At 62.0% G+C, this 57,671-nt stretch carries 50 protein-coding genes (1 of these 50 only partly in view); 29 read left to right on the forward strand and 21 right to left on the reverse strand.

Features of this window, described 5'->3' with window-relative positions; all coding sequences use genetic code 11:
- Positions 1–844: the 3' portion of a TPM domain-containing protein gene (locus AC5P7X_RS13355; RefSeq protein WP_346607428.1), read on the forward strand. It extends 569 nt beyond the left edge of the window; the window shows 844 of its 1,413 coding nt (coding positions 570–1,413); the start codon falls outside the window, past its left edge; it ends in the stop codon at positions 842–844.
- A 1-nt stretch (position 845) separates the two neighbouring features.
- Here AC5P7X_RS13355 and AC5P7X_RS13360 read toward each other — a convergent pair whose 3' ends face one another.
- From AC5P7X_RS13360 to AC5P7X_RS13370, 3 genes are read right to left on the reverse strand one after another with little or no spacing between them, the layout of a single operon-like run.
- A complete protein-coding gene (locus AC5P7X_RS13360; RefSeq protein WP_053497358.1) occupies positions 846–1,517 on the reverse strand; it encodes a VOC family protein in 672 nt (223 codons plus the stop codon).
- Between the two features lie 54 nt (positions 1,518–1,571).
- On the reverse strand, positions 1,572–2,651 hold the full coding sequence (locus AC5P7X_RS13365) for an alpha/beta hydrolase family protein (protein ID WP_053497360.1): 1,080 nt from the start codon (positions 2,649–2,651) through the stop codon (positions 1,572–1,574).
- Positions 2,652–2,664: 13 nt separating this feature from the next.
- On the reverse strand, positions 2,665–3,492 hold the full coding sequence (locus AC5P7X_RS13370) for an AraC family transcriptional regulator (protein ID WP_495214971.1): 828 nt from the start codon (positions 3,490–3,492) through the stop codon (positions 2,665–2,667).
- A gap of 201 nt (positions 3,493–3,693) precedes the next feature.
- Between AC5P7X_RS13370 and AC5P7X_RS13375 the strand changes: the two genes are divergently transcribed.
- The gene (locus AC5P7X_RS13375; RefSeq protein WP_346607415.1) at positions 3,694–6,096 is read left to right on the forward strand and encodes a TonB-dependent receptor plug domain-containing protein; all 2,403 of its coding nucleotides are present in this window, start codon (positions 3,694–3,696) and stop codon (positions 6,094–6,096) included.
- Positions 6,096–7,397, forward strand: a complete 1,302-nt coding sequence (locus AC5P7X_RS13380) for an aminotransferase class V-fold PLP-dependent enzyme (protein WP_346607414.1) — start codon at positions 6,096–6,098, stop codon at positions 7,395–7,397. The genes AC5P7X_RS13375 and AC5P7X_RS13380 overlap by 1 nt, the downstream gene beginning before the upstream one ends.
- Before the next feature lie 292 nt (positions 7,398–7,689).
- Here the strand turns inward: AC5P7X_RS13380 and AC5P7X_RS13385 are convergent, their stop codons facing one another.
- Genes AC5P7X_RS13385 through AC5P7X_RS13400 form a run of 4 tightly spaced genes read right to left on the reverse strand, consistent with a single transcriptional unit; the run spans position 7,690 to position 11,562 of the window.
- A complete protein-coding gene (locus tag AC5P7X_RS13385; protein WP_253134495.1) occupies positions 7,690–9,204 on the reverse strand; it encodes an aminotransferase-like domain-containing protein in 1,515 nt (504 codons plus the stop codon).
- 9 nt (positions 9,205–9,213) lie between these two features.
- Positions 9,214–9,813 carry a DUF6436 domain-containing protein gene (locus tag AC5P7X_RS13390; RefSeq protein ID WP_253134493.1) on the reverse strand — a complete coding sequence of 200 codons (600 nt, stop codon included), beginning with the start codon at positions 9,811–9,813 and terminating at the stop codon, positions 9,214–9,216.
- Positions 9,813–10,091 (reverse strand): hypothetical protein, encoded by a 279-nt coding sequence (locus tag AC5P7X_RS13395; RefSeq protein ID WP_005420041.1) that lies wholly within the window; start codon positions 10,089–10,091, stop codon positions 9,813–9,815. Before AC5P7X_RS13395 ends, AC5P7X_RS13390 begins: the two co-directional genes overlap by 1 nt.
- A gap of 55 nt (positions 10,092–10,146) precedes the next feature.
- Positions 10,147–11,562: an aminotransferase-like domain-containing protein gene (locus AC5P7X_RS13400; protein ID WP_495214972.1), complete on the reverse strand. Its 1,416-nt coding sequence runs from the start codon at positions 11,560–11,562 to the stop codon at positions 10,147–10,149.
- 183 nt (positions 11,563–11,745) lie between these two features.
- On the opposite strand from AC5P7X_RS13400, the gene cyoA reads away from it, so the two are divergent.
- From cyoA to AC5P7X_RS13425, 5 genes are read left to right on the forward strand one after another with little or no spacing between them, the layout of a single operon-like run.
- Positions 11,746–12,651 carry a ubiquinol oxidase subunit II gene (cyoA, locus tag AC5P7X_RS13405; RefSeq protein WP_005420037.1) on the forward strand — a complete coding sequence of 302 codons (906 nt, stop codon included), beginning with the start codon at positions 11,746–11,748 and terminating at the stop codon, positions 12,649–12,651.
- Between the two features lie 5 nt (positions 12,652–12,656).
- Entirely contained in the window at positions 12,657–14,633 is a 1,977-nt protein-coding gene (cyoB, locus tag AC5P7X_RS13410) for a cytochrome o ubiquinol oxidase subunit I (protein WP_138953524.1), read from the forward strand.
- Positions 14,630–15,265: a cytochrome o ubiquinol oxidase subunit III gene (gene cyoC, locus AC5P7X_RS13415; RefSeq protein WP_228354889.1), complete on the forward strand. Its 636-nt coding sequence runs from the start codon at positions 14,630–14,632 to the stop codon at positions 15,263–15,265. Before cyoB ends, cyoC begins: the two co-directional genes overlap by 4 nt.
- A 1-nt stretch (position 15,266) precedes the next feature.
- Positions 15,267–15,599, forward strand: a complete 333-nt coding sequence (gene cyoD / locus AC5P7X_RS13420) for a cytochrome o ubiquinol oxidase subunit IV (RefSeq protein WP_005411473.1) — start codon at positions 15,267–15,269, stop codon at positions 15,597–15,599.
- Between the two features lie 11 nt (positions 15,600–15,610).
- A complete protein-coding gene (locus tag AC5P7X_RS13425) occupies positions 15,611–16,291 on the forward strand; it encodes an SCO family protein (RefSeq protein WP_346607410.1) in 681 nt (226 codons plus the stop codon).
- A gap of 211 nt (positions 16,292–16,502) precedes the next feature.
- On the opposite strand, the gene AC5P7X_RS13430 is transcribed toward AC5P7X_RS13425, so the two are convergent.
- Together AC5P7X_RS13430 and AC5P7X_RS13435 are read right to left on the reverse strand one after the other, a co-directional pair.
- On the reverse strand, positions 16,503–17,081 hold the full coding sequence (locus AC5P7X_RS13430; protein WP_111178094.1) for a DNA breaking-rejoining protein: 579 nt from the start codon (positions 17,079–17,081) through the stop codon (positions 16,503–16,505).
- Complete coding sequence (locus AC5P7X_RS13435) at positions 17,081–18,847, reverse strand: S8 family serine peptidase (RefSeq protein WP_495214974.1); 1,767 nt, start codon at positions 18,845–18,847, stop codon at positions 17,081–17,083. Before AC5P7X_RS13435 ends, AC5P7X_RS13430 begins: the two co-directional genes overlap by 1 nt.
- 251 nt (positions 18,848–19,098) lie before the next feature.
- Between AC5P7X_RS13435 and AC5P7X_RS13440 the strand changes: the two genes are divergently transcribed.
- From AC5P7X_RS13440 to AC5P7X_RS13450, 3 genes are all read left to right on the forward strand, one after another.
- A complete protein-coding gene (locus AC5P7X_RS13440) occupies positions 19,099–19,509 on the forward strand; it encodes a hypothetical protein (RefSeq protein WP_229298491.1) in 411 nt (136 codons plus the stop codon).
- 108 nt (positions 19,510–19,617) lie between these two features.
- Complete coding sequence (locus tag AC5P7X_RS13445) at positions 19,618–20,058, forward strand: DUF2231 domain-containing protein (protein ID WP_171957656.1); 441 nt, start codon at positions 19,618–19,620, stop codon at positions 20,056–20,058.
- On the forward strand, positions 20,051–21,361 hold the full coding sequence (locus AC5P7X_RS13450) for a PQQ-dependent sugar dehydrogenase (protein WP_329847066.1): 1,311 nt from the start codon (positions 20,051–20,053) through the stop codon (positions 21,359–21,361). The genes AC5P7X_RS13445 and AC5P7X_RS13450 overlap by 8 nt, the downstream gene beginning before the upstream one ends.
- Positions 21,362–21,447: 86 nt before the next feature.
- Here AC5P7X_RS13450 and AC5P7X_RS13455 read toward each other — a convergent pair whose 3' ends face one another.
- Positions 21,448–22,110, reverse strand: a complete 663-nt coding sequence (locus AC5P7X_RS13455; RefSeq protein ID WP_005420011.1) for an exopolysaccharide biosynthesis protein — start codon at positions 22,108–22,110, stop codon at positions 21,448–21,450.
- A gap of 149 nt (positions 22,111–22,259) precedes the next feature.
- Here AC5P7X_RS13455 and yidA point away from each other — a divergent pair, with 149 nt between their 5' ends.
- Positions 22,260–23,093 (forward strand): sugar-phosphatase, encoded by an 834-nt coding sequence (gene yidA, locus AC5P7X_RS13460; RefSeq protein WP_495214977.1) that lies wholly within the window; start codon positions 22,260–22,262, stop codon positions 23,091–23,093.
- Between the two features lie 15 nt (positions 23,094–23,108).
- Here the strand turns inward: yidA and AC5P7X_RS13465 are convergent, their stop codons facing one another.
- Positions 23,109–23,642 carry a hypothetical protein gene (locus AC5P7X_RS13465; protein ID WP_495214978.1) on the reverse strand — a complete coding sequence of 178 codons (534 nt, stop codon included), beginning with the start codon at positions 23,640–23,642 and terminating at the stop codon, positions 23,109–23,111.
- A gap of 303 nt (positions 23,643–23,945) precedes the next feature.
- On the opposite strand from AC5P7X_RS13465, the gene AC5P7X_RS13470 reads away from it, so the two are divergent.
- The 3 genes from AC5P7X_RS13470 (at position 23,946) to AC5P7X_RS13480 (ending at position 27,165) form a co-directional block, all read left to right on the forward strand.
- Positions 23,946–26,276, forward strand: coding sequence for a TonB-dependent receptor (locus AC5P7X_RS13470; protein ID WP_495214979.1), 2,331 nt, complete (start codon positions 23,946–23,948; stop codon positions 26,274–26,276).
- 178 nt (positions 26,277–26,454) lie between these two features.
- A complete protein-coding gene (locus AC5P7X_RS13475; protein WP_495214981.1) occupies positions 26,455–26,844 on the forward strand; it encodes a hypothetical protein in 390 nt (129 codons plus the stop codon).
- 24 nt (positions 26,845–26,868) lie between these two features.
- Positions 26,869–27,165, forward strand: coding sequence for a hypothetical protein (locus AC5P7X_RS13480; protein ID WP_206620759.1), 297 nt, complete (start codon positions 26,869–26,871; stop codon positions 27,163–27,165).
- A 7-nt stretch (positions 27,166–27,172) separates the two neighbouring features.
- Here the strand turns inward: AC5P7X_RS13480 and AC5P7X_RS13485 are convergent, their stop codons facing one another.
- Positions 27,173–28,141 carry an ATP-binding protein gene (locus AC5P7X_RS13485; protein WP_495214983.1) on the reverse strand — a complete coding sequence of 323 codons (969 nt, stop codon included), beginning with the start codon at positions 28,139–28,141 and terminating at the stop codon, positions 27,173–27,175.
- Between AC5P7X_RS13485 and AC5P7X_RS13490 the strand changes: the two genes are divergently transcribed.
- From AC5P7X_RS13490 to AC5P7X_RS13515, 6 genes are all read left to right on the forward strand, one after another.
- Complete coding sequence (locus AC5P7X_RS13490) at positions 28,036–28,623, forward strand: TnsA endonuclease N-terminal domain-containing protein (protein ID WP_149501551.1); 588 nt, start codon at positions 28,036–28,038, stop codon at positions 28,621–28,623. The two genes, AC5P7X_RS13485 and AC5P7X_RS13490, sit on opposite strands and share 106 nt — an antisense overlap.
- A complete protein-coding gene (locus AC5P7X_RS13495; protein WP_495214984.1) occupies positions 28,624–30,564 on the forward strand; it encodes a transposase in 1,941 nt (646 codons plus the stop codon).
- Positions 30,561–31,445: a TniB family NTP-binding protein gene (locus tag AC5P7X_RS13500; protein WP_149501092.1), complete on the forward strand. Its 885-nt coding sequence runs from the start codon at positions 30,561–30,563 to the stop codon at positions 31,443–31,445. Before AC5P7X_RS13495 ends, AC5P7X_RS13500 begins: the two co-directional genes overlap by 4 nt.
- 1 nt (position 31,446) lies before the next feature.
- Positions 31,447–32,475, forward strand: a complete 1,029-nt coding sequence (locus tag AC5P7X_RS13505) for a TniQ family protein (protein ID WP_495214985.1) — start codon at positions 31,447–31,449, stop codon at positions 32,473–32,475.
- A gap of 647 nt (positions 32,476–33,122) precedes the next feature.
- Positions 33,123–33,965 (forward strand): hypothetical protein, encoded by an 843-nt coding sequence (locus AC5P7X_RS13510; RefSeq protein WP_495214986.1) that lies wholly within the window; start codon positions 33,123–33,125, stop codon positions 33,963–33,965.
- Positions 33,966–34,017: 52 nt separating this feature from the next.
- Complete coding sequence (locus tag AC5P7X_RS13515) at positions 34,018–35,487, forward strand: hypothetical protein (protein ID WP_495214988.1); 1,470 nt, start codon at positions 34,018–34,020, stop codon at positions 35,485–35,487.
- Positions 35,488–35,611: 124 nt separating this feature from the next.
- On the opposite strand, the gene AC5P7X_RS13520 is transcribed toward AC5P7X_RS13515, so the two are convergent.
- Together AC5P7X_RS13520 and AC5P7X_RS13525 are read right to left on the reverse strand one after the other, a co-directional pair.
- The gene (locus AC5P7X_RS13520) at positions 35,612–36,169 is read right to left on the reverse strand and encodes a cyclin-dependent kinase inhibitor 3 family protein (protein WP_495214990.1); all 558 of its coding nucleotides are present in this window, start codon (positions 36,167–36,169) and stop codon (positions 35,612–35,614) included.
- A 134-nt stretch (positions 36,170–36,303) separates the two neighbouring features.
- Positions 36,304–38,274, reverse strand: a complete 1,971-nt coding sequence (locus AC5P7X_RS13525; RefSeq protein WP_495214992.1) for a hypothetical protein — start codon at positions 38,272–38,274, stop codon at positions 36,304–36,306.
- Between the two features lie 435 nt (positions 38,275–38,709).
- Between AC5P7X_RS13525 and AC5P7X_RS13530 the strand changes: the two genes are divergently transcribed.
- Complete coding sequence (locus AC5P7X_RS13530) at positions 38,710–39,075, forward strand: NIF family HAD-type phosphatase (protein WP_495214993.1); 366 nt, start codon at positions 38,710–38,712, stop codon at positions 39,073–39,075.
- The gene (locus AC5P7X_RS13535) at positions 39,042–39,503 is read left to right on the forward strand and encodes a hypothetical protein (RefSeq protein ID WP_495214994.1); all 462 of its coding nucleotides are present in this window, start codon (positions 39,042–39,044) and stop codon (positions 39,501–39,503) included. The genes AC5P7X_RS13530 and AC5P7X_RS13535 overlap by 34 nt, the downstream gene beginning before the upstream one ends.
- Positions 39,504–39,686: 183 nt before the next feature.
- Here the strand turns inward: AC5P7X_RS13535 and AC5P7X_RS13540 are convergent, their stop codons facing one another.
- On the reverse strand, positions 39,687–39,878 hold the full coding sequence (locus tag AC5P7X_RS13540) for a helix-turn-helix domain-containing protein (RefSeq protein ID WP_495215025.1): 192 nt from the start codon (positions 39,876–39,878) through the stop codon (positions 39,687–39,689).
- A gap of 141 nt (positions 39,879–40,019) precedes the next feature.
- On the opposite strand from AC5P7X_RS13540, the gene AC5P7X_RS13545 reads away from it, so the two are divergent.
- Entirely contained in the window at positions 40,020–40,811 is a 792-nt protein-coding gene (locus AC5P7X_RS13545) for a hypothetical protein (protein ID WP_495214995.1), read from the forward strand.
- A 233-nt stretch (positions 40,812–41,044) separates the two neighbouring features.
- Here AC5P7X_RS13545 and AC5P7X_RS13550 read toward each other — a convergent pair whose 3' ends face one another.
- The gene (locus AC5P7X_RS13550; protein WP_495214996.1) at positions 41,045–41,704 is read right to left on the reverse strand and encodes a hypothetical protein; all 660 of its coding nucleotides are present in this window, start codon (positions 41,702–41,704) and stop codon (positions 41,045–41,047) included.
- Positions 41,705–41,835: 131 nt separating this feature from the next.
- Here AC5P7X_RS13550 and AC5P7X_RS13555 point away from each other — a divergent pair, with 131 nt between their 5' ends.
- The 3 genes from AC5P7X_RS13555 (at position 41,836) to AC5P7X_RS13565 (ending at position 44,841) form a co-directional block, all read left to right on the forward strand.
- Positions 41,836–42,267 (forward strand): ATP-binding cassette domain-containing protein, encoded by a 432-nt coding sequence (locus AC5P7X_RS13555; protein ID WP_495215026.1) that lies wholly within the window; start codon positions 41,836–41,838, stop codon positions 42,265–42,267.
- The gene (locus tag AC5P7X_RS13560; RefSeq protein ID WP_495214998.1) at positions 42,260–43,423 is read left to right on the forward strand and encodes a beta-barrel domain-containing protein; all 1,164 of its coding nucleotides are present in this window, start codon (positions 42,260–42,262) and stop codon (positions 43,421–43,423) included. Before AC5P7X_RS13555 ends, AC5P7X_RS13560 begins: the two co-directional genes overlap by 8 nt.
- A 485-nt stretch (positions 43,424–43,908) precedes the next feature.
- A complete protein-coding gene (locus AC5P7X_RS13565; protein WP_495214999.1) occupies positions 43,909–44,841 on the forward strand; it encodes a hypothetical protein in 933 nt (310 codons plus the stop codon).
- 367 nt (positions 44,842–45,208) lie between these two features.
- Here the strand turns inward: AC5P7X_RS13565 and AC5P7X_RS13570 are convergent, their stop codons facing one another.
- From AC5P7X_RS13570 to AC5P7X_RS13580, 3 genes are read right to left on the reverse strand one after another with little or no spacing between them, the layout of a single operon-like run.
- Positions 45,209–46,576, reverse strand: coding sequence for a hypothetical protein (locus tag AC5P7X_RS13570; RefSeq protein ID WP_495215000.1), 1,368 nt, complete (start codon positions 46,574–46,576; stop codon positions 45,209–45,211).
- Between the two features lie 5 nt (positions 46,577–46,581).
- Positions 46,582–48,858, reverse strand: a complete 2,277-nt coding sequence (locus tag AC5P7X_RS13575; protein WP_495215001.1) for an ATP-binding protein — start codon at positions 48,856–48,858, stop codon at positions 46,582–46,584.
- Entirely contained in the window at positions 48,855–50,129 is a 1,275-nt protein-coding gene (locus AC5P7X_RS13580) for a DNA methyltransferase (protein WP_495215002.1), read from the reverse strand. Before AC5P7X_RS13580 ends, AC5P7X_RS13575 begins: the two co-directional genes overlap by 4 nt.
- A gap of 95 nt (positions 50,130–50,224) precedes the next feature.
- Between AC5P7X_RS13580 and AC5P7X_RS13585 the strand changes: the two genes are divergently transcribed.
- The gene (locus tag AC5P7X_RS13585) at positions 50,225–50,524 is read left to right on the forward strand and encodes a helix-turn-helix domain-containing protein (protein WP_495215003.1); all 300 of its coding nucleotides are present in this window, start codon (positions 50,225–50,227) and stop codon (positions 50,522–50,524) included.
- A 56-nt stretch (positions 50,525–50,580) separates the two neighbouring features.
- Entirely contained in the window at positions 50,581–51,774 is a 1,194-nt protein-coding gene (locus tag AC5P7X_RS13590) for a hypothetical protein (protein WP_495215004.1), read from the forward strand.
- A 1,269-nt stretch (positions 51,775–53,043) separates the two neighbouring features.
- Here AC5P7X_RS13590 and AC5P7X_RS13595 read toward each other — a convergent pair.
- Positions 53,044–55,803 carry a caspase family protein gene (locus AC5P7X_RS13595; protein WP_495215005.1) on the reverse strand — a complete coding sequence of 920 codons (2,760 nt, stop codon included), beginning with the start codon at positions 55,801–55,803 and terminating at the stop codon, positions 53,044–53,046.
- Positions 55,804–55,847: 44 nt separating this feature from the next.
- Positions 55,848–57,413 carry a hypothetical protein gene (locus tag AC5P7X_RS13600; protein WP_495215006.1) on the reverse strand — a complete coding sequence of 522 codons (1,566 nt, stop codon included), beginning with the start codon at positions 57,411–57,413 and terminating at the stop codon, positions 55,848–55,850.
- Positions 57,414–57,671 lie beyond the last annotated feature (258 nt).

Raw genomic sequence — 57,671 nt, forward strand, 5'->3', positions numbered from 1 at the left:
TTCGGTCGTTGCCCTGACCTTGCTGGTGGGGTTCCTGGCCGGTCTGTGGCGATCACCGCCGCGCCTGCTGGCCACCAGGACCGAGGCCGAGTTCAGCGGTAAGCGCCGTGAGCGGCGGCGCAAGGCACTGGCAGCCAATGCGGCAATGCCCAGGCCGAATTGGCCGACATTGCCTGCCTGGGGCAGACCGTTGCTGGTAACGGCAGTGATGGCCGCTGGGTTGGTTTCGGCGACGCTGCTGCTGCCGCGGCATGTGCTGCCTGCGCTGTTCTTCGTGCTGTTACCGGCCGTACCGGTGGCGGCGCTGCTGGGGTGGTGCTGGCGTCGCAGCCGTGGTCTGCGCATCGTGCTGTCCGGCATGTTGGCCGTCAGTATCGGTTTCTTCATGGTGATGCTGGTTCGTGGTCAGTTGCCGCCCAGCCTTGCCCTGCACACGTTGCTGAACCTGGCGGTCGCCATTGCCGCCATGCTGGTGTTCTTCCTGGTGCAGGCCGGCCGCGCGCGCTGGCGGAAGAACCGCAACAGCTTCGCCGTGCGCCTGGTGGTGCTGGTGCTGTTGACCGGCGGCTATGCGCTGGGCGCGCTGCTGGCCATCGACCAGGCCAGCGACGAGAACGCACGCGTGTTGGCGACGATCGTGTCCTGCGCAAGCACGCTGTTCCTGTACTTCATCTGGGTGTTCACCCTGTTGCCCGGCGAAAAAGCACGCAGCGGACAAAGGTCGTCCCAACGCTACCGTTCCTCGTCCAGCACCTCGTCGTCGAGTTCGTCCTCGAGCAGTTCCGGCGGCTGGTCCGGTGGCGGTGGTCGCAGCGGCGGTGGCGGCGCTTCGGGCAGCTGGTAGCTCAGGCCGCCCACACCCGCCAGCCCAGCGCCGCATCGCGCAGTTCGCCGCTGCCGCTCACATCACCCACCTGCAGCTGCACGCCCTGCGCATTGGGCAGGTCTTTCTGCTCGGGGAACCAACGACGGTCGGCGGCGACGATGATCAGCAGGCCCTCGTCGTCGCCCACCGGTGCGAACTGCGGCGAAGGCGGGCTGATCGGCTGCAGGCCGAAGCGCTGGCTGGACTGTTCGCGCACCGCATCGACATCGTGGCTGGGCAGGCCAACCTCGCTCAGGCAGGTCAGCTCGCTGCCATGGAAAGCGCCTGCGCGCGTGCTGACTGGCAGACGGCGCCGGCCGATCAACTCGAGGATCAGGCCATCGGGACCGGTGAAGTACACCGACTGCGACTGCCAGCTGCTCTCCAGCGCAAAGTAATCCAGGCCCTCAGGATTACGTTGCAGCGGGGTACGTTCGCGCAACCAGGCCATCGCCTCGCTGAAGCGGTTGTCCGGTACGTTGAAGGCCAGGTGCACGCCACCGACGGGGTGATCACCCGCCGCCTGCAGTTCGATCGTGCTCCAGCCGATGTGCACATGGTTGCCGACCACGCGCTGCTGCAGCACATCGTGGAAATACGCGGCGACGGTGGCGACGTCGGACACCGGCAGGGTGAGGTGAAGCAGGCGCATGACCGATTCTCCATGGACGCGCTCACTGTAACGCTGGGGCCTGCCCGGCGGCCACTAGCGCAGTGAATGGTTGAAGAATCGTATTGCTGCGTCCACTGCCTGGGCGTGGGTCTGCGCCTTCGGCACCGACGTCCTGCACAGGTCCTGCAGCCGCCGCTGTCCGGTCGGGGTGCATGCGGCGAGGAAATCGTAATGGCCGACACCGGGCAGCGCCTGCAGTGCAGCGCCCGCAATCACCGCACGCGCAGCCTCGCCATTGGTCTGCGGTGGCGCAACCGTGTCAGCCTCGCCCAGTACGATCGACACGGGCTGTTCCAGCGAGGAGAGCTGCTCGGGCGCAAAGGCCTGCACGATTGCCGGTGCCAGCAGGAACACCGCGCGCACGCCGGGAATGGCGCGCGCGTCGTTGGCGTGGGACATCCACGGCGACAGCTCGGGCGACGCCGCAGCGGCAACACGCGCCTCCATCGTGTGCGTGGCCGCTTCCTGCTGGGGCCGGCAGACGCCGTCATCCGGATGCGCCGTGCAGAAGGCCAGCAGTCGCTGCAGGTCCGGTCGCGCACCGGCCGCCACCAGTGCGGTGTAGCCGCCGGCCGAGAATCCGGCGACCCCCAGGCGCTCGGGATCGACATGGGGGCCCAGCACCGGATCGGCCTGCACAGCCGCCAGTGCGGCACGCAGGTCATCGGCGCGCAGCCAAGTCAGCACGCTGCCGGGCAGGGTCATGCTGTCAACGCCGTTGTTGCCCGGATGATCAACTGCGATCACCAGATAGCCTGCCCGCGCCAACGCGGTGCCCAGCCAGCCCATCATGCGCGCGCTGCCGCCGTTGCCATGGGAGAGCAGCAAGGTCGGCAGGCGATCACCCGCGACCGGCGCATCCTTGGACGACCGGCCGACCTCGAACAGCGGCGCGTCGGGTGGACCGATGGTCAGCACGGTCTCCCGGCTGCCTGCAGGTGCCGGATACCAGACCGTGTAGCGCAAGGCGTCGCGGCGCTCTGCGTCGCGCACGGCCGCGCTGGCCAGCGTCGTTGTGCCGTGGCGCTCGCCGGCCACCCCGCTTTCGCGAGCGGCGCCGGTGCTTGTGAACGCCATCAGCATCGCTCCCAGCACAGCAGCGGTCATGCGCATCTTCAACTCCTTGTCAGTGGGGACGGTCGTCGACGGGCAGCCAGATTTCCACGCCGCCCTGGCCGGTGTGCTCGTCGAACCGGGCGTCGTAGCGCTCCAGATCCGGCGCATCGGCGAGGCTCAGGTTGGAAGCAGGAAGATAATGATCCAGCAACCAGAACCAGGTCGAGCGGATGGCCGAGATGTGCCCGCTGTGCCAGGCCACCAGGTAGCGGCGCGCCGGGATGTCCACGCGTTGCCAGTGCGCAGGCACGCTCGGCACCGTGCTTGCCGGCAGTGCCGCGATGTAATCGAAGCCACCCTTGTCATCACTGTTGCAGCACACGCCGAAGCTGATCGGCGCCGGCATCGGCCATTCGCGGTTGAGCTGCGCCCACTGGCAGGGAATCGCGCCGCCACTGCCGCGGGTATGCCGCACGCCGATGCCGGCCACCTGGAACGCGGGCGTCTCGAGCAGGCGGGGGGCTTCAATGCAGGCGGACGGGGCCTCGTCCATGCGGATCGCCTGCACCAGCGCCAGCCCATCGGTGCCCTGTTCGCGTACGCGCTCCGGCGTCTGTCCGAACTGTTCGCTGAAGGCACGCGTGAAGGCGGCATGGGTGGTATAGCCGGCACCCAGCGCCACCTGCAGGATGTCGCCGGCGCCGTTGGCCAACTGCTGCGCGGCAGCGGTCAGGCGGCGCCCGCGCAGGTAGCGCACCACCGAGGTGCCGGTGCGGGCCTGGAACAGGCGCGACAGATGGAATGGCGACAGGCCCGCCGCAGCGGCAATGTCGGCCAGCGCCAGTGGCTGGTCCGCGTGGGTTTCGATGTACCACAACGCCTTGCCTGTCGCGCTCATCCTGCCGTTCCTCGAATCCAATGCTGGGCACAGTAGCGGATCGGCAGGCGCGGCGTTTAGCAGTTCTTGCGCCTGTGCGGACTCAAGCTGTCGCACTGACGTCATGCCTCCTTCACACATCGCGCCGAGACTGCGCGCCTTGTCCAGGCCTGTTGTGTGTGCACAGGTGCTGGCCCTGTCGCGTCCTCCCGGAGCCCTGCCGTGCATCGTTCGAAGCTTTCGCGTTCCATCCTCCTTGCCCTTTGCATGGCCAGCGCAGGAGGCGCGATTGCAGCGGAGGCCGATGCGGTCGATGCCGCCGGCGGCAGCCGCGCCGTGCCCACCCAGCTCGACGCGATGCTGGTCACCGGTACCCGCGCGTCCAACCGCACCCAGTTCGAAACGCTGGCGCCGGTGGATGTGTTCAGCAAGGAAGACATCAGGTCCGTCGAATCCACCGACCTGAAGGACGTGCTGGCGCAGCTGGTGCCATCATTCGTGGTGCAGCGCCTGCCGATGGCGGACGGCCAGGTGTTCGTGCGTCCGGCCACCCTGCGTGGCCTGTCGCCGGACCAGACCCTGGTGCTGGTCAACGGGCGCCGCTTCCATCGCAGCGCGCTGCTCGGCAACCGCGGTGCGCAGGCGGCAGATCTGGCACAGATTCCCACCAGTGCGATCAAGCGCATCGAGGTGCTGCGTGATGGCGCGTCGGCGCAGTACGGCTCGGACGCCATCGCCGGTGTCATCAACATCATCCTCGAGGATGGCCCGGGTAGCGAGATCACCGCCGGCTATTCGCAGTACGCGCAGGGTGACGGTGCCTCGGGCGATTTCAGTGCGCGCACCGGCTGGTCGCTGGGCGACTATGGCAGCCTGGTGCTGTTCGCCGAATCGTCCAACTCCGACGCTACCTCGCGCACGCGCCAGCGCCCGGACGCGATCGCCTTCCAGGCTGCACATCCGGAACTGGACGTGCCCAATCCGGTGCAGCGCTGGGGCCAGCCGGAACTGGAAAGCCGCCGCGTCGGCTTCAACGTGAAGGCCAATGCCAGCGAGACGCTGGAGTTCTATGCCTTCGGCTTGTACAGCCACAGCGATGGCGTCAGTGATTTCAACTGGCGCAATCCGGACACTACCACCGGTGCGTACCGCACCACCGCCATCTTCCCGGGCTGGAACCTGCGCTCGCTGTATCCGGTCGGCTTCAGCCCGCAGTACGGCAACGTCCAGAACGACCTGCAGCTGGTCGGTGGCCTGCGCGGCGAGATCACGCCCAAGCTGCGCTGGGATGTCAGCGCCTCGTATGGCCGCAACGCCATCGACTACAGCTTGAAGACCTCGATCAATGCCTCGCTCGGCCCGGCCAGCCCGACCGCGTTCGATCTTGGCCGACTGACCCAGACCGAGAAGAACGCCAACGCAGACTTCAACTACGAGTGGGACGTGGCCGCGCTGTCCCAGCCGGTCAACGTCGCCTTCGGTGGCGAGTTCCGCCAGGAGACCTACCAGGTGCGTGCCGGCGACCCGGCCTCGTACGCGGTGGGTCCGGGCGCGGCTGCAGGCCTGGAGGCCAATTCCAATGGCGCGCCCGGCTTCTCGGCCAGCCAGGCCGGGCAGTGGAGCCAGCGCAGCAAGGCCGCCTACGTGGACATGGAAGTACCGCTGGGCGAGCGCTGGAGCATCGGTGCAGCCGGCCGCTACGAGGACTTCTCCAGCTTCGGCAGCACGCTGGACGGCAAGCTCTCGGCGCGCTTCGCGATCACCCCGGACGTAGCCCTGCGCGGTACCGTGTCCAGCGGCTTCCGTGCGCCGACGCCGGCGCAGCTCAATACCACCAGCACCACCCAGGGGTTGGATACGCGCACGCTGCAGATCTTCACCAGTGGCCGTCTGTCGCCGAACGATCCGCTGGCGCAGCTGCTCGGCGCCAGGCCGCTGAAGCCGGAACAATCGCGTACCGCGTCGCTGGGCCTGGCCTGGCGCACCGACCTGGGCCTGTCCGGCTCGGTGGATGTCTACCAGATCAAGCTCAGCGACCGCTTCAGCCAGTCGGCCAGTTTCGCCATTCCGGCCGGTACGCCCAATCCGCTGGGCTATACCTCGGTGAACTATTTCACCAACGACTTCGATACCACCACTACCGGCGTGGACGTGGTCGGCAACTACCTGCGCGATCTCGGCGCCGGCCGCATGACGCTGACCCTGGCCTACAACTACAACCGCATCCGCGTGGACAACGGCAGCACCTCGGTGGCCACCAACGAGACCCAGCGCGTGCTGTTCGAGGATCGCCTGCCCGAGCACAAGGGCAGCCTGACCGGAAGCTGGGACATCGGCGCCTGGTCGCTGATGGCACGCATGCGCTACTACGGCGCCTGGACCGATTCCAGCGGCAATGCAGTGGGCGATATCTACCAGCGCTTCGGCGCGATGAGCTTCCTCGACCTGGCCGTCGGCTATCGCATCAACGAACATCACAGCCTGCGTGTGGGGGCCGACAACGTATTCGACCGCTATCCGGACGAAGCCACCTTCCAGGCCAGTCGCGGCCTGGTCTACTCGCGCAACGCGCCGTACGACACCGACGGCGCCAACCTGTACGCACAGTACCGGCTGAGCTTCTGATGGACCCGGCCCGCCGCTCCCTGTTGCGTGCCGGCACCTTGCTGCCGGCCGCAGCCGCACTTTCTTCACTGCCGGCCATGGCTGCCACGCGTTACGCTGCGTCCATGCAGATTCCCGCAACGACCGTGGCGCCGGACGTGCTGGCCCGCGATGAAAACTACTGGGCCGCCGTGGCCAGCCACTTCGATGTCACCGACGAAGTGAACCATCTGGAGAACGGCTACTGGGGCGCGATGGGCCGCGAGACGCTGGCCAGCTACCAGCGCCACACCGCGGAAGTGAACCGAGGCAATGCCTGGTATGGCCGCCGTGAGTTCCCGGCGCAGTACATGGCGGTGCAGCGGCAGGTGGCCGAACTGCTGGGCGTGGGCGCCGACGAGATCGCACTGACCCGCGGTGCCACCGAGGCGATGCTGGCGCTGATCGGCGGCTACAACCGCCTGCAGCCCGGCGACCAGGTGCTGTACGCCGATATCGACTACGACAGCATGATCGGCGCGATGCGCTGGCTGCAGCAGCGTCGCGGCGTGCAGGCCGAGCGCATCGCGCTGCCGGCAGTGCCCGACCATGCGCAGATCCTGCAGGCCTACGAGGCCACGTTCGCGCGGCTGCCTCGCCTGAAACTGGTGCTGCTGACCCAGGTCAGCCATCGCCATGGACTGGTGCTGCCGGTGGCCGAAATCGCCGAACGTGCGCGCGCACGCGGCATCGACGTGATCGTTGATGCTGCACACGGGTTTGGCCAGATCGACTACGCAGTGCCGCAGCTCAAGGCCGATTTCGTTGGCATCAACCTGCACAAGTGGATCGGTGCGCCGGTCGGCGTCGGCGCGATGTATGTGCGCAAGGGCCGCGTTGCGGACCTGGACCCGTACATGGGCGAGACCGACGATGGCCGCGTGGGCAGCCGTGTGCACACCGGCACGGTCAACTTCGCCGCTTACCTGGCGCTGCCGGAAGCGATCGCGCTGCACCAGCGCATCGGCGCGGCCAACAAGCAGGCGCGCCTGCGCTACCTGCGCGAGCGCTGGACCGTCCCGGCGCGGCAGATGGCGCATATCGAAGTGCTGTCGTCGCCTGATCCGGCGCTGGCCAGCGCATTGGCCAGCTTCCGCCTGCGCGGGCGCACCAGCGTGGCTGACAACATCGCGCTTCAGAAGCGCCTGCTGGACGAGCATCGCGTGTTCACCACGCATCGTGACGGGTTGGACTCCGGCGCCTGCGTGCGGGTGACGCCGTCGGTGTTCACCCGGCCGGCGCAGATGGATGCGCTGGTACAGGCCCTCGCGGCCCTGTCCTGACCCCGCTTTGGTGGGTGCCAACCTTGGTTGGCACATTCCCACCGTGCCGGGGAATCTTCCGCCGGGCAGCGGCCGGCACTACCGATCCTCCTCCAGCCTGGTGGGTGCCGACCGTTGGTCGGCACATCACCCTGCTTTGGTGGGTGCCAACCTTGGTTGGCACATTCCAACCGTGCCGGGGAATCTTTCGCCGGCCGGCGGCCGGCACTCGGTCTGGTGGGCGCCGACCGTTGGTCGGCACATCCTGTCCACGCATGGCGTGGATCTACGATTCGCCGGGCATGGCCCGGCGCTACCGGTCAATCGCCGGCAGCGCGTCCGACAACAACAACCGGTCAATCCGCCGCAACGCGCTCTCCAGCTGCCGTCGGTCCGCCGCCAGCCCCAACGACAGCCGCACGCCGTGCTGATGCTGCACCCCGGGCGGACAGAACGCCGATGAAGGAGCGATGGCCAGCCCCTGCAGCTGCGCGGTACGCACCAGCGTGGCGTCGGTCCATGGCGCTGGTACCCGGCACCAGGCATGCAGGCCTTCGGCGCGCAGCAGCAGCGAAGGCGCAAGCAGGTAGCGGGCCATGCGCATGCGCTCGCGCGCCTCGGCACGCACCTGCGCCAGCAGCGATTGTGCCGAACCATCCAGCAACAGTTGGCTGGCCAGCGCCGACACCAATGGATGGCCCATCAGCCGCGTCGCCCGCAGCGCGGCGGTCATCGCCTCGGCATGCGCGGCACTCGGGCAGCGCACGAAGGCGGTGCGCAGGCCCGGGCTGATCACCTTCGACAGCGTCGCCACATGGAACACATGGCGCGGTGCCAGCATCGCCAGGGGTATCGGCGCCTCTTCGGCAAGGTGCCAGTACGGATCATCCTCGATCGCCAGCAGGCCTTCACTCTCCAGCACACGCGCCAGCGCTTCGCGCCGCTGCAACGGCAACGTCAGCGCGGTCGGGTTCTGGCAGGTGGGGTTGAGATAGAGCAGCCGCGCGCCACTCCCGCGTGCCTGCCGCAGCAGCGCTTCAGGGCACATGCCGTGTTCGTCGCAGTCCACCGGCAGCAGCCGCCGGCCAAGCGCCGCTGCGGCCTGCAGCAGGCCCGGATAGACCAGCGCATCGCACAGGATCGCGTCGCCATCGCGGCCCTGGCTGAGCAGGATCGCGGCCAGCGCCACCTGGGCGCCTTCGGTCAGTAGCAGGCAGGCATCGTCCACCGTGCCCAGCATCGGTTGCAGCCAGCGCGCTGCCGCATGGCGGTCGGTCGGGTTGCCGCCGCCCAGGTGGTAAGTCATCAGGTTCGGTGCATTGCTGCGCGCAAGCACGGCGGCGGCACCGCGGCGCAGGGTCTCGGCCAGCGCGTCGGCATCGGGTACCGGTGGCACGTTCATGCTCAGGTCCACCACTTGGTCGAAGCCAGCCTTGGGCGGTGCGATGAAACTGCCTTGTGGCCCACGCGCTTCGATCAGGCCGCGCTTGCGCGCTTCATCGAATGCCCGCGTTACCGTGGTCAGGTCGACGCCGAGCTGCTGCGCCAACGCGCGCTGCGAGGGAAGGCGCTGCCCCGGTGCAAGACCACCGCGACGCACCGTGCGCTCCAGCGAATTGACGATGCGCAGATAGATCGGCCCGTTGTGCGCGAGCACGTCCTGCACCCATTCGCGCGCTGCGACATCTGGTCGCGGCATGTACGGAGCATGTCGGGGCGTATCGTTGCTTCCAACGGCGGGAGCCTGTCCATAACCATCGGTCGGTTCGGACAGGTGACCGCCGTTGTTGTTTGCGGCGGCCACGCCACCCAGAGCCAGTGATGTCATTGCGCGTCCTCAGCGCTTGGCCCGCCACGGGCAGTAACAGCCCACGGCAAGCAGTCCTTTCGGGCGCACGGATTCGCCGCGCACCAGTCTGTCCAGCAGCGGTTCGACGAAACTGTTGGCCGAGTTGCAGACCATGCCGATGCTGTACGGCCCAGCGTAGGCCAGATGACCCTGCCGGTCCCAGATCGCCACGGCAGGGCTGGCCGGAATGTGCTCGATGCCATCGATGGTCGGCAGGTTGATCACCTTGTTGCGCAGCGGCTCGGGCAGTTCGCCCTGCGTGCCAGGGCGACGGATCGCGTAGAAGTCGATGCCGGCGCGGCGGTACATGCTGATCAGGTAGCTCAGGTGCGCACCAGTCTCGCGGTTGCACACGCCGCAGGCCGGGTCCCAGAAATGCACCACGCGGATGCGGCCCTTATTACCGGCCAGATCGGCCGGCAGGCGCAGCTGCGAGTCGTCGAAGACGATGGCCTGTTCGGTGAACGTGGACTGCGCGCTGTAGCCGAAGTACTGCCACAGCGCCGCCGCCACGCCGGCCATGAACAGGCAGGCGAGGGCGATCATCGTCGGCAGCAACCAGCGGCGACGCGGCGCGGCTGCGCCCATCAGGACGCGTCCCCGCCGAACTTGTGTACGTACTGCTTGCGCATCTCGCGGCAGGAATCGGCCTGCGCGCGGCGCTGGATCTCGCTACGCGACGGATCCTCGCTGCGCTGCACGCATTGCTCGATGGCGTGGCGTTCGGCGGCCTGCACATCCACGGTCTGCGGCTGCAGGCAGACCCAGGCCAGCGCGGCCAGCATCAGCACCACAAAGCCACCGCAGCCGGCCATCACCAGGTGGAACTTCAGTTTCTCCGCGCGCATCGAGGCACGTCCCTTCATCCATACATTGCATACAAAATATCATCTTGTATGGATGAGGTGCCATGCACCCGGTTCAGACGATGGCGTTATGCCGGGCCTCGGGGGCCTCCGACAGGATCTCGTTCAGCTTGGCCAGCGCCCCGGCGAGCGCACCCTGGTCAACCGCGCCGCCCAGTGACACGCGGATCGCGTTGCCCGGAGGCGGTTCTTCCACGCTGAAGGCGTCGGAACTGGCGATGCCCAGCCCCTGTTCCTGCGCGGCTTGGATCAGCCGGTACTGGTCCAGCCGTGGCGGCAGCGGCAGCCACACATGCAGGCCGGCCGGATGGGCCTGGGCACGGGACGGCAAGTACTGCGCAGCAATCGCCTGGCGCTCGCGCAGCTCCTGCTGGAAGCGCTGCACCATGTCCTGGGCCTTGCCGCTGCGGATCCACTGCGAGGCCACCGCCACCATTGACTGGGTCGGCATCAGCGCGATCGCACGCAGGGCGTCCAGCACCGGTTCCATCGGTTCGCCGGCCGGCACCACCAGGTAGGCGGTGCGCAGGCCCGGTGCCAGGCACTTGGACAGGGTGGAGATGTAATACACCGGGCAGCCGGCGTCGCGGTGGGCGGCCAGCGGCGGTGCGGCGTCCCCGGCCAGCAACCAGTAGGGATCGTCTTCGATCACGGTCAGATCGTGGCGCTTGGCGACCGCCAACAGGGCCTGCCGGCGTTGTGCCGACATCGTTGCCGTGGTCGGGTTCTGGATGGTCGGTACCAGGTACAGCAGGCGCGGGCGGCGCAGCTGGCAGGCTTCTTCCAGCGCATCGGGCAGCATGCCTTCGGCGTCCATCGCTACCGGCACCACGCCCCGCTGCAGCACGCGCGCGGCGGCCAGCAGGCCCGGGTAGGTCAGCTGCTCGGCGGCGATCAGCTCGCCCGGCTGGGTGCGGGCCAGGATCAGCGCGCACAGTGCGGTCTGCGCACCGGGGCAGATCACCACCTGGTCGGCACCGACCGTCCCCAGCATCGGTGACAGCCACTGCACGGCGGCGGCGCGGTCCTCGCGGGTGCCGGCGCCGACGTGGTAGCTCATCAGTTCGCCCTGGCCCAGCTGCTGGCCCACGTGCTGGAAACCGGCCTCCATGCCCTGCGCGAACGGCGCGCTGCCCAGCAGCGGCGGGATGTTCATGCTCAGGTCCACCGAGGTGCTGCGGTTTCCGGCCGACAGTGCGATGAAGGTACCGCCGGCGCCCTGCGCATCCAGCAGGCCGGCCTGGCGCAGCTCGGCGAAGGCGCGGGTGACCGTGGTCAGGTCCACGCCCACCTGCTGGGCCAGGTCGCGCTGCGGCGGCAGCCGGTCGCCCGGGCGCAGCACGCCGTCATCCACCGCCTCGCGCACCTGCTGGGCAATCTGCAGGTACAGCGGGCCGGCGCCCTCGCGGAAGGGGCGAACCCAGGTGCGATTGGGGTGTTTCAGGCGGCGGCCGGCGGCAGGTGGCGTCATCGGTCAGGTTTTTCCATACGTGCAGGTGCACAAGTCCATACAATGATGTATCTTGTATGGGCTTGATTGGAGTGGTTCGCCCTCTTGTAGGCGACCTCGTACCCACAGTGTAGCCGCTCCACGCCCGGGCGCTGCGCGCAGGCGAGCCGGTCAAGCGCGCTTCTTCAACAGGGTTGACCTCCAATGAATATCTGCTGGAACCGCATCCGCCTGGCGCTGGTCGCCCTGGCCTGCGTCGGCCTGTCGGGCTGTGACTGGGTGCTGCTGGATTCGAAGGGCATGGTCGGGCTCGCCCAGCGCGACCTGATCCTGATCTGCATCGGCCTGATGCTGATCGTGGTGATACCGGCCATTGTGCTGACCTTCGTTTTCGCCTGGCGCTTCCGCGCCGGCAACACCCAAGCGAAATACACGCCGGACTGGTCGCACTCCACCAAGGTGGAAATCGTGGTCTGGGGCGTGCCGCTGCTGATCATTGCCGGCCTGGCAGTGATCGTGTGGAAGTCGACCCACGAGCTGGACCCGTACAAGCCGCTGGACGTGGCCGGTGAACCGCTGCACGTGGACGTGATCGCCACCGACTGGAAGTGGGTGTTCGTGTACCCGGACCTGGGCATCGCCACGGTCAACCAGCTCAACTTCCCGGCCAACCGCCCGCTGGCGTTCAACATCACCTCCAACTCGACGATGAATACCTTCTTCATCCCGCAGCTCGGTGGGCAGATCTACGCGATGGCGGGCATGCGCACGCAGCTGCACCTGATCGCCAACGAGCCTGGCCAGTTCCGTGGCATGTCCGGCAACTACAGCGGGCATGGCTTCTCGAACATGAAGTTCATTGCCACCGCCAGCAGCAACGAAGACTTCGAGCGCTGGGTGGCCGAGGTGCGCAGCGCGCCGGACGCGCTCAGCTTCGCGCAGTTCAAGGCGCTGGCCGCGCCGTCGAAGAACGCACCGGTGCAGCACTTCTCCAGTGTTGAACCGCTGCTGTTCAAGAAGGTCATCGACCAGTTCATCGGCGTCGGTGAGAACACCGCTGCGGCTACCCCGGCGGGCGCTGCCGGCGGTGCCCAGGTTTCCCAGGAGTAACGAACATGTTGGGTAAATTGACGTGGGAGGCCGTGCCGCTGCACGAGCCGATCGTCGTGGTCACATTGGTGGCCATGGTGCTGGGTGGCCTCGCGCTGCTTGGCGCGGTGACGTACTTCAAGCTGTGGGGCCCGTTGTGGCGTGACTGGTTCACCACCGTGGACCACAAGAAGATCGGCATCATGTACGTGGTGGTGGCGCTGGTCATGCTGGTGCGTGGCTTCGCCGATGCGCTGATGATGCGCGCGCAGCTGGCGGCGGCCGGGCCGGGCAGTGATGGCTTCCTGCCACCGGAGCACTACGACCAGATCTTCACCGCGCACGGCGTGATCATGATCTTCTTCGTGGCCACCCCGTTCGTGGTCGGCCTGATGAACATCATCGTGCCGTTGCAGATCGGCGCTCGCGACATGGCGTTCCCGTTCCTCAACGCCTTCAGCTTCTGGATCTTCGTGGTCGGCGCAGCGCTGATGATGATCTCGCTGGGCGTTGGCGAATTCGCCATGACCGGCTGGGTGGCTTATCCGCCGCTGTCGGGCATCGAGTTCAGTCCAGGCGTGGGCGTGGACTACTACATCTGGGCATTGCAGGCTTCGGGCATCGGCACCTTGCTGACCGGCGTCAACCTGTTCATCACCATCCTGCGCATGCGTGCGCCGGGCATGACCCTGATGAAGATGCCGGTGTTCACCTGGACCGTGCTGGTCACCAGCGTGATCATCATCGCCGCCTTCCCGATCCTGACCGTGGCGCTGGGTGCGCTCACCCTGGACCGCTACCTGGACTTCAACTTCTACACCAACACGTTGGGTGGCAACCCGATGATGTACGTGAACCTGGTGTGGGCCTGGGGCCACCCGGAGGTGTACATCCTGGTGCTGCCGGCGTTCGGCATCTTCTCTGAAGTCACCGCCACGTTCGCGCGCAAGAAGCTGTTCGGCTACAAGTCGATGGTCGGTGCAACGCTGGCGATCGGCATCCTGTCGTTCATCGTCTGGTTGCACCACTTCTTCACCATGGGTTCCGGTGCCAGCGTCAACGCCTTCTTCGGCATCATGACGATGATCATCGCCATTCCCACCGGCGTGAAGATCTTTACCTGGCTGTTCACCATGTACGGCGGCCGCGTCGAGTTCAGCGTGCCGATGCTGTGGACCATCGCCTTCCTGGTCACCTTCACCATTGGTGGCATGACCGGCGTGCTGCTGGCCATTCCGGGCGCGGACTTCCTTCTGCACAACAGCCTGTTCCTGGTCGCGCACTTCCACAACACCATCATCGGCGGTGCGCTGTTCGGCTACCTGGCCGGCTTCGCCTACTGGTTCCCGAAGGTGTTCGGCTTCACCCTCAACGAGCGCCTGGGCAAATGGTCGTTCGCCTGCTGGGTGATCGGCTTCTACCTGGCCTTCATGCCGCTGTACATGCTGGGCTTCATGGGCATGACCCGCCGCATGAACCAGTACGACAACCCGGCGTGGACGCCGTACCTGATCGCCGCCTTCATCGGTGCGCTGTTCGTGTTCGCGGGCATCATCCTGATGCTGGTGCAGATCTACGTGAGCGTGCGCGACCGCAAGCGCAACCTGGACCTGACCGGCGACCCGTGGAACGCACGCACGCTGGAATGGGCCACGCCGTCGCCGCCGCCGTTCTACAACTTCGCCGTGGTGCCCAAGGCCGACGAGCTGGACGCCTTCCATGAAGCGAAGAAGCGCGGCCTGCCGCCGCCGCCGAAGAAGTACGCGCCGATCCACATGCCGAAGAACACCGGCGTGCCACTGATCCTCAACATCTGGATCCTGGTGCTGTGCTTCGCCCTGGTCTGGCACATCTGGTGGATGGCCGCGGCCAGCTTCATCGCGATGATCGTCACCCTGATCGTGCGGTCCTACGACGAGGACGTGGACTACTACGTCAGTTCCGAAGAGGTGGCGCGCACCGAAGCGGCCAACCTTGCCAAGCTGAAGGAGGTACGCGCATGAACCTGTTGACCCGCCCCGAGCTGGCCAGCGACACGCAGGCGCACGAGGACCACCACGAGCACGACCACAGCCACGAGCAGGGCGGCATGAAGGTGTTCGGCATGTGGGTCTACCTCATGTCCGACCTGGTGCTGTTCGGTTCGCTGTTCGCCTCGTACGCGGTGCTCAGCACCGCCTACGCCGGCGGCCCTACCGGCAAGGAGCTGTTCTCGTTGCCGTTCGTGATGGCCGAGACCTTCCTGCTGCTGGTGTCCAGCATCACCTACGGCCAGGCCGTGCTGGCGATGCATCGCCACGATACGTCGGCGGTGCTGCGCTGGCTGGGCGTGACCTTCGTGCTCGGTGCCTCGTTCATCGGCATGGAAATCTACGAGTTCTCGCACCTGATCCACGAAGGCGCAGGCCCGAGCACCAGTGCCTACCTGTCGGCGTTCTTTGCGCTGGTCGCCACCCACGGCCTGCACGTCGCCAGCGGCCTGATCTGGATGGCGGTGGTCATGCACCAGGTCTACCGCCGTGGCCTGACCCCGACCAACATCACCCGCGTTTCGTGCCTGAGCCTGTTCTGGCACTTCCTGGACCTGGTGTGGATCTGCGTCTTCACCTTCGTCTACCTGATCGGAGCCTTCTGACATGGCCCACGTCGAAACCTCGCGCGCCGGCAATGCGCACGGCTCCACCAAGTCCTACCTGATCGGTTTCGTGCTGTGCGCGCTGCTGACCGTGGTGCCGTTCGCGCTGGTGATGAACCCGGTGCTGTCGCGGCCGCTCACGCTGTTCCTGCTGGTCGGCTTCGCGGTGGCACAGATCCTGGTGCAGCTGGTCTATTTCCTGCACATGGACCGCAAGTCCGAAGGCGGCTGGAACCTGGCCAGCTTCGTGTTCACCCTGGTGATCCTGTTCATCATCGTCGCGCTGTCGGTCTGGATCATCTGGAGCATGCACTACCACATGATGATCAACTGAGCCTGCGAACCGTGAAAGGCATTGCGTTCCCCCATCGTGGCCTGCGGCTGGCCGCAGGCCTGCTGCTCTGCCTGCTGGCCGGCTGCAGTGCGCAGTCGCGCATGGACTTCTATTCCAAGGACATCGCCTGCGAAGAACTGGGCCAGCAGTGGTCGATGCCCGACAGCCACGGCACCGTGCGTGGCCCGAAGGACCTGCAGGGCCAGGTGACCTATCTGTTCTTCGGCTTCACCAGCTGCCCGGACGTGTGCCCGACCACCATGGTCGAGCTGAGCCAGGTGAAGCACCTGATGGGCAGGGATGCCGACCAGCTGCAGGTGGTGTTCGTCAGCGTCGACCCGGCGCGGGATACGCCGGAGGTTGCGCGCACCTATGTGGAAGCCTTCGATCCCAAGGCAATCGCGCTGGTCGGCAACGAAGCACAGCTGGCGGCGATGGCCAGCGACTTCAAGGCGTTCTACGAAAAGGAGCCCGGCCAGGTACCGGATACCTACACCATGAGCCACATCGCCGGTGGCTACGTGTTCGACCGCCAGGGCCGCCTGCGCTTGTTCGCACCCTACGGCATGCCGGTGGACAAGCTGTTCTCCGACGTGCAGCGCCTGCTGCTCGAACCCGGCCACCCGGCCGCCGGCAACGACGCGCTGGCCAGCTGCCACCTCAAGCACAGCGGCACACTCGCCGCCCGCTGACGCCGGTGGGTGCTGACCACTGCCCCCGGCAGGTGCCAACCTTGGTTGGCACAGCTGTAGAGCCGAGCCCATGCTCGGCTCAACGCGATACGCGCGCACCGAGCAGACAGCAGCCGAGCATAGGCTCGGCTCTACATGCTCGCCGCCCCTCGCAGGACCAATCCCCCGGCCGGCCAGGAGAGCCAACCGGCCAGGGGCACCACTCAACGCCTTACTTGGTTTCTTCCCACTGCACCACGTCCGGCTCGGTCGCGCGGATACCGGCGGTGGACAGCAGCCTGGTGGTCGCATCCAGCGCCGCGTTCACCGACGGGTACTCCACGATGGCCTGGCCTGAAGCCTTGGAGACCTTCACCACGGTACCGCCAGTGGCGGCGGCTGCGCGCTGGGCCGAGGCTGCATCGGTGAAGAACACCTTGACCCGCGACGTCGCCACCACCGGCGCGCCGTCACGGGAGACCGCCGCCGCGAACTTGCCGGCACCGGCATCAGCAGGTGCCGCCGCTGCGCCATCCAGCGAACGCTTGGTACGCGAGCTGGTGGTCGCCGCCGCCTGCGGGGTGATCGTGAACTGGCCGCCGCTGGCCTGCTTCACCGTGGCCGAGGGGGACAGCTGGAAACGCGTGCCGCCCACATCGAACGCGCGGCCGGTAGCGGACGCCTTCAGTTCCTGCGCATCCACGGTCGACAGGGTCCTGGCCGGAGGAGTCTGCCCCGAGCTCTGTGCCCAGGCAGGGGAGGTCATCGCCGCGAGGGCGAGCGTGCTCAACAGAATGGTGGTCTTCATCATCAGTGCCCCAGAACGCGGATCTTGAAGAATTCGAGGTTGCCGCGCGAAGCTGCGGTCGCGGCCTGCCCCATGTCGGTCACTTCCAGCGTCCAGGTGCCGCTGGCATTCTCATCCAGGAAGGCATTGCTGGACAGCAGGTCCCAGCTGGTGAAATTGCTCTGCGCGCCACCCGTGCCCGAGCCGATCGCAGTGAATGCCGGTTGCACCACGCTGCGCGTGCCGCTGGGCGACACCAGCACGAACTGCAGCTGGCGCGTGTTGCGGTGGTTGACCCGGAAGCCCAGCTGCACGCTTTCGATGTTGCGCGCGCCGTTGGCCAACTGGAAGGTCAGGCGTGCGGCGGCGGCCGAGGTGTTGCCGATGGCCACGGTACGCGTGGTGCTGCGCCAGCCGCTGTCGACCAGCGCACCGAGCGACTGGAAGTTCTCGGCCACCTGCACTGCACGTGCAGCGTTGACCACGCCGAAGCCATACCAGTTGCTGTAGGCACGGCCGGCGGCATTCACCGTCCAGCCCGGCACCAGCGTGCGCCCGTCGGCCAGCGTCACCGCCGGCTGGTTCGGGTGGTTGCGGGTGGCGGTAGTGGCCAGGATGTACTTCACATCGCGATAGGACAGGTTCGGATTGGCTTCCAGCACCAGTGCCGCCACGCCCGATACCATCGGCGCCGATGCCGAGGTGCCGTTCATCTTGGCGGTGTAGTTGCAGGTGCTGTCGATGGCCGACAGGTTGCTGTCCAGTGTGTTCTGGCGGTTGGTGTTCTTGTTGCTGCCCTGGGTGCATCCGGTCACGTCGGTGGTGACGATCGCCGGGTCGTACGCGCGTGCCACCAGGCCGGGCGCGTACTGCGCCTGCAGGCCGTACTCACCGCCAAAGGCCGACACCCACAGGGCCGAGCCGGTGGAGGAGTACGATGAGCGCACGCCATCGGCGCGCACCGCGCCCACGGTGATCACGTTGAACAGGTTGTTGCGCGGATCGCGGCCGGCCGGCACGCAGCCGGTGTTGCGGTTCTTGGTGTCGGTGGTGCAGACATCCTGGGTCTGGCTGATCGAGGCATTGTTGAAGTTGTTGCCGGCCGACTTCACGTAGATGCCGCCGCGGCCACCGCGCGTGCCCGACAGTGCCTGCTCGTACGAACGAATCGTGTTTTCGCTGTACGCCAGCGGCAGGTTCGGATTGCCCGGGCCGGCGCCCCAGCTGTTGTTGAACACCTGCACGTCGGCCGATTCCGCGCCGTCCCACCAGGCGTACTCGATGTTGCTCTGCTGGTTGCCCAGGGCCGAGCGCGAAATCGGGTTGAAGCCCTTCAACGTCGCCGCCGGGGCCACACCGCGCACGCCCAGGTTGTTGGCGCCCACCGCGCCGGCGATGCCACCGACCATGGTGCCGTGGTTGTCGACATCCGGGTTGGTCGGGGTGGGGTTGTTCGAGCCATTGGTGAAGTTCTTGCCGGCCACCGCGGCCACGTTGGCCGCCAGGTCCGGATGCGCGATCTGCAGGCCGTCATCGACGATGGCGATGGTGACGCCCTGGCCGCGGATGCCATTGCGGAACAGGCCATCCACGTTCAGATCGTTGCCGGCCACCGGCAGCGTGTCAGCCGGGACCGTCTGCCCGGTGTTGAGCAGGTGCCACTGGATTGCCGCCAGTGGATCGGCCTGTTGGGCCTGGGCGGTGACGGCCAGGCTGCCCAGTACCAAAGCAGTGGCGAGAGCCAGGCGCGCGGAGCGCGGTGGCGCGGTGCGTTGCGTGTGTCGCTTCATACACGAATCCTTCTGTTGTGAATCGGCATGGCAGGACGGCGGGGCGGAACTGCCCCATCGCAACGAGCCAAACGCGACACAACGAAGAACCCCCTACCTCTTCACACCCGCAATGTGCGAATGTGCCAATTGCGTCACAATCGCTTAGTACGTCAAGTTATGACAGGTCACGCGAATACCTTCACGCCATCTTCGCGCGCTTGCTTCGAGGTACGGGAAACGTGGGTAATCACATGCAGGTGAAGTCACACATGAAGAAGGCACGCCAGCGTGCCCGTGCGCGCGCGGACCAGACTCCGCTCTCGGTTGCCGTCATCCGCAAGGTGGTGCTGTCGATGTACCACCGTCGCCATGATTACTGGACCGATGCGGATATCGCCGAGCTGCTGCCGGCGCTCGCCACATTCAATATCACCACGATCAAACAGTTGCGCTTGCTGATGAAGCGGCACCGACGCACGCTGCTGCAGGAGGAAAGAGTGAAGATGCGTAGGGCGCAGACACTGCACCTGCTGGCTGAGGATGGTCCCTGTGGCATCGATGTGCACGCCAATACCAGCTACTACGCCATCGGCGGCCTGGTCCGCACCAGCATGGAACACGAATTCGGCTTCGAGACGATGCTGCCCTTCCACGAGGTGCGCGAGGACGAGCCCGCGTAGTGAGGTGCCTGCCCGGCCGGTGCGGCAGTCCTGCCGGGGCATCATCGCGCCCCCTCACACGCGGCTGTGCTACTACAGCCCGTGCACCCTTCCGCACGGAGCACGATGATGGTCAATCCGCTCGCCCAGGCCCATCGCGGCCTCGGCACCACGCTGTTCAGCCTGTTGAACCCGATACCTTTCGGCTTCTTCGTCGGCGCACTGATCTTCGACGCGATCTATCTCAACAGCGCCGAGGTGATGTGGGGCAAGGCCGCTGCCTGGCTGATCACCTTCGGCCTGCTGATCGCCATCGTGCCGCGCCTGATCAACCTCTTCGCGGTCTGGCGCCGCAACGGCACCGCCACCCGCATCGACCGCATCGACTTCTTCCTCAACCTGGCCGCGGTGGTGCTGGCCATCTGGAACGCCTTCGTGCACAGCCGCGATGCGTACGCCGTTGCGGTGCCGGGCACGATCCTGTCGGCGTTGACCGTGGCCCTGATCGCCCTGGGCCTGATCCTGCTGTCACTGCAGCCGCCGGTGCTGCAGGGAGGTCGTCATGGCTAAGCACATCCTGCCCACCGTGGGCGCCCTGGCGCTGGCCGTGATGCTGTCGGCCTGCGCCGGCAAGGCTGAATACCATCCCGCCGACCAGTCGGGCCCGCAGCCGCCGCTGCCCAAGCCGGCCAACTTCCTGATGCCGCCGATGCAGGTGCCCAAGGGCGTCGGCTGGGCTGATGGGCAGACCCCCACGGTGGCCGAGGGCCTGAAGATCGAGCGCATCGCCGCCAACCTGCAGCATCCGCGGCGCCTGCTGACCCTGCCCAATGGCGATGTACTGGTGGTGGAAGGCAACGGCCCCGGCGAAGAACCGGTCACCACGCCCAAGCAGTGGATTGCCGGCAAGGTCAAAGCGCGCTCGGGCAAGGCCGGCAAGGGCGGGAACCGGGTCACCCTGCTGCGCCGCACGCCGGGAACGAACACGTGGACCCAGCATGTCTACATCGAGGGCCTGCATTCGCCGTTCGGCATCCAGCTGATCGGCGACACGCTGTACGTGGCCAACACCGGCAACATCATGCAGTACCACTACGTGCCCGGCGAAACCCGCATGTCCGACAAGGGCCGCGAGTTCACCGACCTGCCCAGCACCATCAACCACCACTGGACCAAGGAACTGCTGGCCAGCCGTGATGGCCGCAAGCTGTATGTGGGCGTGGGCTCCAACAGCAACATCACCGAGAACGGCCTGGCCGTCGAATACCGCCGCGCGGTGGTGCTGGAAGTGGACGTGGCCACCCGCGGCAGCCGCATCTACGCCTCGGGCATCCGCAATCCGACTGGGCTGGACTGGGAGCCGAGTACCGGGAAGCTGTGGGCGGTAGCAAACGAACGCGATGAGATCGGTGCCGACCTGGTGCCTGACTACCTCACCTCGGTGAAGGAAGATGGCTTCTACGGCTGGCCCTACAGCTACTACGGGCAGCACGTGGACGAACGCGTGCAGCCGCAGCGGCCTGACCTGGTGGCCAAGGCAATCGTGCCGGACTACGCCATCGGCTCGCACGTGGCACCGCTGGGCCTGTTGTTCTACACCGGCCAGGCGCTGCCGGCGCAGTACCACGGCGGCGCCTTCATCGGCGAGCACGGCAGCTGGGACCGTTCACCGCTGAGCGGCTACGAAGTGGTGTATGTACCGTTCAAGGACGGCAAGCCGACCGGGCGCCCGCAGACCGTGGTGAGCGGCTTTGCCTCAAAGGACGAGAAGACCCTGATGGGCGCACCGGTGGGCATGGCCATGGACGCCGAGGGCGCGCTGCTGGTGGCCGACGACGTGGGCGACGTGGTGTGGCGGGTGTCGGCCAAGTAGTTCTGTAGAGCCGAGCCATGCTTGGCTTACGCGCAGCGCGGGGTTTCCGCGTACAGGTCGAAGAGCAGCCGAGCGTGGGCTCGGCTCTACAGTTCCGCAGTACCGCTGCGGAACCCGCTGAACACCGACTCGGCAGCAAACCCCACGCCACCCAGCAGTACGCCGAAATACACCACCGTGGCCACCACGAAGCCATAACCGGCCGCTACCGCTGCGCCGTCGCGCTGGATGAAGCCGATGGCGAAGGACATCAGCGCCAATGCGGGCAGCGTGTTGCTGAAGGGAATCGGCCCGGCCGGCGCCATCAGCAGCAGGGTCGCGAACACCAGCATCAGGTTGTTCAGGCGCATCATCTTCTTCGAGCGCACCATCACCGCCAGCCGCATCGGCCGCGACAGCCGCTCCATGCGGTGCACCCATTTCAGCGCACGGCCGAGGTTGGTCTTCAGCTTGTCGGTGGCGATCTCGCGGCGGGCCAGCTTCTGTGGCACCCACAGCGGGCGGTTGCGCACCCGGCTCAGGCCGATCAGCAGGATCGAGGCGCCAAACACCGTACTCAGCCCGGGAATCGACACCGGAATGATGAAGATGGCCGAGAGCAGGATCACGATCAGCAGCAGGCCCTCATCGCCCAGCGCGCTGAGCAGGGTGCCGACGCTCACCTGGTCGCCGGGCAGCTCGTCGATCATCTGCTCGATCTGCTGGGCCAGGGGCGCGCTGTCATTGGTTTCGGGGGCACGGTAGGTCATGCGTCGCAAGGTTCTCCAGGGAAGGGCGGTCAGCGGGCCGTCCTGCGGTGGGGGACGCACAGGCCTCTTCAGTATCCCGGCCAACGTAGTCAAAGAGGTGAACCGGGCATGAGGGGTTAAACTGGCGTGCCCCGCACGAGTTGAACGCAATGGACATGGGCCGCAGGCAATCGACCATCGAACTGGTCGCTATCGACATGGATGGCACCCTGCTGGACCCCACCCACACGCTCACCGCCCGGGCCAAGCGGGCCATCGCGCAGGCGCGGGCGCTGGGCGTGCACATCGTGCTGACCAGTGGCCGCCCGGTTCCGGGCCTGGCGCCGTACCTGCACGAGCTCGGCATCACCGGCAACGACGACTACTGCATCGCCTGCAATGGCGGCCTGGTGCAGCGCATCGGTACGCGCGAAACCGTGGTCGAGTATCCGCTCAGCTTCGACGACTTCCTGTTCTGCGAGCAGGTCGCCCGCGACCTGGGCGTGCACTTCCAGGCGCTGGACAGCCAGCGCATGTACACGCCCAACCAGGACATCAGCTACTACACCGTGGCCGACTCGCATCTTTCGCGGATGCCGCTGTCGTATCGCCGCGTGGTCGACATGGACCCGTCCATGTCCTTCATCAAGCTGATGATGATCGACGAACCCGACGTGCTGGATGCCGCCATCGCGCGCCTGCCCACCGACCTGACCGAGCGCTTCGCGGTACTGAAGAGCGCGCCGTTCTTCCTGGAAGTGTTCGACCACCGCGCCGGCAAGGGCCCGAGCCTGCAGAAGCTGGCCGAGCACCTGGGCATCGACCGCGCCAATGTGATGGCCATCGGTGACCAGGAGAACGACTTGACCATGCTGCAGTACGCTGGCACCAGCGTGGCGATGGGCAATGCCATCGACGCGGTGAAGGCGGTGGCGCGGTTTGAGACCAGCAGCAATGCCGATGACGGCGTGGCGCGCGCCATTGAGACCTACGTATTGCGTTGAGGCGCCAAGCGGCGCTCAGCGCCTCAGGCCCAGCACGCAGTGCGGAGCATCGCGCTGGCTGCGGACGATGATCTCATGCGCTCCTACGGTGAGCGAATGGTACTGCTCGTGGTTCCGCGCGATCAATGGCGCACCATGGCTGGGTGGATAGATGAATGGCTGCAGGGTGTAACGCTTAGCCAACCGCTCCAGTGGGAAGCATGGCGTATCCACGAACGTGACGAACAGAAGGCGGATTTCATCGTCCTTGCCGCGTATAACGCGATACTCCACGTTATCGATGGCAAAGCCATCGGCGGTCAGCATCGGCTGTGACCGGTAGATGCGCGGTCCTGCATCCTTCTCAAATGAAAACGGCGCGATGATGCCCAGTTCATGCAACTGGGCAGGGCTGATCGGCGACGGCGTGGTGACGAGCGCGTCGATCAGGGCATCCAGACGCTGTGGGGAACGCACTTCAACTCTGTCGTGCGATAGCGCAGTTTCCATGCACGAAAGCAACATCATGCCAACGGTGGCTGTTACTTTCCAGGTGGTCCAGCGGATCATCAAGGCTCCTGCCAATCTGGAATCGGGTATCTGAAGATACCGGACAGGACGATACCTGCGTATAGCCGCGCTGTACCACCGTGCAATAGCGAATGCGGCAGTGCGATGCAAGAATTCCGCACGTCGAAATCACGCCATCGAATCCCACGGCAGAGGATCGTCTTCCTCTGCCACTGACCGGCGCGCACCGCGCCGTCACCCTCTCAACGCGATCGCAACGCCAGCCAGGGCGCCGACACCGGTGCTGCAACGTGCTGGGCGTGCGCCTGCGCCGCTCTCTCCCTGCACCTTGGATCTGCTGCTATGAACACCCCACCCACGACGCGCCTCGCCCTTGCCATCATCGCGGCCATCACCACACCTGCGTACGCCGCAGAAACACACGACGCCGCGCACGACGCCGCGCACGACACGCCCACCACGCTCAACGCCCTGCAGGTCATCGCCACACCGCGCGGTGCGGCCGTGGCACCGACCCAGGTGGTTGGTCCCAACCGCTACATCATCAAGGCCGAAGACCTCGACGCGATGGTCACCGGCAACAACGGCCTGGCCATGCTGAAGCAGGTACCGGGCGCCAGCTACACCGCCACCGATGGACTGGGCCTGGATATCTCGGCCACCAGCCTGTTCGTGCGCGGCTTCCGCATGAATGAAATGGGCATCACCTTCGAAGGCGTGCCGCTGAACGACAACGGCTTCCTCTCGCTTACCGGCACCAGCGTGGTGAACGTGGGCGTGCCCGATGGCATCGGTGCGATTACGGTCAGCCCCGGTGGCGCACCGGTCAGCGTGTTCTCCAGCAGCGTCAACGGCGGCAGCCTGGAATACCGCCTGCGCGACCTGCAGGACACGCCCAGCCTGCGCGTGAAGCAGGGCGTGGGCAGCAACAGCACGTTGGTCACCACCGTATCCGGGCAGAGCGGCCAGCTCGGCGAGCAGGGCCCGAAAGTGCTGGTCGACCTGCAGCGCGTGTCCGCCGACAAGTACCAGGGCGAGGGCACGCAGGATTTCCTGCGCGGCGACCTGAAGCTGCAGCAGGACGTCGCCTGGGGCGATGTCACCGTGCTCCTGTCCGACAGCAAGGCCAAGGTCTGGGGCTACAACAACATCTCCTTCGACATGATCCGCAAGCTGGGCTGGAAGGCCGACATCTTCTATCCCGATTACGCATGGGCCTGGTACGTGGCCTCGCCGGAGAATGCAGACAAGTCCTGCGGCGCCTACACCTGCGGCGAGCTGTCCGAACTGATTCCGTACGACACCGGCCAGATCACCCGCGACCGCGTGTCATCGATCAACCATCGCTTCCAGATCACCCCGGCGCTGAGTGGCAACGTGCAGCTGTACAACGCCAACAGCCACACCCAGGCCACGCTGACCGACCCGACCGTGCCATCGCCCAACGGTGCGCCGTTCTCCGAACAGGTGCAGACGCCGCGCCTCAACCGGCTGGGTGGCATGGTCAACCTGCAGTTCGAGACCGGCGCGCACACCTTCACCGCCGGCTTCTGGCAGGAGAAGAGCAAGGCTGCGGCCAAGACCGAGTGGTACCAGCAGCCACTGCTGGGCGAGGGCCCGCCGCTGAAGGCCACCGGTCCGTTCGATGTGTACGGTCCCGCGTTCAAGACCGACAACGCATCGAGCTGGGTGACCCGCTCGCGCCAGTTCTACCTGCAGGACGACATCGTGTTGAACGACACGCTGAAGCTGGGCTTTGGTTTCAAGGCCGTGGACTTCCGCACCCGCGGCGGCGGCCTCGGCGATGCCAAGGACCGGCCGGTGAACGGCACGCTGCGCGCGAAGAGCAACTTCCTGCCGCATGTCTCGCTGTTCTGGAGCCCGACCGAATCCACCGATGCCTTCATCGACCTGGCCAATACCATGAACGGCTATCGCGTCGCTCAGCGCGGCAACATCGGTTACACCGCCTCGGCGTGGACCATCACCGACCAGGAAGAGTTCGACCGCGTGGCGGGTACCCTGCGTCCGGAAAAGAACTGGAACCTTACCGTGGGCGCATCGCACCGCTTCGACCGGCTGACGATCACCGGCGATGTGTTCTACAACGACATCCGCAACCGCCTGCTGTCGGCTGCCATCGGCACCCAGTTCGCACAGATCAACACCGTGCGGTTGATGCCGAAGATGCACGTGATCGGTGCCGACCTCGGCATCACCGCCGACCTGACCGACCACCTGCAGTTCTACCAGGGCGTGGCCGTGGCCCGTTCGTACTATGACAGCGATTTCGTGGTGGATGACACGGTGTACCCGATCAAGGGCAACGCCCAGCCGGGCTACCCGCAGATCTCGCTGGTCAGCGACCTGTCCGCCCACTTCGGTGACTGGCGCTTTGGTGCAACCAGCACCTCGTACCTGCGCCAGCCCTTCACCTACGAGAACGACATCCGCGTGCCCACGTTCTGGCAGGTCAACACCTACGCCGCTTACCGCTTCGGTGCGGACAGCGCCGTGCCCGGCCTGGAACTGCGGCTGGACGTGAGCAACCTGTTCAACCGCCACAACATCGGCACCGCCACCATCGCCGGCTCGTCGTTCTCGGGGGATTACCAGACCCTGCAGCGCAGCGCGCCACGGCAGCTGATGTTCAGTACCTCGATGGCGTTCTGAGGCGACGAGGGCGTGGGTCAGAGCCCTTTGCTGCGCAAAGGGATCCGACCCCGCAGCCACCCCGTGATCGGGGTCAGACCCCTTTGCGCAGCAAAGGGCTCTGACCCCCAAAACCCGCCTAGAAACCCGCCTTGCGCAAACAACAGGGGTTTTCTGGCGGCGACGCAAGGTTCCCACAATGTTGCTGGGTCATCCTGTGCGCATGGCACAGCAGACCCCGCCAACCCGGTTGTTCGGCATCCGAGGCCCAGGACGGCCCCGGCAGGCGCCGTCCGTGGCGCCTGTGATCGACCTGCAGGCCGAGTACCACTTCTGGCACGTCTACGAACGCGTGGTCCGCCCGCTGCCCGGCGGAGGGCTGCCGCAGGCGTGGCTGGTGTGCCAGAAGGTGTATCGCGACCGCTGGCAACACCCGGAGGACAGCGACGCGGCGGGGCTGTCGCGGGTGCTGTTCGGCGACAACATGACGGCTGGCCGGGCGTCGGAGCTGGCGGAGCTGCACGCGCTGGTCAGCCGTCGGGTGGCGTCGCTGGCGAGGCGGGGTGTACTGTTCGGACGCGGCCGCTGAACCGCAAATCTGCTGAGAGTTCCGATGACCCTTCTTTCGGGGCAGTACCGCATCCTGGCGTATCGCGGATTCCATGACCTGCCGCGGATGATGCTGGTAGCCGATAGCGCATCAAAGCGCTGGGTGCTCGACTGTCCGTTCGAGGACGAACGGGATGACTACGCGCCGGTGTATCGCATTCACGCCGTGGGTGCTGACATCGCGGGGCCTTCGGAGGTATGGGAGCATCACACTCGTGGGCTACTGCCCGACATTGGCGTCCTTCCAGTGAATAGCCTGCAGTTTGATGAGACGCGGCGCGCCTCCTTCATCCTGACGTGATCTTTCGTCATACCCCCGGTTTTCCCCGATCCAACTGCCGATAGCCAATCGCCTCAGCCAGATGCGCCGTCTGGATCGTTTCGCAACCCGCCAGATCCGCAATCGTGCGCGCCACCCGCAGAATCCGGTGCATCGCACGTGCTGAAAGCTGCAGACGCTCGATGGCCTGTTCCAGCATGTCCTGATCGGCCTCGCTCAGCTTCGTGCACGCCCGCAGCAGCGCCGGTGGCAGATGCGCATTGAGGCCGCCGCGCGCCTGCTGCCGGGCATGGGCGGCTTCCACCCGTGCACGCACCGCAGCACTGGGCTCACCCAGTGGCGTGCTCTCCCGCAGCTCCACGGCATCCATGCGCGTCACGCTGATATGCAGGTCGATGCGGTCCAGCAGCGGGCCGGAAACGCGCGCGCGGTAGCGGTTGATCCGTTCATCGCTGCACAGGCAACGGTTGCTGCGGTCGCCAGCCCAGCCGCAGGGGCAGGGATTCATCGCCGCCACCAGCTGGAATCGCGCCGGATACTGCACGCTGCGTGCCGCGCGGGCGATGCGGATGTGGCCGGACTCCAGCGGCTCGCGCAGGGTTTCCAACGCACTTCGATTCCACTCGGGAAGCTCATCGAGGAAAAGGACACCGTGATGGGCCAGCGAGATTTCGCCAGGGCAGGGCGGATTGCCGCTGTAAAGTATGGTTAACCGGGCTACCGTACGTAGGGCCAAGTGACTGATTGGACACGATTCAAGGACACTAATTGCTCTACCGAAATTTACACTAACAACGCTACTGGATGATCGGATCATAGCTAATGGCGCTAATGGCTTCGGATAAGCCTGCAAGGCTTGTAGGAGTAAGGTCGAGAGGGCTCTCGGGAAGAATTGCGCTTGAAGATGGCGCGGCAGCATTTGAGTCAACGTTGGAGCAGGACCTGCTGGAGCTACTGGATTTCGACGCGCGGGTGTCGGAGGTGTTGGTCCAACCATTCACCATCTTTCACGTCGAGAACGGACGCCGTCGTCCTTATACCCCCGACGTAAGGGCGACCTACATTGGCGTTGGTGGCGAGGTGGTCGTCTACGAAGTGAAGTATCAGGAAGACCTCAGGAAGAATTGGGCGAAGTACCGCGCGCGTTTCGGTGCGGCCTACCGCTACTGCCGGGACAATGGTTGGCGCTTCAAGTTGATGACCGAAAGGCACATCCGCACCCCGTACCTGGCAAACGTGAAATTCCTGAGACGGTTCCTGCGCCTACCGGAGCAGGAGCTGATCTCCGGGCAGTTGCTCTACACACTCAGAGCCCTTGGTCCCACAACAGCCCAGGCGTTATTGGCCGCGACGTACATGTCAGCAGACAGCAGGCTGCGTGCCATACCTACGCTTTGGAAATTGGTCGGTGATGGACGGATCGCAGCTGAGCTGGGTGAGCCAATGACTATGGCATCTGTGATTTGGATGGAGTCTTGAGTGATCGGAGCATCCCGAAAGTTCTTTGCAATCGCTCCTGGTGTTGAGGTAAGCAGCGAGGGGCGTCGCTATGTCGTTACTCACGTGATGACTCCTAGCAGTGTTTTGGCTAAGGACCTAGGCACAGGCCAGAGCCAGACACTGAGAGTCGAGACACTCACGCGAGTCGTTGAATCCGACTCTGACGAAGAGAAGGCAGATCGTGACCTCGCCCTGTATTCGGACGAGGAGTGGGCAGAGGGGCAACGTCGGCTTTCTTTCATCAAGCCGTTGGTAGAGATGCCTGTTCGAGAGCGTGCGGACGTGGAGGCAATGGCTAAGCTCGCTGGAGTCCACTACACCACGCTCTACAAGTGGCTCAAGGCGTTTCTCCTCACGGGACATGTCTCCTCACTGGTCCCCGGAAAGGCTGGGCGTAAGACTGGCACACGCATGCTGAGTATGGAGCAGGAAGCAGTAATTCAGTCTGCAATCGAGGATAAGTACCTTTCCGGTGACCGAGGTACGGCTCAGGATGTTGTCGATGAGGTGAGGCATCGGTGCCATCGAATGAAGATGAAGATGCCAAGCCACATTACGATCCGAGCGCGCATCAAGGACATCCCGAAGGCTATGGCCCTGCGAAAGCGGGGGCTGAGGGACGATGCGCGAGATAGGTATGAGCCGATCAGAGGCTCGTTCCCCGGAGCGGATCATCCATACAGCGTTGTCCAAATCGATCACACACCGGCCAATGTGATCGTTGTGGACGAGGTTAGCCGTCTCCCGATCGGCAGGCCTTACTTGACGCTCGCGATTGATGTCAAAACTCGTCTGGTAGCAGGACTCTATCTGTCGATGGACCCGCCATCGTCAGTTGCAGTTGGTATCTGCCTGTCTCAAGCCATCTGTCAGAAGCGGGAGTACTTGGCAAATCTGGGCGTAGGCGGAGAGTGGCCGGTGTGGGGCGTCATGGGCAAAGTGCATTCGGACAACGCTAAGGAGTTCCGCTCCAAGGCGCTCTCCCGTGCCTGCGAGGAGCACGGCATCGACCTTCAGTACCGGAAGAAGAAGACACCGCATTACGGAGGACACATCGAGCGTCTGATGGGAACTGCAGCCCGAATCTTCCTGGGCCTACCCGGAAAGACGTTTTCCAACCCTAAGGAGCGTAAGGGCTACGATTCAGAGGCTAAGGCAGCGATGACGCTCAAGGAGTTGGAGGCCTATCTTGTTGACTACATAGTCAACAAGTATCACAAGAGCGTTCATTCCGGCATTGGGATGACGCCGTTGGCAGCTTGGGAGCGAGGGATTGCTGGCTCGGATACGGAGCCGGGTATTGGTCTGCTGCCCCTTCCAGAGGACCCGGCGCGCGTACAGTTGGACTTCATGCCCTATGAAGAACGGACTATTCAGCGATACGGTTACCAGTGGGACAATGTGCATTATTACGACAGTGTGCTGGACCCCTACATCAATAGTGTCGATCCGAACAGCAAGAAGAAGACCAAGTATCTGGTCCGGCGTGACCCCCGGGATATTAGTGTGACCTACTTCTTGGATCCTGCCGACAACCGATACACTGCCGTCAGGTACCGGAATGTGGCACATCCCGCGATCAGCCTTTGGGAACTCAATGCTGCTGCGGTTCGCATGCGGGAGGAGGGGCTCAGGGGCGTCGACGAGGACCAGTTGTTCGCCACAGTGGGCAGGCTTCGCCAGCGAGTTGACGATGCACTGCAGGCTACCAAGTCTGCCAAGGCGGCTCGTCGCTCCGCAGCTCGGAGGCCGCCGGGCGAAAGACCGATTGCCACCAAGCAGCCCTCGCGTGCGGTGCACATTCCGGCCGCTGCGAATGACGGGAACATCCATGGACAGCTCGTCGGTCCAGAGCAGCCATTCGGCGACGATCCGTTTGCTGACCCCATCACTCCATTCAATGTGGCCTTGAAGCGATGAGCGTCGAACATCTATTGCCCGAGGTCGCTGCGATTCTGGAGGAGCCCAACCAGAGTCGAATTGAGTTCTGTCGCCAAGACCGATGGGTGGGGTACACCGCTGCAACAAAGGCGTTGGATGAGCTGGATGACCTGCGGAATTTCCCCAAGAACCTGCGGCCGAACAACATCCTCCTCGTTGCTCGCAGCGGAAACGGGAAGAGCTCCATCTTGGACTACTTTGCCAACCGACACCCCATAGGCATAACCAATGAAGGGAAGCCGGTTGTGCCAGTGTTGAAGCTGGAGATGCCTAGCAAGCCAGATGAGTCGGAGTTCTGGTCACTCATTCTGTGGATACTCGGTATATCCCATCGCGAAAGTGATCGCACAGCACACAAGAAGCGGCAGGCGAAGTCTGCGATGGTCTATGCCAATGTCCAGATGTTGGCACTCGACGAATTCAATAACGTTGCTGAAGCTGGCCGTGCAACGGCCGACCTTCTGGCGGCTATAAGAAATCTGAGCAACGAACTCCGAATTCCGATCGTTGCTGCCGGTACCGAGAAGGCAATCAACGCTCTCAATCTGGATCCGCAGTTGAAGTCCCGTTTCGAGCCTATCGGCTTGCCACAATGGAAACTGGACCGAGAGTACCGAGGCTTCTTGGCGGCGTACGAGCAGCTTCTTCCATTGGCCAAACCCTCAGGTCTGGCTAGCCGCGAGCTCGCGACGACGCTCTTTGCAATGGCTGGAGGCACCGTGGGGCAGAACGTGAAGCTCCTGCGCCGGGCGAGCGTGGAGGCCATCGAGTCGGGAATGGAGCAGATTACCCCGGAGCTACTTAGGGGCCTGGAGTGGACCCGCGCTGATGGCTGGGACGTCGTCGCCCGGTCAGTCTGAGATGTTTCCCTTCCACCGGGGTGTCCTGCCGGTGGAAGGGGAACTGCTGAGTTCGTACTTGCTGCGCCTGGCGGATGCTCACAGCGCGGACCACTACCGATTCTACTCCTCACTTCTGCCTGGCGCACAGATATGGAACAGGGACATCGATAGAGCGATGAGCGGGCAGTTGGCGCAGTTACTTATCCAGCGCTGCGAGCTCAGTGAGGAAGTGGTGAGCGGACTGTCGCTTGCGGAGTACGAGGCACTAATCTCCGATGGCGGCAAAGGCCGTCCTGGCGGTCGTGGCGTGTGGATAAATTCGTTGGGCGTCTTTCACCGAACTCGAACGTTGGGTGGGCTGCAGGTCTGCCCCATGTGTCTCGCTCAAGCGCGGGTCTACAAGCGAATATGGCGTCTGTCCTTTGTGACCTGCTGTCCGGACCATCTCATTCCCCTGCAGTCAGTCTGCTCAGGATGTTCTGCGCCCATCGTTCCGCATCGACAGCTTGTGGGCACAACGACCTGTCATTCTTGTCATGTGGATCACATCGCGCGATCGCTGTTCAGAGAGGGGAGCTGCACAATCCCGCCAGGTCAGCGAATGCTCATCGACGCGCTAGCCGGAAAGGAGATTTCCACGCTTGGCGCCGGAATTCCGTTGCGGGATCTCGTGAAAGGCGTGAGTCTGCTACGTCGATGGGGCATGCTTCGTGTGCCAATTCCCCTCAAGGGAAGTCCGATAGAGACGCAAAGCCCAATCAGGCGGGCGATCTACTTCGATCTCCTTCATGAGCTGACCAGTCGGTGGCCGAATTCGATGAACCTGCTTGCAGTCCGAGGTCGAGTCTCCCGCCAGACCTTCGAGAGCGCGAGTCCGCCGGACTGGCTTGTATGCATGGGTGGAGAGCTCTCGACACGGGCAAGATCAAGAGCGAAAGCAAGGGGGCGAAGCGATCTTTCGTCCTATCTCAGACAATTGCAGGCTACAAAGCCAGCCGGCTGGAGAGAACTGAGGGCGTCGGCTTTGACAAGGGCAGCAATGGAATGATTGAGATGCCGAGATTGCCGGCACAGCGGTGGTGTGATAACTGCGGAAGGCAGGTGCAGAGAATGCACCGCTTCCACCGGGGAAAGGGTTACTGCTCTGTATGCTACCCCTCCGAGTTTCCAGCAGTACCCTGTACCGGCTGCCTTGGCATAGCCCGTATGCATCGACGAGATTCATCGCCAGCGCTGTGCGGCGGCTGTCGTCGTGCGAGGCGGACTTGCCATCGCTGTGGAAAGCCGGTGCCCAAGGCGGGACTGAAGGTGGGGGTCGACGCCGTGGTCTGTCCCGCGTGTGCTCCCCACTTTCGGGGAGAGGAGCCCTGTTCGAATTGTGGTCGGCTTAGCGGTAGGCTGACTTGGGGCGGGGAAGGTGATCTGAAGGGCCGCGTCTGCCAGCCGTGCAGGAATGAATCAACTTACGCCACGTGCGTCCACTGTCGACGCTACCGTCCGGCTGCTGGATTGTCGTCTGAAGGCCGAGCTCATTGCAGTCACTGTGGGCCCGCTGGGGCAGCTTGGCATGAGTGTCCAGCCTGCGGAATGAAGGTATCCGGCAGTGGAAGAGGGCAGTGTCGACATTGTCTGAATCGAGCGCGGCTGCGGCGCGAGGCGCGGCTTATAGCGGTAGCTCTTTCCCAATCATGGGTGGTGACCTTGGTCGACGGCTTCGCCGAATGGCTGATCGCCAGGGACAGCGCTAGCCCGAAGTTGCCAAAAACGTTCATCTCCCATTTGCCCTTCTTCCAAGTGTTGGATCAAAGCATCGAGTCCGCTGAGAGGCTTGTCCCACAGACCATGATGGATGAGTTCACAGTCCAAGGACTGCGTCGGCACTTGCTACCTTTGCAGTTCTTGAGGCATGAGGTCGGTCTGGAGATCACGGAAGAGATGAAGACTGATCACGTGGAAACGGCACGGACCATCGCGATCCTGGAGAGAGCGGAGACTGGCGGCTGGGGGAATGATCTGATTCGGTTCAATCAGTGGCTGATTCAAGAGCAGAAGCCCGTGCGTACCCGACGTCTCTACGTCTCCGCCGCGGACAGACTGATGCGCTTTACCGGCATCAAAGTGTTGACCCAGCTTGACCAAGAGATGGTTGATCGCTATCTGACCGATACTCCATGTGCGAGGAACGACGTTGGCGCTGTTCTCCGCTTCGCGAAGACCGTCTTGAACCTCAGCATTGGCCTTCCAGTTCGAAAATTCCCACGCCCCCAGACACCGAAGCCGCTAGCAGAGGTACGCACACTGCTGAAGAAGATCCGCGGTGGGACAGAGCCAGTGCAGGTCCAGCATCTTAGAAGGCTGGTTTCCATCGTGATGCGTATACCGTTAAGGGCGATCATCAAAGGTGACTGGTGGCCGGAGCAGCGGGGACGTAGGTGGCTTGTGGTCTCAAAGAGAGAGGTCGTCGCCTGCCCTCCGGAACTCGAGGACGTTGTCGCGCGGTGGCTCACTGCACGCGAGGACTACGTGAGACCGCGGTAGTTCACCTTCATTGGCTTAGTTGGGGGGGGCGGGCAGTTCGGAACGTCGGCACTTGAGCCAAGACGAATGGATGGGGGACCTCCATTTTTGGCGGACCACCTATCGAGTCCAAGATGCAGTTGCAGGCAACAACTGCGATAGTGTGAGTTGGGGAAGAGCTCCAGCCTGGAAAGAGATCTCGGTGATCCGCATGCGCACTCAAGAACCGTCCGCCGAACTGATTTCGGCTATGGAAGCTCTTTGGAAGTTGCCTGAGGCTGCTTGGAAGGGCTTGACGGCATTGCCACTGTACTCCAGCCTCCTTGATGCATTGGAGCATGAATGCGCGGACGTGCGAAGATTTGGGGGAAGCCTATATGTATTAAGGGCGCTGGCCAGCCTCGGGCTGCCATGCGGGCTGCATGCATCGAAGAAGCACATGGCGATACCCGCTACGGTTGCGGCACGGAAGCTGACCGCGGCTATGCATGCGACGAGCTTCACTCGCGTGCATCTGCTTCCGCTTGATATGGCGGACACTCTTCCCACGGTGCAGTTTGGCAATGCACTAGTCGGACGTCTAACCGCCCAGCAGTTGCGGCAGTTCGTCGATCTTGATCGAATGGAGCGGATCCACCCAGGGTATGCCTTTGATCTCAGTGAATTCTCCCAATTTCACTGGATGGTTGTTCAAGAAGAGGTGCCGATCGCTCGAGGGCCAGATGGGCGAGAACTGTTTCGCCTACGCGTTAATCTGCAGAAGGACTACGGTCGGATCGAACCGCACAGGGGGATGTACCCGGAGGCTGTTGAGACCGCACTGTTTTGGCTTGCTCTTGCTCCCTGGGAGGATCTGACGGATTACCCTGACATTGACTGGCGAGGAATGCAGATTCCTTGGATGTACACGGTGGACCACGACTTGTTCTCCATCATGAAGCAGCCGCCTAGCCCCGATTCCCTTTCTTGGGAAGATTGGGTCGTGCAGGACCAATACGGTAATCCTCTTGAGGTCGTCCGGCCGGCAGCGATGTGTCTCTCAGACGAATCTGGAAATGCAATAGGAGAGCACTTCCACTCCAAGCTTGAGGCAATCTCCAATCTTCAGTGCTTTCAGTTGTTCAAGACTCCTGTGGTGCACTTCTTCACCCGCGCCTTCCTGACCCGCGGCATTGATGAGTTCATGGCGCACATGCTCGCCATTGAGGCCGCGCTCGGCTTGCCCGAGGACAGAAAATGCAAATCAAGCACTGGAGAAAGAACGCACGGTCGCCGCACCGCAACCGATAGGGTTTCAGCGCGCTTGTCGGTTGTGCTTGGGCCAAGCGCCGCCGCCGAGTACCGAGAGTTTTTTGACCTGCGCAGCGAATTTATACATGGTCGATCAATGGAGGCAATCAGCGGCCATCAGCGAATTGGCGCGCGCGCCCTGGCTCGGCGCTTAGTGGACGCTTTGCTGACTGTGAACCAAGATGATCCGACTCTCGAGCGGGGAGCCTTCCTTGACGGCCTCTTGGATAGAGGCGTGTTGTTAGGAAGCTGACAGGCCAGAGTCTTTGAATGCCAAGGTACGCTATCGATGGATTTAGCTGCCGATCGTTGCCCGATCGCTTCTGACAGATGCTCGAGGGTGCAGGCCTGGTCGGTATGTTTGCTCGCCTCGGATGCTAGCTATGCCTTCTTGCCCAATTGTCAATGAAGGCTTCTTGGATTTGGGTTTCTACTGCACCAGGGCGGGATGCCCTCACCGCTTCGATGACCGACTCTGCATCGCCGAATGTGTCCGTATCGAGTAGTAGTAGGGATGCAACGGTGCCTGCTCGGCCAAGTCCGCCTTTGCAGTGCACGACCACCCTGCCACCAGCTAGTAGGAGGCTGCAGAGCGTGGGCCCGAGTCTAGCCCATGGCTCTAGAAAGCGAGCGTCTGGAGCATCGCCATCGGTGATGGGTAGTGAGTGCCATTCGAGGCCATGCTGCGCTGCCTGCTTAGGCAATTCTTGGACCCGAAGCTCCTCGAACTCCCAAGGTTCGAGGAGAGTTATCAGATGTGAGGCTCCCCAATTGCGGATAGCCGCAAGGTCCTCGTCCAGATCTCTCGCCCAGGAGCCGGTCATGGCGTTCTGCTGAAATTTCCCCGGGGCGAACGTCACTCCAACTGCTCCTCCATTGTGGCCTACGGGGAGCGTGGCGATGACAAGGGGATGTGACTGGCTCGTTCTGCCCATAGCGGCGACTCGCAGGAAGCTCAGGTGCTAGATAGCACTGACAAGGCCCGTGTTCAACCGTACCAGTAGGCTCACGGCTCTACGGTGATGGCGGCAAGATCGTTGGATCGGCACCTGGAAGGCGTTGCTGGATCCTAGCCCTTGTCGCCCGGGCCGCTTACGCGAAGCAGAATTGCTTTGATTGAATCTAGCTTCATCCCAAGGATATTGGACATACGCTCAGAAGGACTGGACCCAAGGTCGCGCTTCGATTCTTCAGGCGTAGGCGTGCTGGCAGAGGCGACGGAAACCTTCTCAGTGCGGTAGGAGTGTTGATACAAGGCAGCGCGCACCGGTGCGCCGAAAGGCTCCACAACGTTGCGTAGGACCCCGGCCAAGTCGATTCCTTCATTCTCCGAAATCTGATGCAGAGTGTGATCAATGAACGAATCAGCCAAATTCTCCGGGAGATTTGCCAAGACGGGAGAGCGCATTCCCGTTTCATAGTGTCGACGTTCGATCTCAATCCAGTGGACAACCGTACTACGAAGCTCAATTCGCAGCACCAACGCTGCGCGAGGCCTCCTAGGCCAATCTCTGGGATTGAGGATTGACCACCCGCGACCTGGAAGGTGGCCAGATCTCTGCGCGTTCTCGCGTACTTCGTGGGAGAGGAAATTCCAGCAACCGAGCCCGCCGCGGTCTTCCCTTTGCGCAACGTATGGAGGTTCTACGAAGGCGAAGTGCTCGATGAATCCCTCCTCTAGCAACAATTGAAGAGCATCCTCTAGATGGACAAAGGCGGCCACGGCGGGAGTCGGTGGGGCATGCATGCTGGCTTTGCCAGGGCTTCCGGCCTGCCCACTGCTTGGGCCGCTTGACGCTTCGTTGGCTTGGTTGGGATTCAAGTTCGGCTGGGCAGGCGGAGTCTCCAGCGAAATATGACTGTCCTTCTCCTGCTTCCACATACGAGGCTGAATTAGCCAGGATGTGGCCGTTGTATCGAACCCTTCATTGCCCTCATGCGGATTAGGGTCTCTTCCAGGCACGATGTTGCGATTGGGATCTCCTCGCTTCTCCGACTTGCCTCCACGAGATCTTTCTCGATCTATATCCCCATTCTGTCCCTCGCGATTGCTATTCTCACGCTCGTGTCGAACCACGGGCAGATGCTCAGGTGCCGTCATACCGGCGATGTGAGAGGCCAGAAAAGTGTCCGAGCCCTTGCGTGGCACGCTACTGAGCATGAACCCTCTAAGCCTAAGCATGTAGGGGCCGAAGGCCGGATCCCATGGAATCTGACCTGAAGCATTCCACGCTGCGTGACGATCCAGCCTTCGCTCAGCGAGCGCCCTTGAGGATATTTGGTTAGCTCTCTCGCGCGCATACGGGCTGTGAGAAAAGAGGGCCATCATGATGGCATGCTGATCTCGCACCTCGGTGCGTAGGACGATCTTCCATGCGCCTGTGTCTGGGCAGATCCCCGTCTCAAGTCCATTTTCCAGTCTCTTGCGAACGACTAGTTGATCCTCGTACTGGTCCCAGCCGCCCTTTCCAGCTGCTCGGATGATCACTGAGTCTGGGAAGTAGAAGACTTGTTCAATCAAAGATCTTGGGATCACCACATCGACGTCGCGATCCCGGTGCTTGATCGTGCGAACGATGCATCTCGAGCCGTCGTAGTCGCGGAGCAATTCATACTGCGAGGGATTGAGCAAGCGGTAGTTGTAAGTCCATTCCTTCGGCCGCGGGTGCAACTCTTCGCCGAGGGTTACCTCCCGCATCAGCCTCTCTCCACCAGGCATGTTCAAGGTGATGACGGACGAGGGGAGATCGCCGACTTGCCTCCCTGCACGATAGACCTGGCCATTACGGATAGCCGGCATGGAGCTCTCATCCAGTCGGGCGATACGGAAGGTTCCGCTTTGTGAGTACGGCTGGCGGGCCAGAAAAGCTCCAACCTCAGCATGTGTCATCCGGCGAAGCGCTTTGGAATCTTGAATGTCGATCCGCTGCAGCAGAACCTCTATGCTCGGGGATCCGCTAAGTTCATGCATCTGCTGGCGTTTGTCGTACCACTTGACCACCCATAGATCATTGCGATCTGGGAAATTCAGAAACCGCATTGCCGTCACGTCCGTGCAAGTCTGGCTATCAACATATCGCAGTAGCGAGATTAAGTGAGGGCTCAGTTGGAGTGGTGGCCTAGGAATGGCTGTTGCGTCAGTGATTTGGGTGCGTCTCTCCCATGAACCGTGTGTTGGCGGGGGAGGGGGCAAATGTTCAAGGGGAGCTGGGTGACCAACACTGCCGCCGGTGAATGACCCGTCTTGGACGGACATTCTGAAACCGTACCAGTAGGCTCACGGCCGCCGCGTACCAGTAGGCTCACGGTGTAGACAGCCGTGGGTTGAAGGAGCAAGGTTGCAGTCAGGCACCTATGGAAGAAGCTGCATATGAGGCCGACTGTCCTGGCCCTTGACCTTGAAGGGACGCTCATCTCAAACGCGATCAGTCAGATTCCCCGGCCCGGTCTCTACCGGTTCTTGGAGGAGATCCGAATGCTGTTTGATCAATTGATGATGTTTACGACAGTTCCTGAGGAGCGCTTTCGGAGCATTGCCTCGCTGTTGGTTCGGGAGGGCAGTGCTCCGGAGTGGTTCGCTGGCCTGCACTACATCCACTGGTCGGGAAAGACCAAGGATCTGCTACTGGCTTCGCCTTGCATTGGCGACGCCTTGCTGCTTGATGATCACGGTCCTTACGTCCATCCAGGGCAGGAGCACCTGTGGATTCAAGCCCCGCTGTTTGGATCGCCCTATCCGGCGGAGGACGATGGTCTCAACATCGCAATGGGATGCCTACTCGAGCGTGTTGATCCGAGTGGAGGAAAGTGGATATTCACGACTTCACGCCGGCCCAGTTGATCCTGCAAGACGCTGCCGATCGGCGCATGGCATTAGCGGTGCATTGGCTCAGCGCCACTCAGATCAATGCCAAGCTTAGTGAGCTGAGCCTAAGCGGCCGCTGCACCGCAAGCCGTTTGCGTCGCGACGGAGAACTGCTGGGCGCGTACGTCATGCAAACCGCACCTGGATATCGCTATCCGCCTTGGCAGCTCAGCAGCGATGGCCGGCCCGTAGATTTCTTGGGGGAGATACTGAAAGTTCTGCGCGGCGACGGCCCCTTTTCATGCAAGCAGGGCGATCTACATCGATCCACCGGGTGGGGCGAAATCGAATGGTTTCTATCCGGGCACGCCCTGCTTGATGGCATCTCGCCGGCTATGGCACTGGGCATCGACCCGGCTCTAGTTCTTCGCGCCGTGCGCATCGAGTTCGAGAGTGATGTTTGAGAGATCGCCTGGCCGGAGCGGCCTACATGCAGCCTCTGTGGTTAAGGTGGCCTGGTCGAGGCGCCTCGGCTCCGAAGAGGCCGAGGCTGTTGGCTCCCGTGAGCCTGGGCGATGAGCAGTGCTTCACGCTAGATCGGTGCCGGGGTGGCAGGGTAGAGGCCAAGTCCCTAGAGCTTGCCGCCACTAGAGCCGCGCTTCGAAGTCAGCGACGAGCTCTGGAAGGGAGAGGCCGCACAGAAGGGCGATGTCCCTAAGCTCGACGATATCCAAGCGACGTTTTCCCCGTTCCACGTCACTGATGAACGACTGACTCCGACCTAGCTTCTTTGAGACCTGAGTCTGGGTGAGCCCGGCAGCGATCCTGGCGTCACGCACCGCTTCGATAAGTGCGGCGTACTCGTTGCGATGAATGGACTTAGCCAAGGCCGCACCCTTGTTGAGCGGCCTCCGAAGCTATATCCAGTTTTAAGATATCTAAAAAGCAGATATCCTGACGATTCACTAGGGGGATCTGAGATGCAGCGATATTTCAAGCTTGAGGCGGGGCTTCGCGGTGGGCTGATCTGGGCGATGGCAGCAATGCTCGCGGCCTGCGGAGGGCCAGCGGACAAGACCTTGGCAACAGGGGCGACGAAGGACCAGTTCCAGTCGTCGATAGATGCCGTCGTTTCCCAGCTGACTGAGCATGAGCGCTTGGCGTTTAAGTGGGCTGTTTCAGACATTGACCAGACCACCCTCCACCGACGTTACCCAGGGGGCTCCGTACGAGAGATCGTTCGGGGGGAGGTGGGGCGCGTCAAGGCAGAGTACCCCGCAAGGCTCGCGACGCTTAAAGGCCAAGTGGCGGCTCAGGCGCCGGTGATTGCTGAGTTGCAGAAGGTCACAGCGCATGATGTTGACCTCAGCATCTCCGAAGGGTTCTTCGGTGCCAAGCCGAGCGTTAGAGCGGTCCTGCGCAATGGATCGACGCTTCCTATCAGCCGTGTCAAGTGGCGAGCAAATCTCTATCTCGATGGATCCACCACGCCGGCGGCTTCTTCCCTGGTTGTCAGTGACTTCCAGAGCGTGGGTGGGCTGGAGCCAGGGACGCAGCGCGAAGCCGTGTTTAGCATTGGATTCGTCACGGGCGATGCATCGTGGACCACGCTGGAAGTGCGCAATGCCGGCCATCGACGTGTGACGCTGGATGCCGTTGCCGAGTCTGCGATGGACTATGGCAACAGGCCATACCTCGAGCGCGATGATCGTGGGCTGATTGAGAGCTTGGAGACTGGACTCAAATTCGCCGACAGCTACTCGGACATCTAGTCTGTACCGCCAAGCCGTTCGAGCAGTGGCGCAGTGAGTTGCTTCAATGGAGCACTGTACGGGAAGAGATCAGTGAGTTGCGGACGAGAAGAACATCACTGGAGACGGCCCAACCCCTGAGAGGGGCATTCGCGTTAGATCCTCCTTGAACCTCTCTCCACCGAGGTTCGAGGAGGTAGGGCGGGCGTCCTCTCGAGCCAGGATTTTCCCGAGCGCGCGCCTTGAAGGAATGGTTAGAGAAGCCTTGCGACCAGTGCGAGCGCGGAGAAGCCGAGCACAAGACTGATGCTGCTAGCTATAAACTGCCTGAGCCTGGTCCCGAAAGCCTCTTCGGCAATTTTCTGCCTACGCCTGTAGATCATAAATCGGGCGAGGACAATGACCGCAACAACAAGGATCCCGAGATCGGATCTAAGGAAAGATCGAACAGGTGCCTCGAGGAAGCTCCAGTTGTTAGCGATCAGCCCAATCGTCGACAGGAATGCACCTACATACATGGCAGTGGAGGCGCACTGGATCAGATGAAAGCGGAAGCCCAAGTGACTCTCTGCTCTGATGTCCAGGTGGGTAATAGCCAGCATTGCCCTATGGAGCAAGGTCTGGATTGCAGCGGCAATCGCAATGGAAAAGAGCGCCAACACCGGCACAAGACAAGCAAACCCAGCGAGATAGAACTTGAGTTCGTCGAAGTATGCTTGGCCGCGGGCCGCGACAAAATTACTTTCCACTAGTCCCAGATAGAAATCTTGGAACTGGATGTAGGCCCCCGCGCACGCAGTTGATGCCACGCCTAGAAGCGGGAGAGCTGCCTTCAACGTCGCTTTGATACCTTGGGGCTCCAGGGCCCTTAGTTTGATGGGCATCCCTAAGAACGGAAATAGGAGAAGCACCACGTGTGGACTGCGTTCCAGCCGTGCGCGAAGCGTAGTCAGCTGCTTTCTCGCGGATCCCCCCAAGCGGCTAAGAAGTTCAAGTTGGATCTGGAGTCGCAGCTTGATCCACGAGCCTGCGCGACAACCTTAATCTGGAAGGTTCCGCCTGGCGGGACGAGGAACTGCTGGAGGCGCTGGATGCGGTGGGCATGGGGCCTTTCGTGCGCGGCAATCCGTTGGGGCTGGACCAGCTGGTGATGGGCAACGGCAGCCTGTCCGGTGGCCAGCGCCAGGCCATCGGCCTGGCCCGGGTGATCCTGCAGGATCCGCCTGTCGTGCTGCTGGATGAGCCCACCGCCGCCTTCGACCAGCAGAGCGAGACCCACGTCATCCAGTTCCTGCAGCGTTGGCTCGGCCAGCGCACGCTGGTACTGACCACCCACAAGCGCAGCATGCTGGCCCTCGTCGAGCGTGCCGTGGTGATGCGCAACGGCAGGATCATCATGGACGGTCCATTGGAGCAGGTGGTGCAGGGCAACCAAGTGCAGCCGATCGCCGCGGTCGCAGGGGGGCATCATGGTTGAGCGGCAGAAGCGTTCGCAGCGCCTGCGGCGCGAGCTTGCGGATCCACTGCTGGCGTCCACGCATCCCGTGTACCGGCCGCTGTTGTGGGTGCTGCTGGCGACGGTGGCCGTCGCCGTGGGCTGGGCCGCGCTTGCGCAGCTGGACCAGGTGACCCGTGGCGAGGGCAGGGTGGTGCCGTACAGCCGCATGCAGAAGATCCAGAGCCTGGAAGGCGGCATCCTCGATCGTCTGTTGGTGAAGGAGGGGGATCTGGTCGAAGTGGGCCAGCCGCTGGTGCGGCTGGAGGAAACCCACTTCCGTACCAACTACGAGGAATCGGCCAACCAGTCGCAGGTGCTGCGGGCCGCAATCGCGCGACTGGATGCAGAGGTGCTGGGCAAAGGTGCCATCGAGTTCCCGGACGACATTCCGGCCGGGAGCGCGCTGGCACGTTCGGAGCGGGAGCTGTACCAGTCGCGCCGTGCGACACTGCAGCAGAGTTCGGCAGCCATCGGCCAGCAGCTGTCGATCGCGCGCGACCAGCTGCGCATCGTGCGGCCGCTGGTCGCGCGCAACGCCGTCAGCCAGATGGAAGAGTTGAAGCTGACCCAGGAAATCGCCACGTTGACCGGCAAGCTCAGCGAGCTGCGCAACACCTATTTCCAGGAAGCCTATACCGAACGCTCCAAGCTGAAGGCGGAGTTGTCCGCACTGGAGCCGATCGTGCACCAGCGGCAGGACCAGCTGCGGCGCACCGAGATCCTGTCGCCCGTACGTGGGCGGGTCAACACGGTGCTGATCAATACCCGCGGTGGCGTGATTCCTCCCGGCGAGCCGATCATGGAGGTGATTCCGGTGGAGGAACGGCTGCTGGTGGAAGCCCGCGTCAAGCCGCGCGACGTCGCGTTCCTGGTGCCGGGCATGCCGGCCAAGGTCAAGATCACCGCCTATGACTACACCATCTACGGCGAACTCAGCGGCACCGTCGAGCAGATCAGTGCCGACACCATCGAGGAGGATACGCCGCGGGGCAAGGAATCGTTCTACCAGGTGCTGATCCGCACCGATGGCAGCCAGCTGCGGCGGCACGGCGAGGCCCTGCCGATCATTCCCGGCATGGTGGCGGATGTGGACATCCTGACCGGCAAGCGCAGCGTCCTGAACTACCTGCTGTGACCGTTGATCAAGGCGCGGCTGAACTGACCTGATCTGATGTACGCACTGATACCCAAGGATCCTGTTTCAACAACACCTAGCCGCAATGAAGGGGATACGTGATAGCGGCATCTCAGTTCGCCATGCGTGGGTTCGGCGCGTGAGGGGGATTCCGGTCCGGGGTGGGCGCCGCGCTTGTGGCAAGGGGCGCACCAAGGTGCCCGAGGCTAGAACCGCCAACCGGAGGGGGATGGCTTAACGCGTCGTCGAACGCGAAAGTACGGCCGTGCCGGTGGACAAATTCTATGAGGCGGGGCTATGATTTCCTCAGCACCTCCGAGCGCAAGGACATCGTCCTATGGGGGGCCCGCTATGGGCATGCTCATTTGTTCTGTAATTCCTCACTGTCTCAACGCTAGTCCAAGGACTTTCGGAGCCATAGGTAACGCGTTCAACCTCACCCCACGGGTGGAGCTCCCTGATCAAGTCACTTTGGAGCTATTGCAATGACCTCGTTTTATGTTGATAAGGGCCGAATTAGGGCCAATCACGTTGATTTTGAGCGTGCCGCCAAGCTCTTGGCTGGAGTAATTGACGAGATGAACAGCCGGGCATTGGCGAAGAGCTCGGCTGTCACGGTCGACAAGTCCCATTCGCTGGATCTGTTGGCCACTATCTTGGGCACCACCAGCTATGCCGACGTCAGAATCGCGGCCAATGACCCCGATACCAGGCATTGGACGCAGTCCATGCTGGAGGATCACGTACAGAAGGAGTCACGGACTTCTGGCGAGTGCTTCCCTCGCTTGCCGCCGAAATACGGAAAGAAGTGGCAGGGGCAGGTGGTTCGCGCCTTCCTGAGCGCACTCAGCGCGATTAAACGCGGCCATCCCGAGTTCATCGCTCTTGTCGGAGGGGAGGGCTCGGGGAAGAGCATTCTGGCTAAGAACATGGTCTTTGAGAAGGGCGGGTTCTGGATCGATGCCAGTGTTAGCAATATTCGGCAGGCAACTAGGCCGCTCAAAGAGGGCGAATTGCTGGTACTGGATGTGCCGGCTGCCACCTACCGCGAGGCCACGACGCGTTGGGGAAAGCCTCTGTCCGCTGAGTTCTCTGGCCTGAGCTCCCTTTTTCAGGTTGCTCCATCACTGGAGATCTATCGTAAGCGGCGCAGGCAGAGTTTCTCGCTGAGTTATATGGATCACTACATGAACAGTCGGGCGGAGTGGGTCTCGAAAAACCATCAGGCCACGCTGGTGATGTGCTTCCCCGACGCGGACAGTGTGCGGGAATGGATGGAGTGCAACTTGGTAGTTGGCTATCACCCGACGCGGAACTGGCGCCAAGCTCACGTCATCGACCTGGACAGGATGGAGGCATACACCATTGAGGGTCGAAGCCTCAAGGATGAGCGGGAGCTCGCTGAACAGAGTTCGTAGGCGATAGGCCGGCGGCCACGGCCGCCGGTCTTCGGACGCCGTTGAGGCGGCCAAAGCTTATATCGGGAGGCATGGCCTTGGTAGCAGGGGCACCTCGCCGGATCCGCGTGAAGACTATCGTGCTTTCTGATAGCAGTCGAAGCGCCGTACAACAGCCGCATTTTGTGCGGCAGTCTGTGCGGCGTCTCTCTTCGACGTGGGCTGCAAGGGCGGGCAACTCAATCCGCCATGGCTCCTGGATCGGTATTGAAGCGACTAGTGCCCTCGGCCGCATCGCCGAGGGAGCAGGCAGCATCCCATACCAGTACCGCCCCGTGCGGGGCGGCATGGTTTGGATGTAGCGCAACCACCTAGTGGCAGCGGCTGCTCACTCCAGCCCCGGAGTCGCGCGATCTTGGTTTGCCGCTTCATTGTCAACAGGGCCAGCCAGAGGGGCTGCTGGCATCAGGGCTGCCGGCACTCGAGGCAGTCCAGAACGATGGCTGAAAGCCGCGTATCGCTGCGTGACTCGAGTAAGGAATGGAGGAAGCATGCGTCCGACCCGGGCTTCCGCCAGCTCGGCGAAGGGGCGCACCGTCAGCGATTTGAACTTGAATGCAATGGTCCTGCCTTCGTGCAACGCGAAGACGAGAGACTCAACATCAGTCTCTAGGAAGTTGCCCAGTTTATGCTGGGCGAGCTGCATGAGTTTATCTGGACCGAGGATATTTCCCTTTACCAAGTGCATGTTGGTATCGGGCTTCTTACCTCTGGGAATGCAATCACATGCGGCACGCACATTGAGGTAGTAATGCGCTGGCGCGTTATTGGGATTGTTCTCGATATAGAACAAGTCGCCTGTGCTGAAGCTGCCGGGGTCAAGCAACCCCGCTGGCAGAAGTCGTTCGGCTTGGAGGACTTGATGGAGCGCTCGCTTGTAGCGCTCGCCGTTTGCACCAAAATGTTCCACTGCCTTATCGGTGAACTCATCGAGATCAGCGGTGAGCGGCTGCATGCGACCGCTCACTAGCCTTGTGATCAGTTCACCAAGCTCGGGGCCGGGCGGCACCTCGTCCTCTTTGAACCCATTCCAGAAGATCACCGGCCAGTACTTGTTCTGGTCGTGGAACTCGGAGAACAGTTGGTTGATCGCCTGAGTCTGGTTGCGCTCCCATTCTTTGAGTACCAATGCCGATGGAGTCTGCTTGATCCACTCATCCAGCACATCATAGAGGTTGGCGCCGACATCAAGCTTGCTCTTTACCATGATGTGAGAGCCGCTGTCTTCGCCGATCAAGCCAGCGGTGGTGAGCGCGTCGGTCACTTCCGCGACATCATTATTAGTAAAAATAAAGACGGGCGCGTGCCTGCGCTCGCGGAGCTTTTGCAGGAAGGCGATGTTCTCCGCTTCGTGATCAGGAGTAAGGCCCCCCATGTCAAGTCCGCGAACGGTGAAATCCGGCCTGCCTTGATCCTCGTCGGCTTCAGCTTCTTCATCAAGCTTGGAACCATGAAGGTTCCAGTCCAGGACGAAAAATGCCGCATTGGCAAAGTTATCAATTTCCTCATCGCGTGATGGAAGCTCCGTTAGCTTCACCGCGTGGCCGCCTGCGTCTTCGATGGCCTTCAGAATGGCCTCAATTCCATCCACGCCACGCTTTGGCTTGTGGACAATGCCATCATCAATGACCACTGCAATGCCTTTGAACAGCCCCTGTGATACGGCCGGAGCCGGATCCTGTCGAACAGCATTCATCGTTCCTATTCCTTTACAAACGAGATCGTAAGGTTGGCGCCAGGCAGAACCTTCTGCTTGGGCTCGGTCACTTCAATGGTGTACTCATGCCGCGCGAGAAGTTGACGTGCAATGTAGAGCCCGAGTCCTCTCCCATCCTCGCCCTTGCCGGAGAAGAACGGCTGGAAGATGTAGCCAAGATCATCGTTCCTGAAGCCAGGACCACTGTCAGCGAAAATGAGGGAGCCGTTGTCCCCGTTCAGAACGACAGTGATGTTCCTGGGCGCGTCTCGTCCCTCGAGCCAATAGCACGAATTGTCGAACAGGTTCAGGAACACCTGCAGAAGAACCGCATCGGTGGTGTTGGCCATAAGCGGTGAGCCCAGCGCTTGCACGTCATAGGTGATTCCACGCTTCTTCATTAGGCTTCCGTAAAGCCTCTGTACTTTGGCAAGTACATCCTCCACCCGGATCTGCTTGCGCTTCTGCTTGGTAGAGCGGAAGAGTCGCTGCATCTCTGTCATGGCGCCTTCAACGAAGGAGATCATCCCTCGAAGTGAAGTTAGCTCCTTGGCTAGATGCGAAGCCGATACGGGTCTTCCGTCACGCGTGAGTTCCATAAGGTCATTGATCAGCCGATACATAGATCCGATGCTGAGCATCAAATCATGCGACGCTGCTTCTACGGAAAGACCTACACCTGCGAGATGCTCGGTGTCCTCGGCTCGTTTAACCAGGTATCGGCGTTCGGAGAAGTAGTTTCGCTTTGCTTCATCGAGCCGATCATTTGCTGTGCTTTGATCGTTCTCTGCAATGGCTTCAGATAGCTCGTTGAGGCTTCGTTCAACGGCATTGGTCGTGAAAGTCTCGATATCCTCTGAGGTCTTCTTGATTCGGACTAGTTTGTTGTACGGGTCCGCGCGAACCCACGCGAGGAAGATCTGAATGAGTGCTCGAAAATCATCGGTGGCTTCCCCGACTTCGACGAGGCCTTCGCGGCTGGTCTTGTCCCTCAGGTTGGGATTTCCTTCCTGGGTGATCTCGACGACGCCAACTGTCTGGTCGTTGCTGAAGAACTCGCTTGCCTTGACCGTGCCGCGACGCACATCGATCATCAGCCAATCATCGCTGGGATCGCCGTATGGATACACCCGAATCCCGTCTCGGTAGAGATAGATCCGATGCTCTCGAATCAGCTCCTTGTCCGCCTTGGTCAGTAGGTGATGTTCCGCCGCGTCACTAGCAAAGTTGAAGATATAGAACTTGAACTTGAAGGATCCGCATGCGGTCGAACGGCCCGCAAGCTCGTTAGGACGCTTGTCGGGCATATAGGTGTCGCGGTAGATCTTCAATCCGGTAAGAACCGGGTCAAGTAGGCTTAGGTGCTGGTGCTTGTCATTGATCGAGAAGTCGAACTTCTTTCCGAGCTCGTCATACTCACCCTCGATTCGGAAGACCGTCTTTTCTTCCAGAAGTGTCTGAATGACTTCCTCGTTCTCGCTATCAAAGGACTCGAGCGCGTCGTCTCGGTAGATGTAAACGCGGAAGTCATCCCGCTTTGTCTTCGCAGATCTGACAGAGGGGGGGCTCGAGCCGTCACTGGTGATAATTCGATCAAAGATCGACTGCAGGCGGCCAATGTCACGATGAACCTGCTCAACTCGGCCTCGTGTCCACGAGCCAAGCAAATGCGAGATCTCCAGCCTCGTTCCCTGCCTCCGCCGGGGAACCGTCGCGTCACCGAGCTGAACACGACTGCGGTCGATCTGTACCGCTGGATCTGTTTCGCTGAGGGTCATCCTCAGCTCATCTAGAAACAGCCCCTGATCATTGTCCAAAAAATCTTCGTCGTACGAGGAAACATCCAGCTTCAGGGTCAATTCCGACGTGGAGCCCTTCGCCCGTGTAGTCATCTCGACACACTTGCCCAGTTTCAGGAGAGCGAATCGACCAATTCCCTTCTCGCCCTGAATGATTCGGCCGGCCTTCGTTGTCTTGCGTTGACGCTTCTTCTCGACCAGCTTGCCGGGTGTGGCTGGATTGACCCAGTGATTCTCAATGGTGTCTCGGCTCATGCCGACGCCATCATCTTCGATGATGATCTTTGCGTCGGCGCCGATGCCCTGGAAGTCCTTGTTGAAGTTTTGGAATGTCAGCTTCACCCAGCTCGCGTCCGCGTCATAGGCATTCTTGATGAGCTCGACGAGGGCTACGCGTTCGTTCTTGATGAGCTGATCGCCGAGCATCGTGAGCAGGCGCGCATAGGGGCGGAACTTCAGGGGCTTAGCTTTGGTTCGTTTCATCGGTGGGCCATGAGCACGTACTCGTGCGAGTAGATGTGATTGGATGTACGAGTCTTACTGAACTTCCCGCTGGGGGTTCGATAGGGCGTAGCCGCCTTGTTGGAGATCGTGCGTTTGGTTGCACGAATCATCGAGAACCCTGCCCGCAGTAGAGACTCAGTTAGGTGGCTAGCATTGTCGACATCAACGCCGCGATACTGTGTGTTGCCAATGACGAACATGGCGATGCCACCGGGGCGGACCAACCGCTTGGCCCGTACGGCAATGGCCTGCATGTCGATGAAGTAATTTGCTACCGACTGTGCCGCACGTCTGTCCTGTTCATACAGTGAAAAGACGGTCCTGGTGGCAGTGCGGTTGAGATCTCTGATGCCTTTAGCCAATCGGAAGTCATGTTGAGTGCTGCCAATGGATCCTTGGCGCAGTAGACGATGATCATCGGTATAGCCTAGAAACAGCGATGAAAGCTGGTGCAAGTCAGCATATTCGTAGGACGTCACGTACGGGGGACTCGACACGAGAACGTCCACTCCGCGCTTGGGGAGATTGATGTTCAGCGCGCTGCCAAGCTCAATCACGGCATTGGGACTGCGAGAAAGGTCGCCTGCTTCTGCCACTGCCTGGCCAACGCTCAATGCGTGCTTTTCGAACGTTGCGAAGACGTTTGGCGGGATCTTGGACATATCAAGCGTAGGCTTGATTGCTCGAACTTGCCACTGAGAGCACGGCTTGAGAATTGCCGAGAAAGTGCATAGCAGGGCGTCTTGCAGAGGCGACGACTGAGGTGCAATGGCTCGGATGCCATTGAGGATCCGCGCTAAGTCTGCAAACTGCTCAGGCCTGAACCAACGATCGAGCCGTTCGCGAGCCGAGCGCGCTAACAGGACGTCCGGGCGAGCCTTGCGAGCCCTGCGCAATACTCTGCGAACAGCTTGGTCAAACTCCAGCGGACAGATGTCTGCACTTTTGGCCCTGGCGATGAGGGTCGCCACGGGGTTGATGTCGCAGCCCCAAAAGGCCAAGCCCATGCGGCGTGCCTCATGGGCCACGGTGCCACAGCCGCAGAAGATGTCACCAACGGACCTTACGCGGACGCCTTCTCCGGTCGCGTAATTGATAGCTCGCTCGGCCAAGAAGGCGGGGAACTTGGCCGGATACGGATGTATACGGTGCATGCGAGGCTCTTTGGTCGCATGCGTGTCCCAGTCTGTGTCTATGGGGGCCGCAAGCAATGAGCCGTCCCACAGTTGTCCAACATCCGTGATTTCCACGAACTGCCTATCCATAGCTACTTCCCCTATAGGTTGATCCTAGGCCAAAAATCGCCTCTTGCATACTATGCATCGGATGCATATCATCCAAAGTTATGCAGCCCGCCCCTCCTTCTGCCACCGCTCAGCTGGTGAAGTCGTCCCGAAAGAGCTTGGGCCTCAATCAGTCGGATTTTGGCGCTCTAATCGGCAAGTCCCAAGGTGTTGTTTCTCGTTACGAGAAGGGTGAGGTTGCTCCGCCAGGTGACGTGGCTATGCAGTGCGTGAATATCCTCGCGGGGGCGGGCGAGCTGACAGTTGGGCCGACCGGCTCTCTGGACGAGTTGGTGGCTGTGTTGGAGGGCGCTCTTGCGCTGGCCCGCTCGATTAGGGATGGCCAGAGGGGTCTCACCTAGAGCGACCGTAAAAGCGATAATCCCCTTCTGCCAAGGCAGGCTCGAGACCTCAACTAATGCAAACCCGCACCGTCCACCCATTCCCCGCCCGTATGGCACCTGAGTTGGCTCTCAACTCTTTGGCATCGTTGCCCACAAGTAGCGTGGTTCTGGATCCAATGGCTGGATCAGGTACGGTACTTCGCCAGGCCCTGTCGTTGGGCCATAGCGCTATCGGCTTTGATATGGACCCACTTGCCGTCCTGATGAGCCGTGTATGGACGTCTCAGTTCGATGGTCAAGCTGTAAACGAGGAACTAGCTTCTGTTCTTGAGGAGGCGAAGGCGGTGGACCTTCGTCGAGTGCGATTGTCTTGGCAGGACGAGGAGACCAAGGACTTCATCGCCTACTGGTTTGGTCACCCGCAGCGGCTGGCGCTGACACGCCTTGCAGCCGTGTTCGACCGGCGCCGTAGGACAATTCGATCGCAATCCCGTCGCATGGCGCTGGATGTCCTGCAGATTGCTCTCAGTCGCATTATTGTCACAAAGGAGCAGTGTGCTTCCTTGGCACGCGACACATCTCACAGCAGGCCGCACAGGGTGGCCCTCGTTTCATCTTATGATGTGGTTGAAGGCTTCAAGAGATCTGCAAGTCAGCTCGTCACTAGACTTTCTGCGAATCAAGCTGCCAACCACGAGAGGGGCAAGGTCACAGTGTCTCTGGGTGACGCAAGGGCCATTGATCTCAAGGAGGGCAGCGTTGACGCGATCATGACCTCGCCGCCCTACTTGAACGCAATTGATTACATGCGTGGTCACCGGCTTTCGTTGGTATGGCTTGGCCATAGCCTTGCCGAGCTACGGGGTATCCGATCCACTGCGATCGGGGCCGAGCGTGGTTACGACGCTCAGTGTTCAGTTGCGGATTCGATCGCAGCGGCCATGTGTGACTTGGATCGTCTGGATCCCAAGCAGCGCAAGATGGTAATCCGGTATGCCGGCGACATGGAGCGAATGATGTTCCAGGCCCGCCGAGTGTTGCGCAAAGGTGGAACGGCTACCTATGTACTTGGCAATTCCTGTCTAAAAGAGGTTTTCATCCGTAACTCGGACGGTGTGGCCAAGGCTGGAATCCATGCAGGTCTTACATTGATTTCTGTTGCTGAGCGCGATCTTCCTGCAGCGAGTAGATATCTTCCTATGACGAAAACGGGAAGCCTTTCCAAACGAATGCGCACCGAGACAATTCTCACTTTCGCTAGGGAGTAGTCGTGCCTGCGCCAAGTGCGGTGCGACTGGAAAAGTCTGGCTCCAAGGGGAAGAGGGCGCTCAGGCCGGTAAGCGGTGTCTTCTATCTGCTACCACAAGAGGCGAGTTCCTCTAGCCATGCCCAATTGTTGGTAGCGGAGCATGCGACGTACACCATTGGAGGCGGATTGGCAGGGGCCGGATCACACGAGTGCTAGCATCATCGCCCGGGGCCTTCTAGGCGGTGCCGCCTGGTGGCATCACAAGAAGCCGCTGAGATCCGGCAGGGCGGCGAATGGCATATCGATGCTCGGTGCAGTTTTTGGCTAACTGCGCGGCGCCGTGAGCACTCAGAGCGGTTTAGTTCGGAGGGCGGGATTCAGGCAGGAGATCGGCCTGCCTCTACTCTTCCTTGGGGATTTCAATGTCGGTCGAACACGGTCGCACCTGGAGGAGAGCTTGTGTCTAGTGGCTACGCAGCCGTGTCCCTAGGAGACATCATTGCAGCACTGTCTGCACTAATCGCGTTCAGTTCTGGGATCGTCGCCTATTTTTCAATCATTGTTCCGCGGCGGACCCAGAAGAGCCGGGAGATGCGCGATCAGGCAGTCCTGTCATTGGATCGCGCTTTCCAGGTGCTCGCAGGTAGTTCGGCGTCTGGCGAGCCGCCGGCGGCTGATCGACTGTCCTGGCTCACGGCGGCCCGTCTCCTCATTCAGTATCAACGACTTAAGAGCAGGGTCGTGCTTGAGGAGCACAAGTTGGTTCTAGACGAGCAGGAGGAGTATTGGAGGCATCGCTTCTACCTTTTGCTTCAACCAACTTCTAGAGTAGGTGCTTCGTACTTCCACGGGTCGAATGGACGGGTGGGAATCTACCCGGATTCGGCGGTCGTCATCTATCGCTTTGTATGTTGGCCTGAAGGTAGGCCTGATCCCATTGATGATGCAGTCGGGGACGTGGCCATTGATGAAGCTGCATTTAAGGGTTTCCCGAGCGTACGCGAGTTTCTGGCTGCGTCCCGCAGGCCTAATGAGCCTGAGTAGAAGCCTAGCTTGGGGGCTGTCCCGAAGCGATCATATGGACGAAGTTCGTCGCTAGATTTTTGGCTGTGATGCCTAGGAAATCGTCTGAGGCTCTGCCGTCTTCTAGCTTGGTCCGGTCCGAATGACAGGCAGCGATGCATGCTTCTAGCTCGTGGAGAGCCTCGACTGCGAAATCAAGCTGTCCGAACACCTCTGAGATTGCCTGAATCTAGTTCACGGACAGGTAGTGCTGCCAGTTCATTCCTCAGTAATCGTCCAGGGAGAGGTGCCTAGAGTGCTTCGACTTGGTGGCTGTCGAGTCTAGGGTGGGTTCATCGACGACCACTGATACCCACTCGATCAGGGGATCGGGGCCTGCTTGGCGGAGCGCATCCACGTAGAGCGTGTTGTACGCTGCTGCGGCATAAGAGGAGGACAGCATGAACTGCTTTGCCAGGGCGAAGACATCGGACTCGGGTGGTAGCGAGACAGTGATGGATTCGTCAGTTGCGGAATCGGTGTGGCGAATCTCGGTCAAGGCATCCAGCAGGCGTCGACGGAGCGCTTGCTGGAAGGGGCTATGGTCAGGATTGGGATGCTTAAGACCTTCCTCAACTGGTACCCAGGTATCCAATGACCAGGTTGGATTGAGCTTCGGTTGGGTCACGCTGTTGGTGTGCTTCTCCGCCAAGTCGCGCTGATCCGTTTTCGCCTTGGCCATTAGCCGCCGTCGGAGTACTCCACGGCTATCGATTGAGCGACGCCAGAGAGCCCATAGGCTTCCGCCGGTCTGCCATTGCCCGACCTCCTCGAACAGTTCCGAAGCTAGCCCGCTCCGTGCCTCGAGCTTCGCAGCGAGCTGCCAAGAAGTGGCGAGCATCGGCGGGTCATGTATCGTATGGCCTGCGGTCGGCAGCCCCAACCACTGCGCGAGCACAGCGAAATCGCACAGGCCTTCTCTGAGCTCCTCGGGGACAGCTAGAACGCACTTTCGCACCATGTCGATCTGCTGCGTTCCCTGCTGGTAAGCCGCCTGCGCTGCGTACAGGGCCCACATAGGGCTGGCCATTGCTTGCTCGGGTGAAGGCACTGCCACGTTCCGGCCAGCAGCCAACTGCATCCGTGCCGCTTCCGTCGCAAGCCCGATCGGATCGAGCAGCAGTGACGCGCTCCCCGTCCGGACCAGATGGATAGAGGCAGTTGCCAAGTCCAGCGCTAGTCTGCCGTCGCCGTCTGCCCCCGGTAGCGTTGACGGAGCGGCGGCACAGTCGAGATAGACTTCGGTGCGCCATCCTGGGATTACAGGGACGACCAATCCATCCTCAGTCGCCTCGCTCGAGGGTGAGGTAGTTCGTAGAGCGAGGCTGCCGGGAGTTACTGCCGTCTTGACATAACCATAGCCGTGCAAATCATCCGCTCCTTTCTGGACGAAGCGCCTTTCCCAAATTGATCCCACGAGGGAACTGAGACTCCAACGCTGCCACGGGAGTTCGGCATCTGTCGCCCTGTTTGGGTTGAGGCTAGAGTCACGCGCGAATACAAAGACTTCGCCGCTCTCGCCAAGATCGCCGACCTGCTCCACGGAAACAACGGAGTATCTGGCGGCAAGGTCGGCGTGATACTCGTGCGCATTCGAGGTCCCGGCGACGGGAGCGGCTGACGAGAACTGCGGCTCGGGTAACAACTCGTCGAGAGGTGCATCCGTGACGATGAGCAATGACTGCATCGATGCTGGGCCGATGCGCACCAGGGTTTTGTAGAGTCCTTTGGGCAACAACAGGGAGACTGTTCCGGTACCGATGCCGACGCGGGCGTAGCTTGCATCGAGTACCGTAATCTCCGCATTGGGGTTAGCCGTCCTCAACATCACTTGTTGCGGCGCAACCTCTTCAGCCGGCAAGGCGGGCATAAGAGTCGGTATGGCAATGGGGCAGGGGCCGCCTGCAGAAGACGACTTCGGGTAAGGTACCTCGAAGGCGATGTCGGGTTGATCTCCTGGTGTGAGCACAAGGTGCAGCCCTGGCGCCAAGTCCACGATGGGGGACTCGAAGCGGAGAAGATCGCTACTTCGTAGCCACCTGCCTTCAACCGTGCTCATGGGGGCTGTGGGCTGGGAGGGAGCGCTATCTGGAGCAGGGCGCCGATCTATGTAGGCAGACTTGGAAATGACGCGGCTCAGGTCAACGGCGACCCGGTGAGAAGAGGTGAGCGCTGCGGCCGATGCGGAATGCCGATAGAGCCTAATCCGCTTCTGCGAGGCCGGAATTAGCGGAGGCGTATATCCAGTTTCTTGCTCGTAACGATCGGCCCAGAGCACCTGGAAGTGGTCCGCGACGCTACGATCAGTGACCCAGCCATCCGCGTCCGGTGATGCGGTGCGCAGGGCTTCTAGCAGAACGCTAGTGAAAAGGCCTCGGTACTGGCCGTTCTGGCCGATATTGCGCTCAAAAGACTGGCGTCCGCGCGGCGCACCATAGGCCTGAAACAGTCGCACATCTGCGGTTCGTTGACGATCTGGTGGGGTCCAGGTTGGCTCAAGCACTTGGCTAGCCTTAAGTACGTCCTGGCAGCAGTCCGTTACAAGAATTATTTCATCGAAAAAACCCGCGCTGGCAATTTTCGACGCATACCGCAGGACGGCGATATGCGCCGTGTCACCGTTCTGCGCGACGGCCGAGAACAGTGCCGGATCATGGATCATCGAGCCGGCGGTGAAACCGTGTCCGGCAAAGAAAAGATACAACCGCTGCCCAATACGGTCCTGCCATCCTGTCTGGGTACGTAGCCAGCGATTGAGGGCCTTCTTGAGTTCCGTCTCGGTAGGATTTGCATCGTCAGGGGTCGCTGCCACGCCATAATCCCGCGACCGGATGACTTGGATGTGCTGGGGGGCGAGGTCGCCGTACTTCGGGTCGAGCAGCCATTGCCGGAACTCGTCGCCATCGTTCTCGGGCCCATGGAGGTCGCTTAGACCGGGATAACGATTAATTGTGAGCACTATTGCATAGTGATCATCGCGCGGCATATCCGCCTTTCTCCTTGGTAGGCAGTGGGGGGGGCTCCGGTATGTCACCAGCCGTTCAGGACACTCTCGACACTGAGCAGTGTGTCTTCGTCGTCGTCGAATGCTCCGTGATCAATGCTTGCGCTGTTCAAGCCCGCCGTTTGTCCTTGGGACTTCGACCAAACTGCGCGGTTCGGCGCAGCTCGCATCCACGCACGTACCGCCGCAATCTCTGGAAAATCCTTGTCGGAATAGATGTGGTTCCAAGCGAAGAAGCGTTCCATGCCGAGCAGTGGCATATCTGGTTCGTCTACGAGAGTTCCGTTGGAACTGGTACGCGATTCGAGGACACCAGACACCAGATAGAGAAGGGAGCTGGGATAGATGAATCGTTTCCAGTCCTGACCGTTGGACAGCTGAGAGTCGTCGCCCACGACCTGATCGTCCCGCTCGAACTCATCACGCATGCCAAACATGCGGAAATGACGAATGCGGTCGCTATGATGGACAATTGTGGTGGCAAAACGCTCGTAGGTGACCGCGGGCGCCAAGAAAACGATGTCGAATACGATCTCGGCTGGTAGGAGCTTTGCGGCCTTGTCGAGCCAGTTGGCGATGTAGACGGCGCCCGTACTATGGCCGACCAGGGTGATCCTCGACAACAGTGGCTTGGAAGCATGGGCTGCGCGCAGCCGTTCCAGGAGCGCGGTTCCGGCACACAGATCAGTGCTGTCTCCGAAAGCATCGAGAGTGTCCTGCTTCATGCGGTTCCATTGAAGCGCCTTGCCCCATTCATTGAGCCCGCTTCCGCCGAAATGGACACCACGCAGTACTTCCTCCACCACCGTGGCATACAGGCCATGATCGCGTTGATCTGCGTACCGACGCAAAATGCCTTGCAGGATGCGCTTCACCAGAAGGGCAACTTTGAACCAGACGATCGGCCCGCGCGCACCCTGTGTCCCAGATACCTGCGTCGCCACCGCCTGTGAGAACGCGGTGTCTCTAAGGCTCATTCCCTCCCCCACGAACGCGCCACCTGTCTTGTCGGCAAGCGGGGAAAGGGTGTGCATGGCGTTCGCAAATTCGCTATCAGTTTGAAGATCAGCCTCGATTTCGTCGTCGTCGACCATCTTGATCGCCGCTCGTGCAACTGAGTGACCCACGATAGGCTTGAAATCGCGGTATGGCACGTGATGGCGACTGGGATCGTTCCAGTAGGTATCAATCGCTTGGCGGACCTTCTCTGCATCGACGGTGCCTGGGGCAATACTTCGGGCGCCATCGCTTCCTCCCAAGTGACGGAGAGCGTACTCCAGCGCTTTGCGCACCAGATTCTTGAACACTGGCTCACCTGGCAATTCGCGCAGGTTGTTGCGGATCGCTTCGACGAAGCCCGACTCCCACACGGAGAATACCGGGTAGGCCGATTGAGAAAATCGCTTACTAAGCCGCTCGGCAATACCTATGCCCGCCGCCTTGTCGACCAGCCCCCCGTGGTAGTAGAGCAGCAGATGACCACGTCCGTCCTCTCGCAGTGCAGTGACGATAGCGTCGATATCTTCAGGCTTCGTATCGGTTCCGGTGCCGATGCGGCCGTTGCGACTGTGTATTTGATACGGACCGCCCATAGCTACCCCCGCCCCGCGCGACCAAGTTTATGCCAGACCCAGAGTGCCATGAGTTCTTAGAGCGGGCAATTGGCCACCCGCTAGGCTGAAATGGGCTACTGGTGATTTGACTAATCGGAGGGTTCGGGGCGGTTTCTCCACCAGTGTACTGGTCGGGGGGAGCACCTCGCACTCGGCATCCGATAGAGCCCTAGGGCCGGCGGGGGGGGGGGGGGGGGGAGCGATCGGTCACGGCCGGGACTCTATGTTATTTGCTAT

The organism is Stenotrophomonas sp. YJH_SMC_53 (genome assembly GCF_059369995.1).

Bases quoted from the DNA above. Each gene is read 5' to 3' on its own strand.
- AC5P7X_RS13505 (WP_495214985.1), top strand. From the start codon at position 31,447: ATGTTTCCCTTCCACCGGGGTGTCCTGCCGGTGGAAGGGGAACTGCTG.
- AC5P7X_RS13575 (WP_495215001.1), bottom strand. From the start codon at position 48,858: ATGAAACGAACCAAAGCTAAGCCCCTGAAGTTCCGCCCCTATGCGCGC.
- AC5P7X_RS13595 (WP_495215005.1), bottom strand. From the start codon at position 55,803: ATGCCGCGCGATGATCACTATGCAATAGTGCTCACAATTAATCGTTAT.
- cyoC (WP_228354889.1), top strand. From the start codon at position 14,630: ATGAACCTGTTGACCCGCCCCGAGCTGGCCAGCGACACGCAGGCGCAC.
- AC5P7X_RS13385 (WP_253134495.1), bottom strand. From the start codon at position 9,204: ATGACATCACTGGCTCTGGGTGGCGTGGCCGCCGCAAACAACAACGGC.
- AC5P7X_RS13455 (WP_005420011.1), bottom strand. From the start codon at position 22,110: ATGACCTACCGTGCCCCCGAAACCAATGACAGCGCGCCCCTGGCCCAG.
- AC5P7X_RS13560 (WP_495214998.1), top strand. From the start codon at position 42,260: ATGGTTGAGCGGCAGAAGCGTTCGCAGCGCCTGCGGCGCGAGCTTGCG.
- AC5P7X_RS13380 (WP_346607414.1), top strand. From the start codon at position 6,096: ATGGACCCGGCCCGCCGCTCCCTGTTGCGTGCCGGCACCTTGCTGCCG.
- cyoB (WP_138953524.1), top strand. From the start codon at position 12,657: ATGTTGGGTAAATTGACGTGGGAGGCCGTGCCGCTGCACGAGCCGATC.
- cyoA (WP_005420037.1), top strand. From the start codon at position 11,746: ATGAATATCTGCTGGAACCGCATCCGCCTGGCGCTGGTCGCCCTGGCC.
- AC5P7X_RS13545 (WP_495214995.1), top strand. From the start codon at position 40,020: ATGCAGCGATATTTCAAGCTTGAGGCGGGGCTTCGCGGTGGGCTGATC.
- AC5P7X_RS13360 (WP_053497358.1), bottom strand. From the start codon at position 1,517: ATGCGCCTGCTTCACCTCACCCTGCCGGTGTCCGACGTCGCCACCGTC.
- cyoD (WP_005411473.1), top strand. From the start codon at position 15,267: ATGGCCCACGTCGAAACCTCGCGCGCCGGCAATGCGCACGGCTCCACC.
- AC5P7X_RS13390 (WP_253134493.1), bottom strand. From the start codon at position 9,813: ATGGGCGCAGCCGCGCCGCGTCGCCGCTGGTTGCTGCCGACGATGATC.
- AC5P7X_RS13500 (WP_149501092.1), top strand. From the start codon at position 30,561: ATGAGCGTCGAACATCTATTGCCCGAGGTCGCTGCGATTCTGGAGGAG.
- AC5P7X_RS13430 (WP_111178094.1), bottom strand. From the start codon at position 17,081: ATGATGAAGACCACCATTCTGTTGAGCACGCTCGCCCTCGCGGCGATG.
- AC5P7X_RS13480 (WP_206620759.1), top strand. From the start codon at position 26,869: ATGACCCTTCTTTCGGGGCAGTACCGCATCCTGGCGTATCGCGGATTC.
- AC5P7X_RS13520 (WP_495214990.1), bottom strand. From the start codon at position 36,169: ATGGGCAGAACGAGCCAGTCACATCCCCTTGTCATCGCCACGCTCCCC.
- AC5P7X_RS13370 (WP_495214971.1), bottom strand. From the start codon at position 3,492: ATGAGCGCGACAGGCAAGGCGTTGTGGTACATCGAAACCCACGCGGAC.
- yidA (WP_495214977.1), top strand. From the start codon at position 22,260: ATGGACATGGGCCGCAGGCAATCGACCATCGAACTGGTCGCTATCGAC.
- AC5P7X_RS13585 (WP_495215003.1), top strand. From the start codon at position 50,225: ATGCAGCCCGCCCCTCCTTCTGCCACCGCTCAGCTGGTGAAGTCGTCC.
- AC5P7X_RS13565 (WP_495214999.1), top strand. From the start codon at position 43,909: ATGACCTCGTTTTATGTTGATAAGGGCCGAATTAGGGCCAATCACGTT.
- AC5P7X_RS13470 (WP_495214979.1), top strand. From the start codon at position 23,946: ATGAACACCCCACCCACGACGCGCCTCGCCCTTGCCATCATCGCGGCC.
- AC5P7X_RS13485 (WP_495214983.1), bottom strand. From the start codon at position 28,141: ATGGTTGGACCAACACCTCCGACACCCGCGCGTCGAAATCCAGTAGCT.
- AC5P7X_RS13445 (WP_171957656.1), top strand. From the start codon at position 19,618: ATGGTCAATCCGCTCGCCCAGGCCCATCGCGGCCTCGGCACCACGCTG.
- AC5P7X_RS13365 (WP_053497360.1), bottom strand. From the start codon at position 2,651: ATGCGCATGACCGCTGCTGTGCTGGGAGCGATGCTGATGGCGTTCACA.
- AC5P7X_RS13590 (WP_495215004.1), top strand. From the start codon at position 50,581: ATGCAAACCCGCACCGTCCACCCATTCCCCGCCCGTATGGCACCTGAG.
- AC5P7X_RS13435 (WP_495214974.1), bottom strand. From the start codon at position 18,847: ATGAAGCGACACACGCAACGCACCGCGCCACCGCGCTCCGCGCGCCTG.
- AC5P7X_RS13395 (WP_005420041.1), bottom strand. From the start codon at position 10,091: ATGAAGGGACGTGCCTCGATGCGCGCGGAGAAACTGAAGTTCCACCTG.
- AC5P7X_RS13600 (WP_495215006.1), bottom strand. From the start codon at position 57,413: ATGGGCGGTCCGTATCAAATACACAGTCGCAACGGCCGCATCGGCACC.
- AC5P7X_RS13530 (WP_495214993.1), top strand. From the start codon at position 38,710: ATGCTGTTTGATCAATTGATGATGTTTACGACAGTTCCTGAGGAGCGC.
- AC5P7X_RS13400 (WP_495214972.1), bottom strand. From the start codon at position 11,562: ATGACGCCACCTGCCGCCGGCCGCCGCCTGAAACACCCCAATCGCACC.
- AC5P7X_RS13525 (WP_495214992.1), bottom strand. From the start codon at position 38,274: ATGCGGTTTCTGAATTTCCCAGATCGCAATGATCTATGGGTGGTCAAG.
- AC5P7X_RS13570 (WP_495215000.1), bottom strand. From the start codon at position 46,576: ATGAATGCTGTTCGACAGGATCCGGCTCCGGCCGTATCACAGGGGCTG.
- AC5P7X_RS13440 (WP_229298491.1), top strand. From the start codon at position 19,099: ATGAAGAAGGCACGCCAGCGTGCCCGTGCGCGCGCGGACCAGACTCCG.
- AC5P7X_RS13475 (WP_495214981.1), top strand. From the start codon at position 26,455: ATGTTGCTGGGTCATCCTGTGCGCATGGCACAGCAGACCCCGCCAACC.
- AC5P7X_RS13465 (WP_495214978.1), bottom strand. From the start codon at position 23,642: ATGATCCGCTGGACCACCTGGAAAGTAACAGCCACCGTTGGCATGATG.
- AC5P7X_RS13450 (WP_329847066.1), top strand. From the start codon at position 20,051: ATGGCTAAGCACATCCTGCCCACCGTGGGCGCCCTGGCGCTGGCCGTG.